Raw genomic sequence first — 57,671 nt, 5'->3', positions numbered from 1 at the left:
GTGACCAGCCCGGCCAAGGCGGTGATGAGCTTGCGCGCCTCATCGAGGTCGGTCTCGACATCGGGGTCGTCGGAGAGGCCGCACTTCACCGCGGCCGCGCTCATCAGGTGCACGGCGGTCGTGGTGATGACCTCGATGGCCGGCACCTCGGCGATGTCCCGCACGGCCTCGCTCTGGTCGAAATCGCTCATGGCGAGACATCCTTACTGTATCGGCGAGTGTCTGCTAGACTCTCTGAGGCTCTGGGACCTGACGGTCTCAGCACGAAAGTGGAGAATCTCCCACCCGCGCATACCGCTTCACTAGGTTACCGGGTCGATTGCACTCCCTGTGTTTATGGTTCGGCCTTCGGCCGACACAGAAGGCACAGAGTCAGGGTGTGGTGCCGCACAGTTGTTGTGCGCGCATCCGGAGGGTCCTCCTGCATTCGTGAACAGACACGAAACTAAGGAGTAACGCATCAGCGATCCCCGTACCAACGACCGTATCCGAGTCCCCGAGGTCCGCCTCGTGGGCCCCGGTGGCGAGCAGGTCGGCGTCGTCAGCATCGACGTCGCGCTTCGTCTTGCCCAGGAAGCAGATCTCGACCTCGTGGAGGTCGCGCCCAATTCCAAGCCTCCGGTCGCGAAGATCATGGACTACGGAAAGTTCAAGTACGAAGCCGCGCAGAAGGCCAAGGAGGCCCGCCGCAACCAGGCGAACACCATCCTCAAAGAGGTCCGGTTCCGCCTGAAGATCGACGTGCACGACTACGAGACCAAGCGCAAGCGCGCCGAGGGCTTCCTGAAGGCCGGCGACAAGGTGAAGGCGATGATCCTGTTCCGCGGCCGCGAGCAGTCGCGCCCCGACCAGGGCGTGCGCCTGCTGCAGCGCTTCGCCGAAGACGTCGCCGAGTTCGGCACCGTCGAGTCGAGCCCCACCATCGATGGCCGCAACATGGTCATGGTCATCGGCCCGCTGAAGAACAAGTCCGAGGCCAAGGCCGAGCAGAACGCGAAGCGCGACGCCTCGCGGGCCCGCAACCACGAACAAGCTCCGGCTGCACCGGCCACTCCGGCTGCATCCGCAACTCCGGCCGACGCGGCCGAGTAACCACGCCCGAACACACAAGGAGAACCCCATGCCCAAGCAGAAGACCCACTCCGGGTCCAAGAAGCGTTTCAAGGTCACCGGCAGCGGCAAGATCATGAAGCAGCAGGCCGGAATGCGCCACAACCTGGAGGTCAAGGCCCCGGGGCGCAAGGCTCGCCTGAACCAGGACCAGCTGCTGTCCAAGGCCGACACCAAGGTCGCCAAGAAGCTTCTCGGCCTGTAGTCCCCGACTGCACCGCCGACCGAGACCAGAAGGAAAAGAACAATGGCAAGAGTGAAGAGGGCCGTCAACGCCCACAAGAAGCGCCGGGTCATCCTCGAGCGCGCCGAGGGCTACCGCGGTCAGCGGTCGCGCCTGTACCGCAAGGCCAAGGAGCAGGTCACCCACTCCCTCGTCTACTCCTACCGTGACCGCCGTGCGCGCAAGGGCGACTTCCGTCGGCTCTGGATCCAGCGCATCAACGCTGCGTCGCGTCAGAACGGCCTGACCTACAACCGGTTCATCCAGGGTCTCGCCCTGGCCGGCATCGAGGTCGACCGTCGCATCCTCGCTGAGCTCGCGGTCAACGAGCCCGCCACCTTCGCGGCCCTGGTCGAGAGTGCGCGGAGCGCGCTGCCGGCCGACACGTCGGCGCCGAAGACCGCCGCGTAACCGGGACTTCAGCAGAAGCATCACAAGAGAACAGAGAGCGAGCCACATGCTGGACAACCCGCGATCACCGCGCGTTCGGGCAGTGGCGAAACTCGCCAAGAAGGGAGCCCGGTCCGAGACCGGGCTCTTTCTCTTGGAGGGCCCGCAGGCCGTGGCCGAAGCTCTCGTCTACGGCCCGCAGTTGCTCGTGGAGCTGTACGCCACGCCCACAGCTCTCGAGCGCTACGCCGAGATCGCACACGCCGCCGCCGACGCCCGGGTCGACGTGCAGTTCGTCACCGAGCAGGTGCTCGACACCATGGCCGACACGGTCACGCCTCAGGGCTTCGTGGCGGTCTGCCGCCAGTTCCCGACCGCGCTGAAAGACATCTTCGCCGCGAAGCCGCGCCTCGTCGCCGTGCTCGAGGAGGTCCGCGATCCGGGCAACGCCGGCACGATCATCCGTGCGGCGGATGCGGCGGGTGCGGATGCGGTCATCCTCACCGGCCGCTCGGTCGACCTCTACAACCCCAAGGTGGTGCGCTCGACGACGGGCTCGCTCTTCCACCTCCCGGTCGCGGTCGACGCGACCCTCACCGACGTGGTCGAGCGCGCTCGCGCTGCCGGCCTGCAGACGCTCGCCGCCGACATCAAAGGCGACGATCTGCTCGACGTCCGAACGGCGGGCCTTCTCGCCGAGCCCACGGCGTGGGTATTCGGCAACGAGGCGCGCGGGCTGCCTGACGAGTACCTCACCGTGGTCGACCGGGCGGTGTCGTTGCCGATCTTCGGCCAGGCGGAGTCCCTGAACCTCGCCACCGCAGCATCGGTCTGCCTCTACGAGAGCGCCTTCGCGCTCCGTTCCTGACCGCTCCTCGGGCGGGTCTCGCTTCGATCACGGTACACAATTACTCATTGCTGTCCCCCGAACGGGTGTGCTTGGGTGGTTGCATGGACCCGCAAACCACCCCCGTTCGAGGGGTACGGGGTGTCGGCGAGCCCCTCGTCGTCATCGACCACGTCGACAAGCACTTCGGCGACCTCCACGTTCTGAAAGACATCACCACCACCGTCGCCCGCGGCGAAGTGGTGGTCGTCATCGGCCCGTCGGGCTCCGGCAAGTCGACCCTGTGCCGCGCCATCAACCGGCTGGAGACCATCGACTCGGGCACCATCTCCATCGACGGCCGGGCGCTGCCGAGCGAGGGCCGGGAACTCGCAACCCTGCGGGCCGACGTCGGCATGGTGTTCCAGTCGTTCAACCTCTTCGCGCACAAGACGGTGCTCGAGAACGTCACGCTCGCGCCGATGAAGGTGCGCAAGCTCTCGAAGAAGGTGGCCGAGGAGCGCGGCATGGCGCTGCTCGAACGCGTGGGCGTGGCGAACCAGGCGCAGAAGCTCCCCGCGCAGCTCTCCGGCGGCCAGCAGCAGCGGGTGGCCATCGCTCGCTCGCTCGCCATGGAGCCGAAGCTCATCCTGCTCGACGAGCCGACCAGCGCGCTCGACCCGGAGATGATCAACGAGGTGCTCGACGTCATGGTCGGGCTGGCGAAAGACGGCATGACGATGGTGGTCGTCACCCATGAGATGGGCTTCGCGCGCAAGGCGGCCGACCGGGTCGTCTTCATGGCCGACGGCCGCATCGAAGAAGAGGCCGCCCCTGAGGAGTTCTTCGGCAACCCGCGTTCGGCGCGGGCGAAAGACTTCCTCTCCAAGATCCTCGCCCACTAGGCGAGCAGGCGGGTGCCATCCGCCGCAGCACCACCCACGGAAGAACACACAGCACTCAAGAGAGGTACGAACCATGAGGCACACGAAGCTCACGTTCATCGCACTCGCCGCCGCCACCGCGCTGGCGCTGTCCGCCTGCGCGGGGTCCACCGACCCTGCCGACGACGCCGCGACCACCCCCGAGCCCGCGCCCTCGTTCGCGGCCGGCTCCACCATGCAGAAGCTCGCCGACGCGGGCACCATCACCATCGGCACCAAGTTCGATCAGCCGCTGTTCGGCCTGATGGGCCCGGACAACGTGCCCGTCGGTTTCGACATCGAGATCGGCAAGATCATCGCGGGCAGCCTCGGCATCCCCGAGGACAAGATCGTCTGGAAGGAGGCCGTCTCGGCCAACCGTGAGCCGTTCATCCAGAACGGCGAGGTCGACCTCGTCGTCGCCACCTACACCATCAACGACAAGCGCAAAGAGGTGGTCTCGTTCGCCGGGCCCTACTACATGGCCGGTCAGTCCATCCTGGTGAAGGCCGACAACGACGACATCAAGACCGAGGACGACCTGGTGGGCAAGCCCGTCTGCTCCGTCACCGGGTCGACGCCCGCCGCCAAGCTCGCCGAGCTCGGCGCCGAGCCGCTGCTCACCGACACCTACACCAACTGCCTCGAGCCGCTGCGCAGCGGTCAGGTCGTCGCGGTGTCGACCGACAACGTCATCCTCGCCGGTCTCGCCGCGCAGAACGAGGGCGAGTTCAAGGTGGTCGGCAAGCCCTTCACCGATGAGCCCTACGGCATCGGCCTCGCGCTCGATGACACCGAGTTCCGCGACTACATCAACGACGTGCTCGAGGAGTCGTACGACGACGGCAGCTACCAGAAGGCGTGGGACGACACGGCCGGTCAGGTGCTGGAGTTCGTCGACCCGCCCGCGGTCGACCGGTACTGAGCGAACCAGCACTGACGATCCGGCGCTGAGTCACGAACACTGACGCGCCGCGTGTGAACGGAGACGGATGAACGCCATCATCGAGAACCTGCCCCGGTTCCTCGACGGCTTCAGCATGACCTTGCTGTTGCTCGTGGTGTCGGGCACGGGCGCGCTCGTGCTCGGCACCGTGGTGGCGGCCATGCGCATCGCGCCGGTGCCCTCGCTGAACGGCTTCGCAGCCGTCTACACCGAGGTGCTGCGCAACACACCGCTCACCCTGGTGCTGTTCTTCTGCGCCGTCATCCTGCCCTACCTCGGGTCGAATCAGCCCTACCTGGCCTGCGCCATCATCGGGCTCACGCTGTACACCTCGCCGTTCGTGGCCGAGGCACTCCGCTCGGGCATCAACGGGGTGCCGGTCGGTCAGGCCGAGGCCGCGCGCAGTCTCGGCCTCGGCTTCGGGCAGTCGGTCACGCTCATCATCTTCCCGCAGGCGTTCCGCATGGTCATCCCGCCGCTCATCAACGTGCTGATCGCGCTCACGAAGAACACCTCGGTGGCCGGCGGGTTCTTCGTGGTCGAACTGTTCACGGTGGCCAAGGAGCTCACGAACGCCAACGGCAACGCGGTCATCGCCATCCTGCTCGCCATCGCGGCCTTCTACCTCGTGATCACCATCCCGCTCGGCATCCTGTCGGGGCGGCTCGAACGACGATTGGCGGTGCAGCGATGAGTGCGTCCGTTCTCTTCGACGCCCCAGGCCCCAAGACCCGTCGACGCTCGCTCATCGCGTCGCTGATCGTGCTCGCGCTCCTCATCGCGGGGGTCGTCTGGATCGCGTTCACGCTGGCTCAACCGCGCGAGTCGTCGGGTCTGAAGCTGCCGGGGTACTTCGCGCCGAGCCGGTGGGACATCTTCGCCGACCCCGCGGTCTGGGGCTTCATCGGCCGGGGTCTGCTGAACACCCTCCAGGCGGCCGCGGCGGGTGCCGTGATCGCGCTGGTGCTCGGCGTGCTCTTCGCCGTGCTGCGCACCTCGGCGCACGCCGCCATCCGGGTGCCCACCATCGTGGTGCAGGAGTTCCTGCGCGGCATGCCGGTGCTGCTCATGATGCTCTTCATCCTGCTGGCGGCCTCCACCGGCGCCTTCTGGGCCGTCGTCATCGCCCTCGGCGTCTACAACGGGGCGATCATCGGCGAAGCACTCCGGGCCGGGCTGGTCTCGCTGCCCCGAGGGCAGCGGGAGGCCGGGCTCAGCCTCGGCCTCACCCCGTTGCAGACGAAGTTCTCGGTCGAGTTCCCGCAGGCCTTCCGGCAGATGCTCCCGGTGATCGTGGCCCAGCTCGTCGTGCTGCTGAAAGACACCAGCCTCGGCTACATCGTCGGCTACCCCGAACTCATCCGCACCACGATGAACAACCTGGCGAGCTTCTACGGCAACCGCTACCTGTTCTCGCTCTTCGTCGTGACCCTGGTGATCTATCTCGCGGTGAACCTGTCGCTCTCCGCCGTCGCCCGACGCCTCGCCCGGCAGCGCCGGCCCCGTAAGTCGCTGGCGGGCGCGCCCGACCCGGAGGACGCCACCACCGAGTAAACTCGGTACTCGTGTCTGAACCCATCGCCATCACCGAGCAGGCGGTGAGCGACGCGGTCGACGCGGCGCTCGCGGCCCTCGCCGACGCCACCGATTCCGCGGGCCTTCGCGCCGTGCGCACCGAGCACGCCGGCGAGCACTCGCCGCTGGCCGGCTTCAACGCGGCCATCAAGAGCCTGCCCGGCGATCAGAAGGCCGCCGCGGGCAAGCTCGTCGGTCAGGCCCGCGCCCGGGTGAACCAGGCGATCGCGACTCGTGAGACCGAGGTCGTGGCGCTCGAGGAGGCCCGGCGTCTCGCCGACGAGGCGGTAGACGTCACGGCGGTCGCCAGCCGACGTCGCATCGGCGCCCGCCATCCGCTCTCCCTCCTCCAGGATCGCATCGCCGACATCTTCGTGGGCATGGGCTGGGAGGTGGCCGAAGGCCCCGAGGTCGAAAGCGAGTGGTTCAACTTCGACGCCCTCAACTTCGACGCCGACCACCCGGCCCGTGCCATGCAGGACACCTTCTTCATCGACCCGCCCGAGTCGCACCTCGTGCTGCGCACACACACGAGCCCCGTGCAGGTGCGGTCGCTCCTCGAGCGCGACCTCCCGGTCTACGTCATCGCTCCCGGCCGCGTCTACCGCACCGACGAGCTCGACGCAACGCACACGCCCGTCTTCAGCCAGGTCGAGGGCATCGCCATCGACAAGGGCCTGACCATGGCGCACCTGCGCGGCACCCTCGAGCACTTCGCGCGCCAGATGTTCGGCGAGGAGGCGAAGATCCGCCTGCGCCCGAACTACTTCCCGTTCACCGAGCCCAGCGCCGAGATGGACGTCTGGCAGCCGAACGCCAAGGGCGGCGCCCGCTGGGTGGAGTGGGGCGGCTGCGGCATGGTCAACCCGAACGTGCTGCGCTCGGCCGGCATCGACCCCGATGAGTACTCGGGCTTCGCCTTCGGCATGGGCATCGAGCGCACCCTGCAATTCCGCAACGACCTCAACGACATGCGCGACATGGTCGAGGGCGACGTGCGGTTCTCCCAGCAATTCGGAATGGTGGTCTAGTCGTGCGGGTACCGATCAGTTGGCTCGCCGAGTACGTCGACCTCCCGACAGACGCGAGCATCGCCGACATCCATGCCGCCCTGGTGAAGGTGGGCCTCGAGGAGGAAGGGTCGCACGACTTCGACCTCACCGGGCCCATCGTCGTCGGGCAGGTGCTCGAGTTCGTCGAGGAGCCCCAGTCCAACGGCAAGACCATCCGCTGGTGCCAGGTGCGCGTCGCACCCGAGGGCCGGCTCGCCGCCGATGGGGGAGCGGATGTGCGGGGCATCGTCTGCGGCGCCCGCAACTTCGAGCTGGGCGACAAGGTCGTGGTGACCCTCCCGGGCGCCGTGCTCCCCGGTGGCTTCGCCATCGCGGCCCGCAAGACCTACGGGCACGTCTCCGACGGCATGATCGCCTCGGCCCGTGAGCTCGGTCTGGGCGACGACCACGACGGAATCCTGCGCCTCGTGACCCTCGGCCTCGACCCGGAGGTGGGCACGGATGCGATCGCCCTGCTCGGGCTCGACGACGAGGCCGTCGAGGTCAACGTCACGCCCGACCGCGGCTACGCGTTCTCGGTGCGCGGCATCGCCCGCGAGTACTCGCACTCGACCGGCGCGCCGTTCCGCGACCCGGTGGAGCGGGTCACGCCCGTCGCCGGCACCGGCTTCCCGGTCGCCATCCACGACGAGTCGCCCATTCGCGGTCGCGTCGGCGCCACCGTCTTCATCACGCGTGTCGTGCGTGGGGTCGACCCCACCCGGCCGAGCCCGCCGTGGCTGGCGTCGCGGCTGAAGCTCGCCGGCATCCGGTCGATCTCGCTCATCGTCGACATCACCAACTACGTGATGCTCGAGTTCGGGCAGCCCATCCACGGCTACGACCTGGATGCGCTGCAGGGCGGCATCGTGGTGCGTCGCGCCGCCGAGGGCGAGACCCTCGAGACCCTCGACGGCCAGACCCGCACGCTCCACCCCGAAGACCTGCTGATCACCGACGACCGGGGGCCGATCGGCCTGGCCGGCGTCATGGGCGGGGCGAGCACCGAGATCTCCGACCAGACGCGCAACGTGCTGATCGAGTCGGCGAACTTCGACCCGGTGTCGATCGCCCGCACCGCCCGTCGGCACAAGCTGCCGAGCGAGGCGTCGCGCCGGTTCGAGCGCGGGGTCGACCCGAAGGTGGCCCAGCCGGCCGCCGCGCGAGTGGTCGAGCTGCTCGAGACGCTCGCCGGAGGCACCGCCGACGGGCTCGGCTCGGTGCACCACGAGCATCCGGAGCTCGGCGCCATCCTGCTGCCGTTCGGCTACGTTCAGCGGCTCGTCGGCGTCGACTTCACGCCCGACGACATCGCGCGCTCGCTCGCCGAGATCGGGTCGACGGTCGAGGAGAACGCGGCCGGGTTCGAGGTGCACCCGCCCTCGTGGCGGCCCGACCTCGTCGACAAGGCGTCGCTCGCCGAAGAGGTGGCCCGCATCGTGGGCTACGACCGTATTCCGAGTGTGCTCCCGGTCGCGCCGCCCGGGCGCGGTCTCACCGTCTCGCAGGTCACTCGCCGGCGCACCGCCGACGTGCTCGCGGCCGGCGGCCTCACCGAGGTGCTGGCCTACCCGTTCCTCAGCGCGGCGCAGAACCGTGCCTTCGGCAGCGCCGACGACACCGAGGTGCCTGCCATCCGGGTGGCCAACCCGCTCGACGCCGAGGCGGCGCTCCTGCGCACCTCGCTCCTCCCGGGTCTCATCGACATCGCGCGCCGCAACCTCTCTCGTGGGCTCACCGACCTCGCTCTGTTCGAGCTCGGCCTGGTGTTCCGGCCTGAGGCAGGCCGGCGCTACGGACAGGACACCCTCCCGGCCGGCGCCGCACTGCCGAGCGACGACGAACTCGGCGAGCTGCACGCGGGCATCCCGCCGCAGCCGCGGCATGTCGGCGTGCTGCTGCTCGGCAACGCCGTCGACAAGCAGCCCGGCCAGCCCGCGGTGCCCGTCGGCGTGGCGGATGCGCTCGACGTCGTGCGCCTGCTCGAGTCGGCACTCGCGGTCGATCTCCGGGTGGAGACCGGGCGGCACAAGTCGCTGCATCCCGGGCGGACCGCCGAGATCTTCGTCGACACCGCCGCCGGGTCGACGAGCGTCGGATTCGCGGGCGAGCTGCTGCCCGCCCTCGCCCACGAGCTCGATCTGCCTCGGGTGGTCGCGGTGGCCGAGCTCGACCTCGACGCCCTGATCGCGGCCGCCGGATCGACCATCGACGTCGCGCCGATCAGCGGGTTCCCGGCGGCCACCCAAGACCTGTCGCTGGTCGTCGCAGCCGACGTGCCCGCCGGCGACGTGCGTCGCGCGGTCGCCGAGGGCGCGGGGGAGTTGCTCGAGAGCATCCGTCTCGTCGACGACTACCGGGGCGCCGGCCTGCCCGACGCCTCCAAGTCGCTCACCTTCGCCCTCCGGTTCCGGGCGCCCGACCGCACCCTGACCGCGGCCGAGGCCAGCGACGCCAAGCTCGCCGGAGCGGCGACCGCGGCCGAGCGGTTCGCGGCCACGGTGCGGGAATAGCGGCTCGCCCGAAACGGCTAGATTGGGGTCATGGTCTACACAGTCGCGGTGGCGGGAGCCAGCGGATACGCCGGCGGTGAGGTGCTGCGCCTCCTGAGCGCCCATCCGGAGTTCGAGGTGCGAACCGTCACGGCGCACGCGAACGCGGGCCAGCCGCTGACGAGTGTGCACACGCACTTGCGCTCCTATCGCGGTCTGGTGCTGCAGGAGACGACACCCGAGGTGCTCCGGGGCCATGACATCGTGTTCCTCGCCCTGCCCCACGGCAAGTCCGGGGCGCTCGCCGATGAGCTGGGCGACGCGAGTCTCGTGGTCGACTGCGGCGCCGACCATCGGCTAGTGAGCGCGGCGGCCTGGGAGGCCTTCTACAAGTCCGAGCACCACGGGTCGTGGCCCTACGGGTTGCCCGAGCTGGTGCTCGCCTCCGGCGCGAAGCAGCGCGAGAACCTCGTCGGCGTGAACCGCATCGCGGTGCCCGGCTGCAACGTCACCGCCGTGACCCTGGGCCTCGCCCCGGGCATCCGTGCGGGCGTCATCCAGCCGGCCGACCTCGTTGCGGTGCTCGCCGTCGGTCCGTCGGGTGCCGGCAAGACCCTCCGAACCGACCTGCTGGCGAGCGAACTGCTCGGCTCCGCGCACGCCTACGGGGTGGGCGGCACGCACCGGCACGTGCCCGAGATCGTGCAGAACCTCACCGGGGCTGGTGGCGAAGCGGTGACCGTCTCGTTCACGCCGGTGCTCGTACCCATGGCACGCGGCATCCTCGCCACCTCGACCGCGCGCCTGCAGCCGGGTGTCAGCGCCGCCGACGTGCGTTCCGCGTGGGAACTGGCGTACGCCGACGAGCCGTTCGTCGAGCTGCTGCCCGAGGGCTCCTTTCCCGGCGTCAGCGACACGATCGGCGCGAACACGGCACTCATCGGGCTCGCCGTCGACGAGGCGGCCGAACGGGTGGTCGCGGTGACGGCGCTCGACAACCTCGTGAAGGGCACGGCCGGTGCCGCCATCCAGTCCACGAACATCGCGCTCGGCCTGCCCGAGCACCTCGGTCTCGGCGTGAACGGGGTGGCCCCGTGAGCGTCACCCGGCCCGCCGGCTTCCGCGCATCCGGCGTCGTCGCCGGCCTCAAGTCGACCGGAGCGCGGGATCTCGCGCTGGTGGTGAACGACGGGCCGCGCCGCAGTGCGGCGGCCGTCTTCACCTCGAACCGGGCGAAGGCCAACCCCGTCATCTGGTCGCAGCAGGTCATCGCCGACGGGCGCGTCGAGGCGATCGTGCTGAACTCGGGCGGCGCGAACTGCTTCACCGGTTCCTTCGGCTTCCAGACCACGCACGCCACGGCCGAGGCGGTGGCCGGTGCCCTGGAGATCTCCGCCGGCGACGTGCTCGTCTGCTCCACCGGCCTCATCGGGGTCGGCGACCAGATCTTCCGCGACAAGATCGTCGACTCGGTGCCGGCTGCTGCGGCGGCCCTCAGCGCAGCGGTCGAAGGCGGTGCGGTTGCGGCGGCCGCGATCATGACGACGGACACGCATCCGAAAGAGGCGGTCGCCGTCTCGCCCGCGGGCTGGTCGATCGGCGGCATGGCGAAGGGTGCCGGCATGCTCGCGCCTGGCCTCGCCACGATGCTCGTCGTCATCACCACCGATGCCGACCTCGAGTCGCCGGTGCTCGACCGCGCGCTGCGGGCGGCGACCCGGGTCACCTTCGACCGGGTCGACTCCGACGGCTGCATGTCCACCAACGACACGGTGGCGCTGCTGGCCTCGGGCGCTTCCGGCGTGGTGGCCGACGAGGCCGAGTTCACCGAGGCGCTCACCGCGCTCTGCCTCGACCTGGCCCTGCAGTTGCAGGCCGACGCGGAGGGCGCGAGCCACGACATCGCGATCGAGGTGGTGAACGCCGCGACCGAAGACGACGCGGTCGTGGTGGGCCGGTCGGTCTCGCGCAGCAACCTCCTGAAGGCGGCGATCTTCGGCAACGACCCGAACTGGGGCCGGGTGCTCGCGGCCCTCGGCACGACGGATGCGGTGTTCGACCCCTACCTCATCGACGTCTCGATGAACGGCGTGATGGTCTGCCGCGCCGGCGAGCCCGGCGACGACCGGGAGCTGGTCGACCTGACCCCGCGGGCGTGCCACATCCTCATCGACCTCAAGTCGGGCGACGCGGCTGCCACGATCTACACCAACGACCTCACCCACGAGTACGTGCACGAGAACAGCGCCTACGCCAGCTGATGACCGACGAAACCACTCCCGCTCCCGCCGCGCCCGACGCGGCGGACCTCGCGCACGTCAAGGCGCAGACCCTCATCGAGTCGTTGCCCTGGCTGAAGCGCTACCACGGGCAGATCATCGTGGTGAAGTTCGGCGGCAACGCCATGGTCGATCCCGAGCTGCAGCGCACCTTCGCCGAAGACATCGTCTACCTGCGCTATGCCGGCATCCGGCCGGTCGTGGTGCACGGTGGCGGGCCCCAGATCTCGCGGATGCTCGAGCGGCTCGGCATCCCCAGCGAGTTCCGCGGCGGCTACCGGGTCACGAGCCCCGAGGCGATGGACGTGGTGCGCATGGTGCTGACCGGGCAGATCAGTCGCGACATCGTGAGCCACATCAACGAGCACGGCCCACTCGCGGCCGCCCTCTCCGGTGAAGACGCGGGGCTGTTCGAAGGGCAGCGCCGCGGGGTCGAGGTCGACGGCGAGCTCGTCGACCTCGGGCTGGTGGGCGACGTCGTCGGGGTCAATCCCGAAGGGGTGCTGGCCCAGCTGGAGGCGGGGCGCATCCCGGTGGTCTCGTCCGTCGCGCCCGACATCGACGAGCCGGGGCAGGTGCTGAACGTCAACGCGGATGCCGCGGCCGCCGCCCTGGCGGTCGCACTCAACGCCGCCAAGCTCATCATCCTCACCGACGTCGCCGGGCTCTACAGCGATTGGCCCAACCGCGACTCGCTCGTCTCCGTGATCGAGACGGACGAGTTGCGCACGCTCCTGCCGAGCCTGGAATCGGGCATGATCCCGAAGATGGCCGCCTGCCTCGAGGCGGTCGACGGCGGCGTGGCGAAGGCGGCCATCATCGACGGGCGCGACCCGCACTCCATCCTGCTCGAAGTATTCACCCCGGGCGGCGTCGGCACGGAGGTCGTGCCGGCCGCCGCCCACTGAACGGAAGGGCCAGACGTGCCAGGCACTCACACCCAGATCGATTGGCAGGGCCGGTTCGGCTCGTCGCTGATGCGCACCATGGGGATGCCGCTGCGCCTGCTCGTCCGCGGCCAGGGTGCCTACGTGTGGGACGACGAGGGCACCGAGTACCTCGATTTCCTCGCCGGTATCGCGGTGAACTCGCTCGGCCACGCGCATCCGGTGTTCGTGGATGCGGTGAGCCGGCAGGCCGCCACGCTCGCCCACGTCTCGAACTACTTCTCCACCCCGCCGCAGCTCGAGCTGGCTGAGCGGCTGAAGCGCATCACGGGTGCGGGGGAGGGCGGCCGGGCCTACTTCTGCAACTCGGGAGCCGAGGCGAACGAGGCCGCGTTCAAGCTGGCACGCCTCAACTCCAGCGGGCAGCGGCGCACCATCGTCGCGCTGCACAACGGTTTCCACGGTCGCACCATGGGTGCGCTGGCGCTCACCGGCAAGCCGGCCATGCGCGAGCCGTTCGAGCCGATGCCCGGCGGGGTCGTGCACATCGACACCACCATCGAGGCGCTGGAAGCCGCGATCGACGACTCGGTCGCCGCCCTCTTCGTCGAGCCGATCAAGGGCGAGGCCGGGGTGCTCGAACTGCCGCCCGGGTTCCTCCGGCGTGCGCGCGAGTTGACGGAGCGACACGGCGTGCTGCTCGTGCTCGACGAGATCCAGACCGGCGTCGGCCGCACCGGTTCCTGGTTCTCGTACCAGAACGAGGGCGTGCAACCGGATGCGGTCACTCTCGCCAAGGGCATCGCCGGCGGTTTCCCGATCGGTGCGCTGGTGACCTTCGGCTGGGCCTCCGATCTCTTCTCCCGCGGCCAGCACGGCAGCACCTTCGGGGGTAACCCCCTGGCGACGGCCACCGCGAACGCGGTGCTCGGCGAGATCGAGTCGGCCGGACTGGTCGAGAACGCGGCTCGGCGCGGGGCCGAGCTCCGCGCCCTGATCGCCGGCCTCGACTCGCCGCTGATCGACGAGGTGCGCGGCCAAGGCCTCCTCATCGGCATCGGCCTCCGCGAACCCGTCGCCGGAGCGATCGCGGATGCGGCGCTCGCGAACGGACTCATCATCAACGCCCCCAACGACGAGAGCCTGCGCATCGCGCCCCCGCTCATCATCGGTGACGACGAGGTGCGCGTGTTCGGTGAGCGCCTGCGCCGCGCCTTCGACGCGGTCGCGACCGACTGAGTCGCGTCGGCGTCGGCCGATCTCGCTATCCTGAACACCTCACCCATCAACCCGAGGCGAACCGAACCATGACCAGGCACTTCCTCCGCGACGACGACATCACGCCCGCCGAACAGCGGCAGATCCTCGACCTGGCGGTGCAGCTGAAGCGCGACCGCTTCCAGGCCAAGCCTCTGGCCGGGCCGCAGACCGTCGCGGTCATCTTCGACAAGTCGTCCACCCGGACACGCGTCTCCTTCGCCGTCGGGATCGCCGATCTCGGTGGTGTTCCGCTCATCATCTCCACGGCGTCGAGCCAGCTCGGCGGTAAGGAGACGGCCTCCGACACCGCCCGGGTGCTGGAGCGGCAGGTGGCCGCCATCGTCTGGCGCACCTACGCCCAGGCCGGGCTCGAGGAGATGGCGGCCGGCACACGCGTGCCGGTGGTGAACGCCCTCTCCGACGACTTCCACCCTTGTCAGCTCCTCGCCGACTTCCTCACGATCCGCGAGCACCGCGGCGAACTCGCCGGCCTCACCGTCGCGTTCCTCGGCGACGGGCGGAGCAACATGGCGCAGTCGTACCTGCTCGCCGGAGCGACCGCGGGCATGCACGTGCGGGTGGCGAGCCCGGCGCAGTACTCGCCCGACGCATCCGTCGTGGCGGATGCGGAGCGGCGCGCCCTCGAGACCGGTGGCTCCGTGGCGGTGCTCGCCGACCCGGCCGAAGCCGCGGCGGGAGCCGACGTCATCGTGACCGACACCTGGGTGTCGATGGGCAAAGAAGACGAGAAGGCCGCGCGGGTGAAGACCTTCGGCGACTACCAGGTCGATGCGGCGATGATGGCGCGAGCGAAGGCCGACGCGCTCTTCCTGCACTGCTTGCCGGCCGACCGCGGCTACGAGGTGACCGCCGAGGTGATCGACGGCCCGCAGAGCGTGATCTGGGACGAGGCGGAGAACCGGCTGCACGCTCAGAAGGCGCTGCTGGTGTGGTTGTTCGAGCAGAACGAGAAGACCACTCCCGCCCGGAAGGCGGGCTTCTGATGGCCGACGAGGTCGCGAACCGCGCCGCGGAGGCCGGGGCGCTCTGGGGCGGCCGCTTCGCCGGCGGCCCCGCGCCCGAACTCGCCGAGCTGAGCCGCTCCACGCACTTCGACTGGCAGCTCGCGCAGTACGACATCGCCGGCTCCCGCGCCCATGCCCGCGCGCTCGCTCGGGCCGGCTACCTCGACGAGGCCGAGCTGGCCGGCATGCTCGAGGCGCTCGACCGTCTCGCTGAGGCCGTCGACAGTGGCAGCTTCGCCCCGCTGCCGACGGATGAAGACGTGCACTCGGCGCTCGAACGCGGGCTGATCGAGTACTCCGGCCCCGAGCTCGGCGGCAAGCTCCGCGCGGGTCGCAGCCGCAACGACCAGATCGCCACCCTGGTGCGCATGCTGCTGCGCGACCACGCGGCCACGCTGACGCGGCTGCTCGTCGACCTCATCGACGCGACGGCGTCGCAGGCCGACGCGACCTTCGGCGCCATCCTGCCCGGCCGCACCCACCTGCAGCACGCGCAACCGGTGCTGCTCGCCCACCAGCTGCTGGCGCACTGCTGGCCCCTCGTGCGCGACATCGAGCGGCTGCGGGATTGGGACGCGCGGGCCGACGCCTCGCCCTACGGCTCCGGCGCCCTGGCTGGCAACACGCTCGGCCTCGACGCCGAGCTCGTCGCGCGCGATCTCGGCTTCGCGCGCGGCGTCGAGAACTCGATCGACGGCACGGCCGCGCGCGACCTGGTGGCCGAGTTCGCCTACGTCACGGCCCAGATCGGCATCGACCTCTCCCGCTTCGCGGAGGAGATCATCATCTGGAACACGAAGGAGTTCGGTTTCGTCACCCTCTCGGACTCGTACTCCACGGGTTCATCGATCATGCCGCAGAAGAAGAACCCCGACATCGCCGAGCTCGCCCGCGGCAAAGCCGGCCGGCTCATCGGCAACCTCGCGGGCCTGCTGGCGACCTTGAAGGGTCTGCCGCTCGCCTACAACCGCGACCTGCAAGAAGACAAAGAGCCCGTCTTCGACTCGATCAAGACCCTCGAAGTCCTGCTGCCGGCGTTCACCGGCATGGTCGCCACCCTCACCTTCCACACCGAGCGGATGGCCGAGCTCGCGCCGCAGGGCTTCTCCCTGGCGACGGATGTGGCCGAATGGCTGGTGAAGCAGCACGTCACGTTCCGCGACGCCCATGAGATCACCGGCGCGCTGGTGAAGTTCGCCGAGGATCACGACCTCGAGCTCGACGAGCTGAGCGACGAGCAGTTCGCCGCCATCTCACCGCATCTCACCCCCGAGGTGCGCTCGGTGCTCACCATCGAGGGGTCGGTGGCGAGTCGCGACGGCTCCGGGGGCACGGCCGGCGTCCGGGTGCGCGAGCAGCTCGCCGCCCTGACCGAGCGTGTGCGCTCGTTGCTCGCACAGACCGAGTCCTTGCCAGGAGGCGCCTCATGAGCACGCCCAACCCACCCCAGCAGCCCCCGGGTAAGCCGCCCCGAGAGCCCGGCGACCCCGGGTTCTGGCGTCGCCCGCTGCCGAACCGGGTGGTGTGGCTGATCATCGCCCTCGCAGCCGTCGTCGTCGTCGCGGGCGTGGTCGTCAGCCTCTCGCTCGGCGTGCGGCTGTTCTGAGCCGGCCCGCCGCGTCGTGATCGACCTCTCCCGTTCGTCGCTCGAGATCGCGCCGCTGCTGCTCGGCGCGGTGTTCCGGCACGACTCTCCGGGCGGCGCGGTGGCCATCCGCATCACCGAGGTCGAGGCCTACATCGGCGACGGCCTCGACCCCGGCTCACATGCCTTCCGGGGCAAGACAGCGCGCAACGCCGTGATGTACGGCGAGCCAGGTCACCTCTACACGTACTTCACCTACGGGATGCACGTCTGCGCCAACGTGGTGTGCTCGCCCGCCGGGGAGGCGACGGCGGTCCTCCTCCGTGGCGGGGAGGTGATCGAGGGCTTCGACCTCGCGCGCGAGCGCCGCACGACCGCGAAGAACGATGCCGAGCTGGCGCGTGGGCCGGCTCGCCTGGTGCGCGCGCTGGGAATCGCGATGACCGACAACGGCGCGCCACTCGACCGTGCGCCGTTCGCGCTCGAGTTCCCGGCGGAGCCGGTGTCCGGCGTCGCGACGAGCCTGCGCACCGGCGTGAGCGGCCCCGGCGGCCGCGCCCCCTTCGAGTGGCGGTACTACCTCGCCGGCGACCCGACGGTCTCGCCGTACAAGCGGCATCCGAAAGCCTGACGACGACCGCGCTGGTAGGCTCGGATACCGTGTCAGATACCGCCATCCCACCCGCGATCGAGCAGCAGAACGACCCGTCGTTCGACGACGTCTGGGATGAACTGGTCTATCGCGGGCTGGTGCACGTCTCCACCGATCCGGTGGAGTTGAAGGCCCTGCTGGCCGGGGCGCCGATCACCTTCTACTGCGGCTTCGACCCCACGGCGCCCAGCCTTCACCTCGGCAATCTCGTGCAGCTGCTCGTGATGCGCCGGCTGCAGCTCGCCGGGCACAGGCCGCTCGGACTGGTCGGTGGCTCGACGGGCCTGATCGGCGACCCGAGACCGAGCGCGGAGCGCACCCTCAACACCAAGGACACCGTGGCCGAGTGGGTGGGCTACCTGCAAGCACAGGTGTCCCGGTTCCTCAGCCCCGAGGGCGAGAACGCCGTACGGCTGGTGAACAACCTCGACTGGACGGCGCCGCTGTCGGCCATCGACTTCCTCCGCGACATCGGCAAGCACTTCCGCGTGGGCACGATGCTGAAGAAAGACGCGGTGTCGGCCCGCCTCAACTCGGATGCGGGCATCAGCTACACCGAGTTCAGCTACCAGATCCTGCAGGGCATGGACTACCTCGAGCTCTACCGGAGCTACGGTTGCGTGCTCCAGACCGGGGGCAGTGACCAGTGGGGCAACCTCACGAGCGGAACGGATCTCATCCATCGCGCCGAGCACGCCAGCGTGCACGCGATCGGCACCCCGCTCATCACGAACTCCGACGGCACGAAGTTCGGCAAGAGCGAGGGCAACGCCATCTGGCTCGATCCGGCGCTCACGAGTCCCTACGCGTTCTACCAGTTCTGGCTCAACACCGACGACGCCGATGTGATCGACCGCTTGAAGATCTTCTCGTTCCGGTCGCGGGCCGAGATCGAGCGACTGGCGAAGGCGGTGGCCGAGGAACCCTTCCGGCGGGAGGCGCAGCGCGCGCTCGCCTACGAGGTGACGGCCCTGGTGCACGGCGTGCCCGCGACCGAGGCGGCCATCGCCGCCGCGGCGGCGCTGTTCGGTCAGGGTGATCTTGCCGACTTGGATGCCGGCACCTTGGGAGCCGCCATCGCCGAACTCCCTCGCGCGGATGCGCTTCCCGAGACACTCGTCATCGAAGCGCTGGTGGACACCGGGCTCGTCTCGAGTCTGGGGGAGGGCCGTCGCGCCATCGCCCAGGGCGGGGTCTACCTGAACAACGCGAAGGTGACCGACGACACAGCGAGCTTCGCGGGCAACAGCTTGGCCGGCGGATACGCGGTGCTCCGCCGTGGCAAGAAGACGCTCGCCGGCGTCTCGATCCGCTGAATCACGCGGCGACACGCCCGGGATGCAGCGCAATTTGGCAGCCCACGAAATCTCCGCGTAATCTTCTAACTCGTCACCCCAAAGGTGCGGAAAGCGGAAGAGCTTACCGGCCTCAAGAGGGACCATCCCATAAGCCTCACGGCACACTTTCCCTAGTGGAATTGTGCCCGAGCGCTTAGGATGTAAAGACCCCATCCTCCAGGAGATCGGCTGAAAACGTCGATTTGACACTGAGAAAGAGAGTGGTAGGGTTGAGAAGTTGCCTCGGAGCAACGCAAACCAGTGAGAACACTAAGTTCCCTGCGCAGCGGCTCCCGACGACATCGAGATCCTGACCTTCAAAGTCTGGGCTTTGTTTGGTGCGCCGAGATTCATCTCGACAGCGAAAAACAGCCGATTTGACACGGAGATCGAAACAAGTAATATAGAGAAGTTGCCTGAAACGAAAGCCGAAAGGCCTGGTATTCAGAGCATCCGATCCTTGAGAACTCAACAGCGTGCACAATGTCAAATGCCAAAAACCCCGGCTGACTTCGGTCAGCAGGGATTCCTTTGGAAAACATTTAGAACAACAAAGCAAGTCAGTAATGATTTGTTCTGTCAGTTTCAAACTTGCAGTCACGTCGACCTATTCCGGTCACGTGTTCTGTGCGTAAACATTTACGGAGAGTTTGATCCTGGCTCAGGACGAACGCTGGCGGCGTGCTTAACACATGCAAGTCGAACGGTGAAAGAGGAGCTTGCTCCTCTGGATCAGTGGCGAACGGGTGAGTAACACGTGAGTAACCTGCCCTTGACTCTGGGATAAGCGTTGGAAACGACGTCTAATACCGGATACGAACCGCGAAGGCATCTTCTGCGGTTGGAAAGAATTTCGGTCAAGGATGGACTCGCGGCCTATCAGCTTGTTGGTGAGGTAATGGCTCACCAAGGCGACGACGGGTAGCCGGCCTGAGAGGGTGACCGGCCACACTGGGACTGAGACACGGCCCAGACTCCTACGGGAGGCAGCAGTGGGGAATATTGCACAATGGGCGCAAGCCTGATGCAGCAACGCCGCGTGAGGGATGACGGCCTTCGGGTTGTAAACCTCTTTTAGTAGGGAAGAAGCGAAAGTGACGGTACCTGCAGAAAAAGCACCGGCTAACTACGTGCCAGCAGCCGCGGTAATACGTAGGGTGCAAGCGTTGTCCGGAATTATTGGGCGTAAAGAGCTCGTAGGCGGTTTGTCGCGTCTGCTGTGAAAACTGGAGGCTCAACCTCCAGCCTGCAGTGGGTACGGGCAGACTAGAGTGCGGTAGGGGAGATTGGAATTCCTGGTGTAGCGGTGGAATGCGCAGATATCAGGAGGAACACCGATGGCGAAGGCAGATCTCTGGGCCGTAACTGACGCTGAGGAGCGAAAGCGTGGGGAGCGAACAGGATTAGATACCCTGGTAGTCCACGCCGTAAACGTTGGGAACTAGATGTGGGGACCATTCCACGGTCTCCGTGTCGCAGCTAACGCATTAAGTTCCCCGCCTGGGGAGTACGGCCGCAAGGCTAAAACTCAAAGGAATTGACGGGGGCCCGCACAAGCGGCGGAGCATGCGGATTAATTCGATGCAACGCGAAGAACCTTACCAAGGCTTGACATATACGAGAACGGGCCAGAAATGGTCAACTCTTTGGACACTCGTAAACAGGTGGTGCATGGTTGTCGTCAGCTCGTGTCGTGAGATGTTGGGTTAAGTCCCGCAACGAGCGCAACCCTCGTTCTATGTTGCCAGCACGTAATGGTGGGAACTCATAGGAGACTGCCGGGGTCAACTCGGAGGAAGGTGGGGATGACGTCAAATCATCATGCCCCTTATGTCTTGGGCTTCACGCATGCTACAATGGCCGGTACAAAGGGCTGCAATACCGTAAGGTGGAGCGAATCCCAAAAAGCCGGTCTCAGTTCGGATTGAGGTCTGCAACTCGACCTCATGAAGTCGGAGTCGCTAGTAATCGTGGATCAGCAACGCCACGGTGAATACGTTCCCGGGCCTTGTACACACCGCCCGTCAAGTCATGAAAGTCGGTAACACCCGAAGCCGGTGGCCCAACCCTTGTGGAGGGAGCCGTCGAAGGTGGGATCGGTGATTAGGACTAAGTCGTAACAAGGTAGCCGTACCGGAAGGTGCGGCTGGATCACCTCCTTTCTAAGGAGCATCTACCTGGCTCGCAAGAGTCAGGTCAGAGGCCAGATCGAGACGAATGTTCTCGCTGGTAGCTCATGGGTGGAACATTGACATTGGTGCAGTAAGAGCCGGCTAGACGCCAGTACGACCTTCGGGTTTGGAACACGTCTTGCCGGGGGAGACTGCACATGCACGCTGTTGGGTCCTGAGGGACCGGATCTTCTGCTTCGGCAGATGGACTGAACCTCAGGGCCTTTTCTTGTCTCGCAGCAGCGAGGCGCGGAAGGGTACCGCCCGTACTTTGAGAACTACACAGTGGACGCGAGCATCTTAGATTCAGGACTTTGTCCTGGATCACAAAGATCAACAAGCACTTTCGAGTGCTAGTAGATCATTGGTCAATTTTTCTAACGAAAGATCGATTCAAACTCATGTGATTTCAAGTTTCTAAGAGCAAACGGTGGATGCCTTGGCATCTGGAGCCGAAGAAGGACGTATAAATCTGCGATAAGCCTCGGGGAGCTGATAATAGAGCTTTGATCCGAGGATTTCCGAATGGGGAAACCCCGCTGGGCCCGCAAGGTGACCCAGTGACTCCCGCCTGAATATATAGGGCGGGTAGAGGGAACGTGGGGAAGTGAAACATCTCAGTACCCACAGGAAGAGAAAGCAAAAGCGATTCCGTTAGTAGTGGCGAGCGAAACCGGAAGAGGCTAAACCGATCATGTGTGATAGCCGGCAGGCGTTGCATGGTCGGGGTTGCGGGACTTTTCTGCTGATTCTGCCGAACAGCGAGCGTTACAACGCAATATAGACGAATGGCATTGAAAGGCCAGTCATAGAGGGTGCCAACCCCGTAGTCGAAATGTTGCAATGGCGCGAAGAGTATCCCAAGTAGCACGGGGCCCGAGAAATCCCGTGTGAATCTGTCAGGACCACCTGATAAGCCTAAATACTCCCAGATGACCGATAGCGGACAAGTACCGTGAGGGAAAGGTGAAAAGTACCCCGGGAGGGGAGTGAAATAGTACCTGAAACCGTTTGCTTACAAACCGTTGGAGCACCCTTGTTGGTGTGACAGCGTGCCTTTTGAAGAATGAGCCTGCGAGTTAGTGATATGTGGCGAGGTTAACCCGTGAGGGGCAGCCGTAGCGAAAGCGAGTCTTAATAGGGCGAATCAGTCGCATGTTCTAGACCCGAAGCGAAGTGATCTATCCATGGCCAGGTTGAAGCGACGGTAAGACGTCGTGGAGGACCGAACCCACTTCAGTTGAAAATGGAGGGGATGAGCTGTGGATAGGGGTGAAAGGCCAATCAAACTTCGTGATAGCTGGTTCTCTCCGAAATGCATTTAGGTGCAGCGTTGCGTGTTTCTTGCCGGAGGTAGAGCTACTGGATAGCCGATGGGCCCCAAAAGGTTACTGACGTTAGCCAAACTCCGAATGCCGGTAAGTGAGAGCGCAGCAGTGAGACGGTGGGGGATAAGCTTCATCGTCGAGAGGGAAACAACCCAGACCACCAAATAAGGTCCCTAAGCGCGTGCTAAGTGGGAAAGGATGTGGAGTTGCACAGACAACCAGGAGGTTGGCTTAGAAGCAGCCACCCTTGAAAGAGTGCGTAATAGCTCACTGGTCAAGTGATTCCGCGCCGACAATGTAACGGGGCTCAAGCACGCCACCGAATTTGTGGCATTTATGTTAGTGACAGGCCTTCGTGGTCCAGTCGCATAGATGGGTAGGAGAGCGTCGTGTGGCGAGTGAAGCGGCGGTGTAAACCAGCCGTGGACGCCACACGAGTGAGAATGCAGGCATGAGTAGCGAAAGACGGGTGAGAAACCCGTCCTCCGAAAGACCAAGGGTTCCAGGGCCAGGTTAATCCGCCCTGGGTAAGTCGGGACCTAAGGCGAGGCCGACAGGCGTAGTCGATGGACAACGGGTTGATATTCCCGTACTGACGAAGAACCGCCCAAGCCAATCCAGTAGTGCTAAGAGTCCTAACCCGGACAGATGGATCCCTTCGGGGTGAAGCAGTCCGGTCTAACGCTCGAACCCGTCTGGTGCGGTTAGCGTATTAACAGGTGTGACGCAGGAAGGTAGCTGAGCCGGGCGATGGTTGTCCCGGTCTAAGGATGTAGGGCAGAAGATAGGCAAATCCGTCTTCTATATAGCCTGAGACCCGATGGGTAGTCCTCACGGACGAAATCAGTGATCCTATGCTGCCAAGAAAAGCATCGACGCGAGGTTCCAGTCACCCGTACCCCAAACCGACTCAGGTGGTCAGGTAGAGAATACCAAGGAGATCGAGAGAATCGTGGTTAAGGAACTCGGCAAAATGCCCCCGTAACTTCGGGAGAAGGGGGGCCTGAGGCGTGAAGGGATTTACTCCTGGAGCGTTTGAAGGCCGCAGAGACCAGTGGGAAGCGACTGTTTACTAAAAACACAGGTCCGTGCCAAGTCGCAAGACGATGTATACGGACTGACGCCTGCCCGGTGCTGGAAGGTTAAGAGGAACGGTTAGCCGCAAGGCGAAGCTGAGAATTTAAGCCCCAGTAAACGGCGGTGGTAACTATAACCATCCTAAGGTAGCGAAATTCCTTGTCGGGTAAGTTCCGACCTGCACGAATGGCGTAACGACTTCCCAGCTGTCTCAACCGCGAACTCGGCGAAATTGCACTACGAGTAAAGATGCTCGTTACGCGCAGCAGGACGGAAAGACCCCGTGACCTTTACTACAGCTTGGTATTGGTGTTCGGTGTGGCTTGTGTAGGATAGGTGGGAGACTTTGAAGCTTGGACGCTAGTTCAGGTGGAGTCATTGTTGAAATACCACTCTGGTCACTCTGGATATCTAACTTCGAACCGTAATCCGGTTCAGGGACAGTGCCTGGTGGGTAGTTTAACTGGGGCGGTTGCCTCCTAAAAAGTAACGGAGGCGCCCAAAGGTTCCCTCAATCTGGTTGGCAATCAGATGGCGAGTGTAAGTGCACAAGGGAGCTTGACTGTGAGACTGACAAGTCGAGCAGGGACGAAAGTCGGGACTAGTGATCCGGCAGTGGCTTGTGGAAGCGCTGTCGCTCAACGGATAAAAGGTACCTCGGGGATAACAGGCTGATCTTGCCCAAGAGTCCATATCGACGGCATGGTTTGGCACCTCGATGTCGGCTCGTCGCATCCTGGGGCTGGAGTAGGTCCCAAGGGTTGGGCTGTTCGCCCATTAAAGCGGTACGCGAGCTGGGTTTAGAACGTCGTGAGACAGTTCGGTCCCTATCCGCTGCGCGCGTAGGAAATTTGAAAGGATCTGACCCTAGTACGAGAGGACCGGGTTGGACGAACCTCTGGTGTGTCAGTTGTTCCGCCAGGAGCACCGCTGATTAGCTACGTTCGGGATGGATAACCGCTGAAAGCATCTAAGCGGGAAGCCGGCCTTGAGATGAGATTTCCATACCTTCGGGTGAGAGGCTCCCAGCTAGACTACTGGGTTGATAGGCAGGATGTGGAAGCGAGGACTAAAGACTCGTGGAGCTGACCTGTACTAATAAGCCGATAACTTGATAATCACTACACTCATACATGTTGTAAGGCTGGTATGAGTGGCCTAGATTGCTTGCGTCCACTATGTGGTTCTCGATGTACGGTCGAGAACTGAACAAATCAGCACTCTGCTAGTTGAGCTGCTGGTTGTTCGATTCACTTTGATACATCAATAGTGTTTCGGCGGCCATAGCGAGAGGGAAACGCCCGGTCACATTCCGAACCCGGAAGCTAAGACTCTCTGCGCCGATGGTACTGCAAGGGGGACCTTGTGGGAGAGTAGGACACCGCCGGACTTCTTTGTGAAATGGCCACCCAGTGATGGGTGGCCATTTTGCGTTAAGTCCGGGTTCTAGCCGCCGAATGAGTGCCTGAGGAGGGTCCACGTGACTGACAACGACGAGGAGAAGTCGCGCGACGACGCGCGGTCGAAGCGTGGGGACAACGACCGCCGTCCACCGAAGAAGGACTCCTCACCGAAGAGGGCGTCGGGAGATCGGCCTGCTCGTCCGCACGGCAGTCGGCCCGTTCGGAGTGGGGATTCGGAGAAGCGCCCGTTCGCCCCGCGCCGTGACAGCAGTTCACGGCCCGAGCGCGGTGCGCGGCCTGAGCGTGCCGGCCGGCCCGAGGGTGGTGGCCGGCCTGAGCGTGCCGGTCGGCCCGAGCGTGGCGGCCGGCCCGAGCGCCCGGGCGGCGCCGACCGCGCAGGCCGGCCCGACCGCGGCCGCGGCGACGAGCGTCGGTTGTGGACGAAGGATGGGAAGCCGGCACGGAACGACAAGAGTGCGGCCCGGTTCGAGCGGCCGCCGCTGACCGAGGAGGAGCTGCGTGCGCGTGAACTGCGCGCCGTGCGTCCTCGCCATGACGATCCCGCCATCCCCGCCGATGTCACGGGTCGCGACCTGGACAAGGTGGCGCGGAACGAGCTGAAGACGCTCAACAAGGAGAATGCCGAGGAGGTCGCGCGGCACCTGGTGATGGCTGGACGCCTCATCGACGAGGATCCCGCACTGGCGCACCAGCACGCGCTCTCGGCCGCCCGGCGGGCTGGTCGCATCGCTGTCGTGCGCGAGACGCTCGCCATCACCGCCTACGCCACCGGCGATTTCGCACTCGCGCTGCGGGAGCTCAGAACCTATCGGCGCATCTCCGGGTCGAACGAACAACTCGCCCTGATGATCGACAGCGAGCGGGGGATGGGCCGGCCCGAACGTGCGCTCGAAGAGGGACGCGCGGTTCTGCGGTCGACGCTCTCGGTGCCGTCGCAGGTGGCCGTCGCGATCGCGATGTCCGGTGCGCGACTCGACCTCGGTCAGACGGAGGCCGCACTCACGGAGCTCGAGATCCCGCAGCTGAAGCCCGACGTCGCGTACTCCTACAGTCCCGCGTTGTTCGACGCCTACGCCGAGGTGCTGGCCGAACTCGGGCAGGACGAGGAGTCCGCGCGCTGGCGCGAGCGGGCAGAGCGTGCCGACATCGCACTGGGCGGCGATGCGGATGACACCATCGAGGTTTTCGAGGAAGAGGACGATGAGTCTGTTCAGGCCGAAGAGGACTGATTCGGTGTTGCCGCTCGACGGTGTCGACGCCGTACTGGCCGATCTCGACGGGGTGGTCTACCAAGGGCCGGAGCCCATTCCCCATGCGGTCGACGCGCTGTCGCGCGTCTCGACCGAGGGTCTCCGCACGGGTTACATCACGAACAACGCCTCGCGCACCGACGCGCAGGTCGCCGAGCACCTGAGCGGCTTCGGCCTGAGCGTCGCCCCCGCCGACGTGGTGACCTCGCCGCAGGCCGCGATGCGTGTCATGCGCACCCTCATCGAGCCCGGTGCGACGGTGCTCGTCGTGGGCGGGGTCGGTCTCGTCACCGAGGTGGAGAAGGCCGGGTTCGTGGTGACCCGGCAGGCATCCGATCATCCGGCCGCCGTGGTGCAGGGCTTCGCGCCGGAGGTGGGCTGGACCCAGCTCGCCGAGGCCAGCTTCGCGCTGCATGACCCGAGCGTGCACTGGGTGGCCACCAACACCGACTGGACCATCCCGGTCGCGGGCGGGATCGCCCCCGGCAACGGCACCCTCGTGTCGGCCGTGCACACCGCCGTCGGGCGACTGCCGGTGGTGGCGGGCAAACCCGAGTCACCCATCTTCGAGGTGGCGCTGGAGCGCTTCGGTGCCTCGCACGCGGCCTTCATCGGAGACCGGCTCGACACCGACACACTGGGCGCCAAGCGTGCCGGGCTCCGCGCCATCCACGTGCTCACCGGGATCGACCGGGCGAAGCAGCTGCTGGCGGCGCCGCAGGGGTCGCGGCCGGACTTCATCCTGGCCGACCTGCGGCAACTGTTCGAGCCCTACCCGGTCACCCAGACGTCGAAGGACGGCTCCGAGACGTCGGTGGGGGCATCCGTGGTGCGGATGAAGGGGCACGTGGTGCGCGTGGTCACGGCCGGCGACTCCACCACCGACCTCGTGCGCGCCGGTTGCGCGGCGATCTGGAACTCGGGGTTGTCGATCCATGCACTCGACGTCGACCCGGCGCTCTACAGCTGAGTCGCGCCGCCCGCTACGGTGTCGGATGCGCGGGGTACGCTGAACGGGTGAACACCGACGACGCCGACAACGAGGCCGCTCTGGTTCCGCGGCTGCGCCTGATCGAAGAGCAGCCGCTCGACCAGCGCGCGATGGCCTACGCACAGGTGCACGACGAATTGAAGGCCCGCCTCGAGGGCGGAGACGCGTCGCCGTCGGATGGGTAGCGTCCGCCTCGACGCCGCTGTGGCAGCTCGCGGCCTTGCCCGGTCGCGTACCCACGCTGCGCGGCTCATCGCCAACGGGTACGTGCGGGTGGACGGCACCCCGCAGGTGAAAGCATCGTTCCCGGTGGCCGAGGGGCAGGTCGTGACCGTCGACGCGGTCGACCGGTATGTGAGCCGAGGCGCCAACAAGCTCATCGCCGCCCTCGACGCGTTCCCTGAGGTGCGCGTCGACGGTGTGCTGGCGCTCGATGCCGGGGCCTCGACGGGCGGGTTCACCCAGGTGCTGCTGGAGCGCGGCGCCGCGCGGGTGATCGCGGTCGACGTGGGGCACGGGCAGCTCGATCCGATCATCGCTCGTGATCCCCGGGTTGTGTCGGTGGAGGGCTTCAACCTCCGCTTCGCGACGGCCGAGACGTTGGCCGGGGCATCCGGGATCCACGAGCCGGTCGACCTCGTGGTGGCCGACCTCTCGTTCATCTCGCTCGGGCTCGTGCTCGAGCCGCTGCTGGCGCTCGCCCGCCCGGGGGCCGACTTAGTGCTGCTGGTGAAGCCGCAGTTCGAGGTGGGGCGTACCGGGGTCAAAGAGGGCATCGTGAAGAACGCCGCACTGCGGGCGGATGCGGTGTCGAACGTGCTCTGGGCCGCCCACGATCTCGGGTTGTCCACAGCCGGGATCATTCCATCCCCAATTGCGGGCGGAGCCGGGAATCTGGAGTACCTGGTCTGGTTCAATCGGGATGTCGGTTCCCATCCGACAGAATGGTTGGGACGAGTCACCGAGATGACAGGAGCGTGATGCGTGTCTGCTGAGCGATACATGCTGGTCGTTCTGCACACCGGGCGTCACGACTCCGTGTCGGCTGCGCAGAGCGTGTGCGAGCAGCTGCGCGCCGCGGGCGTCACTCCGGTGATCGCGCCGCTCGACGACAACGACCGCGGGGGTGCGCTCGCCGATCTGGGGCCGTTCGAGACGCTCGGTGACGGCGTGACCGTGTTCGACCTCGAACTCGTGATCGTGCTGGGCGGCGACGGCACGATCCTGCGTGCCGCGGAACTGGTGCGCGGGTCGACGGTGCCCCTGCTCGGCGTGAACCTCGGTCACGTCGGGTTCCTCGCCGAGAGCGATCGCGATGACCTCACCGAGACGGTCAACCGTGCCCTCGGCCGCGACTACCTGGTCGAGGAGCGGATGACGCTGTCGGTGCGGGTGAAGGTCGACTCCGAGGTGGTGTACGAGACCTGGGCGCTGAACGAGGCGACGGTCGAGAAGGCGAGCCGGGAGCGGATGCTCGAGGTCGTGATCGAGGTGGACGGCCGCCCGTTGTCGAGCTTCGGCTGCGACGGGGTGGTGATGTCGACACCCACCGGGTCGACCGCCTACTCCTTCTCGGCCGGCGGGCCCGTGGTGTGGCCGAGTCTCGATGCGCTCCTCATGGTGCCGCTCAGCCCGCACGCCCTGTTCGCCCGGCCGCTCGTGGTGGGGCCCGACTCCGCGCTCGCGGTGGAAGTGCTCGACCGCACGCAGGGCGGGGCGGTGCTCTGGGCCGATGGTCGGCGCATGTTCGACCTGCCGAAGGGTGCCCGGGTGGTGGTGCGGCGCTCGCCGACGCCCGTGCGGCTCGCCCGGCTGCACCTGGCGCCGTTCACCGATCGCCTCGTACGCAAGTTCAACCTGCCCGTGAACGGGTGGAGAGGGCCGATCGACCGTGATTGACGAACTGGCCATCAGAGACCTCGGTGTGATCGGTGAGGCCAGCCTCCCGCTCGGGCCGGGCTTCACGGCCGTGACCGGGGAGACCGGAGCGGGCAAGACCATGGTGGTGTCGGCGCTCGGCCTCCTCTTCGGTCAGCGTGCCGACACGGGTTCGGTGCGGTCGGGTGCAGCGCAGGCCTGGATCGAGGGTCGCATCCTGGTCGACCGGGCCGGGCCCGTGGCCGAGCGGGTGCGGGAGGTCGGCGGCGACATCGACGACGCGGGCGGCGATGGCGAGGGCGAGCTCATCCTGTCCCGTTCGGTCTCGGCCGAGGGCCGCAGCCGTGCGGTGGTCGGCGGCCGATCGGCGCCGATCAGTGTGCTCGCCGAGCTCGGCGATGCGCTCGTGGTGGTGCACGGGCAATCCGATCAGCTCCGGTTGAAGAGCCAGAGCGCGCAGCGCGGCGCGCTCGACAGCTTCGCCGGGGCCGAGCTCGCGGAGCGGTTGAGCGAGTATCGCAGCCTCTACGAGTCGTGGCAGGCGCACCGGTCGGAGATCGAGGAGCTCGTCACCGAGCGATCGTCGCGGTTGCGGGAGGCCGAGCAGTTGCGCGCAGCCATCGACGAGATCAGCGCTGTCGCGCCGGTCGAGGGCGAGGATGTGGAGCTCAGCGATCTGGCCGGCCGGCTGACCAACCTCGAAGGCCTCCGCCTGGCCGCAGCCGAAGCACGCGAGAACGTGTCGAGCGAATCGGGCGACCTGCCCGACACGGTCGGCCTGATCGACGCGGCACGGCGGAGCCTCGAGCGGGTCGCCCACCACGACACGGCGCTGACGCCGATCGTCGAGGCGCTGGCGAACGCGAGCTTCATCGTCTCCGACATCTCGACGCAGCTGGCGAGCTACGTGGCGAGCCTCGAGACCGACGAAGTGGGCGAGCTCGACCGGGTGCAGGAGCGGCGCGCCCAGCTGACGGTGCTGATGCGCAAGTACGGCCCCGAGCTCGCCGATGTGATCGCGTTCGCCGCCCAGGCCGAGCCGCGGCTGCTGGAACTCGACTCCGACTCCGACCGCATCGAGCAGCTCTCGGCGCTGGTCGACGACGAGGTCGCCGAGCTCACCCGCCTGGCCGGCGAGCTGACCGCGCTGCGGCGCGCCGCGGGGGAGTCGCTCTCCGCCGCGGTCACCGACGAACTCGCCGCGCTGGCCATGCCCAACGCCCGCTTCGTGGTCGACGTGCAGGAGCGCGAAGAACTCGGCTCGACCGGTCGTGACCAGGTGCAGTTCTTGCTGCGCGCGCACGAGGGCAGCGAGCCGCGGCCCCTGAACCGGGGCGCCTCCGGTGGTGAGCTCTCGCGCGTGATGCTCGCGATCGAGGTGGTGCTCGCGGCGGCCGATCCGGTGCCCACCTTCGTCTTCGACGAGGTGGATGCCGGTGTGGGCGGAGCCTCGGCGATCGAGATCGGGCGGAGGCTGGCCGCTTTGGCGCGCACCTCGCAGGTGATCGTGGTCACCCACCTGGCGCAGGTGGCGGCCTTCGCGACGAATCACCTCCGGGTCGAGAAGGATCAGGACGGACCGGTGACCGCGAGCAACGTGGTGCAGCTCGCGGGCGACGAGCGTCTGGCCGAGATGGCACGACTGCTGTCGGGCCTGCCCGACTCGGAGTCGGGGCTCGCTCACGCGGCCGAATTGCTCGCCACGGCGAGGAGCCTGGCTGTGCCACACTGAGATCCTTCGGGGGAGGAAGGAGGCACCGCGATGGCCCGGTTGACGAACACTGAGCTGGCGGCGCTGGTGCAGCAGCTGCAGGAGGAGAACGAGCGTCTGCGGGCCGAGGTTCAGGTGGCCGAGACCGCGCCGGCGGTGAGCGCCGACCTGGGCGCCCCTGCCGCCCGTCGCCGGCGCGGGCGTGGGCGCACCGTCGCATCCGTCGCGCTCGTGGTGATCGGGCTGGTGCTGGCACCGGTGGCTGTCGCTGCCGACTGGGCCGAGAGTCAGCTCGCCGACACCGAGGCCTTCGTCGGCACCTTCGCGCCGCTTGCACAGGACCCGGCGGTGCGCGCATTCGTGATCGACGAGGTGATGACCGCGGTCGAGCAGCAGGTCGACTTCGAGCAGACGACGAGCGACGTGTTCGACGCGGTCGATCAGCTCGGCCTGCCGCCCAAGGCGTCGGCTGCGCTCGGCGCGCTCAAACGGCCCGCGGCGCTCGGGCTGCAATCGCTCGCGACCACCGTCGTGACCCAGTTCGTGGAGTCTCCCGCCTTCGCGGACATCTGGGCGCAGGCACTTCGGGTCAGCCACCAGCAGCTGGTGGCGGCCATGACGAACGACCCGTCGGCAGCGCTGTCGATCTCCTCCTCCGGGGAGCTCGCGGTGCAGCTCGGGCCGATCATCCAGGCCGTGAAGCAGGCGATGGTCGACCAGGGCCTCAGTTTCGCCGACGCCATCCCCGCGGTCGACGTGAGCATCGTGGTGGCGAAATCGGACAGCTTCGGGCAGCTCACCCTCGCCTACGGCCTCGCCGTCAGCCTCGGCATGTGGTTGCCGTGGATCGCGCTCGCCTTCCTGGCGGCCGGGGTCGCTGCCGCGAAGCGACGCACCGTCACGCTCTTCTGGACCGGGCTCGCGCTCGGAGTGGTGATGGTGCTGCTCGGCATCGCGCTGCGGATCGGCAATCTCGTGACCGTCGCGTCCATCGCGCCGCGCTACGTGCCGATCGACGCCGCGGGCGTCATCTACGACACGGTGACCTCGACCATCGCGAGCACGGTGACGGCGCTGGCGGTGCTCGCGTTCACGGTGATGGTGATCGCCTGGGCGGTCGGGCCGTTCCGGCCGGCACCGGCGCTCCGGCGCGCGTTCGGTGACGCGGCGACGAGACTGCGGGCGGCCGGCGACGAGCGCGGCATCTCGACCGGCGCGTTCGGACGCGTGCTCGGCAAGCAGCGCGTGCTGATCGAGGCGCTGATCGGTGTGGCTGCCGCCGCCCTCATCCTCTTCGTGCGGCCGCTGTCGACCGGGCAGATCATCTGGACGGCGGTCGTCGCCGTCGTGCTGCTGCTTCTCGTCGAAGTGCTGCAGCGACCGGCACCGCCCGAGATCGTGGTGGTGGAGCTGGCGGAGGACGACATCGACGCACCGGTCCCGTGAACGACAGCACACCCTCACACCACTGTTAGGATGGAATTCCGTGGAAGATGCTCATGACGCGGACCGAACGAATCACGACTCGAAGCTGACGAAGCACATCTTCGTCACCGGGGGTGTCGTCTCCTCTCTGGGCAAGGGCCTCACCGCCGCCAGCCTCGGTAATCTGCTCACCGCGCGTGGGCTGCGGGTGGTGATGCAGAAGCTCGACCCCTACCTCAACGTCGACCCGGGAACGATGAACCCGTTCCAGCACGGTGAGGTCTTCGTGACCGACGACGGCGCCGAGACCGATCTCGACATCGGGCACTACGAGCGGTTCCTCGACATCAACCTCAACCAGGCCGCGAACGTGACCACGGGGCAGATCTACTCCAGCGTCATCGCCAAGGAGCGGCGCGGCGAGTACCTCGGTGACACGGTGCAGGTCATCCCGCACATCACCGACGAGATCAAGCGCCGGATGCGGCTGCAGGCGCACGACGCCTCGCGCCCCGATGTGATCATCACCGAGATCGGCGGAACGGTGGGCGACATCGAGTCGCAGCCGTTCATCGAGTCCGCTCGCCAGGTGCGCCACGAGCTCGGCCGCAAGAACGTGTTCTTCGTGCACGTGTCGCTGGTGCCGTTCATGAACGCCTCGGGCGAGCAGAAGACCAAGCCCACGCAGCACTCCGTCGCCGCCCTCCGCTCCATCGGCATCCAGCCGGATGCGCTGGTGCTGCGGAGCGACCGGCCCGTCTCCGAGGGCAACAAGCGCAAGATCGCGCTGATGTGCGACGTCGACGAGCAGGCCGTGGTGAACGCGATCGACGTGCCCTCGATCTACGACATCCCGACGATGCTGCACGAGCAGGGGCTCGACGCGTACATCGTCGACCACCTCGACCTCACCGGCAAGGCGACCGAGGTCGACTGGTCGGGCTGGCAGCCGCTGCTCGACGCGGTGCACGAGCCCAAGCACGAGGTGACGATCGGGCTGGTCGGCAAGTACATCGACTTGCCCGACGCGTACCTCTCGGTGACGGAGGCGCTGCGCGCCGGCGGATTCGGCCACCGCACCAAGGTGAAGATCAAGTGGATCCCCTCGGACAACTGCGAGACGCCCGAGGGTGCGGCTCGCGAGCTCACGGGTGTGGACGGCGTCGACGGCATCCTGGTGCCCGGCGGATTCGGCGTGCGCGGCATCGAGGGCAAGCTCGGTGCGCTGCGCTTCGCCCGCGAGAACAAGATCCCGGCGCTCGGCATCTGCCTGGGCCTGCAGTGCATGGTGATCGAGTACGCCCGCAACGTGGTGGGGCTGCCCGGCGCCTCGTCGAGCGAGTTCGACCCCGACACCGAGTTCCCGGTGATCGCCACCATGGCCGAGCAGGTCGACATCATCGCCGGCGGCGACCTCGGCGGCACCATGCGGCTGGGTCTCTACGAAGCCGACCTGGCCCCGGGCTCGATCGTCGAGGAGGTGTACGGGGCCGCCAGCGCCGCCGAACGCCACCGGCACCGCTACGAGGTGAACAACAAGTACCGCGACCAGATCGCCGACGCCGGCCTCTGGTTCTCGGGGCTCTCGCCCGACGGGCACCTGGTGGAGTACGTCGAGCTGCCGCGCGACGTGCACCCCTACTACGTGGCGACCCAGGCGCACCCGGAGCTGCGCTCGCGGCCGAGCCGCCCGCATCCGTTGTTCAGCGGACTCGTCGCGGCTGCGCTCGAGCGCCAGGAGGCGACCCGGCTGTTCCCGGTGCAGGATGCCGATGCCTGAGCAGCAGGGCGACCTGCGCGAGCCGGAACTCGTCGACGAGATCACGGAGGCCCCGGTCTCCTCCAGCGAGATCGTGTTCGGCGGCTACATCTGGGATGTGCGGCGCGAAGGCTTCGAGTACGGCGGCGATACCCTGCGCCGTGACTTCGTCGACCACCCGGGTGCGGTGGCGATTCTGGCGCTCGACGACGCGGACCGGGTGCTCCTCATCAAGCAGTACCGGCATCCGGTGCGCCGACGGGAGTGGGAGGTGCCGGCAGGACTCCTCGACGAGCCGGCGGAGTCGCCGCTGGACGCCGCTCGGCGGGAGCTGGCCGAGGAGGTCGACCTCGAGGCCACCACGTGGAACGTGCTCGTCGACTACGTCACGACGCCCGGTGGCAACAACGAGGCCATCCGCATCTACGTCGCCCGGGCACTCCGCGAGCTGGACGCGTTCGAACGCTCCGGCGAGGAAGCCGACATGGAGAAGCGCTGGGTGAGCCTGGATGACGCGCTCGACGCGGTGCTGGCCAGCCGGGTGCAGAATCCGTCGCTCGTGATCGGGGTGCTGGCTGCGCATGCCTCGCGGGCGCGCGGCTGGTCGACGCTCCGGCCCGCCGACGACGCGTGGCCCGAGCATCCTCGATTCCGGGCCGTGGGCGACCGCTCGCGAGGCGACGAGTAGGCCGAGCCGATGGCTCAGGGGGCCGCGCAGCGAGCGGGGGCGGGGACGGCGCCGAAGCCCGGATCGACCGGCATCGACCGGGCGGTCGACGGGTTCCTCCGTCACATCACGGTGGAGCGCGGCCTCGCCGCCAATACCGTCACCGCCTATCGCCGCGACCTCGGGCGCTACGCCGCCTGGCTGCGTTCCCGAGGCATCGACGACGTCGCGGCCGTGGGCGAGGGCGACATCAGCGCCTTCGCCCAGGCCGCCCGCACGGCCGACGAGGGGGAACTCAGTTCGTCGTCGATCGCGCGCATCCTCTCCTCGGTGCGCAGCTTCCACCGCTACCTCGCCGAGGAAGGCCTGGTCGACACGGATGCCGCGCGCGAGGTGAAACCGCCGAAGCTCGCGTTGCGGCTGCCGAAGGCCATCTCGATCGAGCAGATGGACCGCCTGCTCACCGCCACCGGCGGCGACGACCCGGTCTCGCTCCGCGACCGGGCGCTGCTCGAGCTGCTCTACGCGACCGGGGCGCGCATCTCGGAGATCGTCGACCTCAACGTCGACGATGTGCAGGACGGCGACATCGTGCGGGTGACCGGCAAGGGCAGCAAGCAGCGGATCGTGCCCGTGGGCCGCTTCGCGCGCGCTGCCCTCGATGCCTATCTGGTGCGGGTGCGGCCGTTGTTCTCGGTGCGCGGGCCGTCGACACCAGCGCTGTTCCTCGGCATCCGGGGCCAGCGGCTGAGCCGCCAGGCGGCGTGGCTCGTCATCCAGAGCGCCGCCGAGCGGGCGAAGCTCGAGACGCACATCTCGCCGCACACCTTCCGGCACTCGTTCGCGACGCACCTGCTGCAGGGCGGCGCCGACGTGCGGGTGGTGCAGGACCTCCTCGGCCACTCCTCGGTGACCACCACGCAGCTCTACACGCACGTGACCGCCGACACGCTCATCGACATGTACCAGACCGCGCATCCGCGCGCCCGCTGAGCAGACGGGGCCCGGACGGTTACAATCGTTCAAGCCCTGCCGGGATGGCGGGCAGGAACGAGGAGCGACTTCGGTGCCGACCAGGAACGTGAGAACGGCGAAGACGACGCGGAACAACGACACGACGAGCGACGAGCTCGCCGGCCTCGATCTCCCCAAGGTGGGTCCGACCGGCCGCCCGCTGCGCGAGTTCCCCGTACCGGCGCCCCTGACGTCGCACGGGCCCGCGCGCATCATCTCGCTCTGCAACCAGAAGGGCGGCGTCGGCAAGACGACCACGAGCGTCAACGTCGGTGCGGCGCTCGCCGAGTACGGCCGCCGCGTGCTCGCCATCGACTTCGACCCGCAGGGCGCGCTCTCGGCCGGGCTCGGTGTGCTCACCCATGACTCGCCGACCATCTACGACCTGCTGCTCGGTTCGCTGAAAGACCCGAACGAGGCCATTCAGCACACCAGCGTTCCCGGGCTCGACATCATCCCCGCCAACATCGACCTCTCGGCTGCCGAAGTGCACCTGGTGAGCGAAGTGGCGCGCGAATCGATCCTGGCGCGGGTGCTGCGCAAGGTCAGCGACCAGTACGACGTCATCCTGATCGACTGCCAGCCCTCGCTCGGCCTCCTCACCGTGAACGCGCTGACGGCCAGCCACGGCGTGCTCATCCCGCTCGAGTGCGAGTACTTCGCCCTGCGCGGGGTGGCGTTGCTGGTGGAGACGATCGACAAGATCCGCGACCGGCTGAACCCGGCGATCGAGCTCGACGGCATCCTCGCCACCATGTACGACCCGCGCACTCTGCACTCGCGTGAGGTGCTCGAGCGCGTGGTCGAGACCTTCGGCGACAAGGTGTTCGAGACCGTGATCGGCCGCACCGTGAAGTTCCCGGATGCGACGGTGGCGGGCAAACCCATCACCCAGTTCGCGCCCGAGCACAACGCCGCGAAGGCCTACAAGCAGCTGGCCAGAGAACTGGTCGCCCGTGGCGCGATCGCCTGAGGCCTCGCTCGCGGCGGAGACGCCGGTCACCGCGCCCGGCTTCTCGCTGAGCCTGTCGAACTTCGAGGGCCCGTTCGACCTGCTGCTCTCGCTCATCTCCAAGCACGAGCTCGACATCACCGAGATCTCGCTCAGCCGGGTGACGGATGAGTTCATCGGCTACCTGAAGAACCTCGACTCGGCCGAGGAGCTCGACCGGGCATCCGAATTCCTGGTGGTGGCGGCGACGCTGCTCGACCTCAAGATCGTGGGGCTGCTGCCCCAGGGGGAGCTCGTCGACGCCGAGGACGTGGCGTTGCTCGAAGCCCGCGACCTGTTGTTCGCGCGCCTGCTGCAGTACCGCGCCTTCAAGGAGGTGTCGGCGTGGCTCGCCGCCCGCTTCGACGAGGAGGCCACGCGCCGCCCGCGACAGGTGCGGCTCGAGGAGAAGTACCGGCAGCAGACGCCGGAACTGGTGTGGACGCTCTCACCCGACGACTTCGCGGCGCTCGCCGCGTTCGCCCTCACGCCGCGCGAACTGCCGACCGTGGGGCTGGAGCATCTGCACGCGCCGCTCGTGAGCATCCGCGAGCAGGCTGCACACGTGGTGGCGGTGCTGCGCTCGTCGGACGCGCCGGTCTCGTTCCGGCAGCTGATCGCCGGGATCGCCGAGAAGGGCGTGGTGATCGCCCGTTTCCTCGCCGTGCTCGAGCTCTACCGGCACGCCTCCATCTCGTTCGAGCAGCTCGAACCGCTCGGCGAACTCACCCTGCGCTGGACGGCGGAGAACTGGAACGAAGACAACCTCGCCAATCTGGGAGCCGATTATGACAACTGAGGCCGAGCAGGACGTTCGGGAGGGCGGTGCCGACGGGGGCCCTGCGACGACGCCGATCGACGTCGACCGGGCGCTCGAAGCCATCTTCATGGTGGCCGACGAGCCGCAGAGCCTGATGGCGCTCGCCACCGCGCTCGGGCGGCCGGTGCCGGTGGTGCGCCAGGGGATCGAGCGACTCGTCGAGGACTACGACGGGGTCGCCCCCGGGTCGGTGCGCCGCGGCTTCGAGCTGCGCGAGGTCGCCGGCGGGTGGCGCTTCTACGTGCGGAGCGAGTGGGACTCTCTCGTGGCCGACTTCGTGCTCACCCAGAACCCGTCGCGGCTCTCCCAGGCGGCGCTCGAGACGCTCTCGGTGATCGCCTACAAGCAGCCGATCTCCCGCGGCGCGGTGGCGTCGATCCGCGCGGTCAACGTCGACTCGGTGGTGCGCACCCTGCTCAGCCGCGGCCTCATCACCGAGGTGTCGACGCAGGCCGAGACGGGCGCCATCCTCTACGGCACCACCGACCTGCTGCTCACCCAGCTCGGCATCAACTCGCTGGAGGAACTGCCGAAGATCTCGCCCCTGCTGCCCGACGGCAGCGACGGCTTCGACGAGATCGGAGCGGTGCGATGACCCCGTTCGAGATCCCGCCGTGGGACGACACGGAGGGCCGTGCGCCCGAGGGCGTGCGGTTGCAGAAAGTCATGGCGGCCGCCGGCGTCGCCTCCCGCCGGGTCTCCGAGCAGCTGATCGAGGCCGGCCGCGTCGAGGTGAACGGCGAGATCGTGACCGAGCTCGGGCGCCGGATCGACCCCGCCGTCGACCTCGTCGCCGTGGACGGCGTCGCGGTGCAGCTCGACCCCGGCAAGCGCTACGTGATGCTCAACAAGCCGGTGGGCATCGTGAGCTCGCTCGCCGACCAGTACGGCCGGCCCGACCTGCGGCGCTACACCGAGAAGTACGAGGAGCGTCTGTTCAACGTGGGGCGGCTGGATGCGGAGACCAGCGGACTCCTCATCCTCACGAACGACGGCGACCTCGCGCACGTGCTCGCGCATCCGTCGTTCGGCGTGCTGAAGACCTACATCGCCAAGGTGGACGGGCGGATGACTCCGCAGACCATCGCGAAGCTGACCGCTGGGATCGAGCTGGAGGACGGCCCGATCGCCGCCGACCGGGCGCGGCTCCTCGACGTGGAGCGCGGCAGCTCCCTCGTGGAGATCACGCTGCACTCCGGCCGCAACCGCATCGTGCGGCGGATGCTCGACGCGGTCGGGCACCCGGTGACCGAGCTGGTGCGGCGCTCGTTCGGCCCGCTCAGCCTCGGCACCCTCAAGGCGGGCGGGGTTCGCGACCTGACTAAGGTGGAAGTCGGCCGTTTGCTGACCCTCTCGCGCGACGCGCAGGGCAGGCCGGCCGACACGGCTGACGCGACTGACGCGGCCGATGGGACTGACGCGGCCGACAGCGCCGACGAGATCGAGGAGTGAGTGTGCCCGAAAGCCGGTTGACCGGCCCCGTGCGGGTCGTGGGGGTGGGGCTGCTCGGCACGAGCATCGCGCTCGGGCTGCGGGCCCGCGGGGTGGATGTCATCCTCTCCGACTCGTCGCCCACGAACGTGAGCATCGCCGTGGACTACGGCGCGGGCCGCCGCGCGACCGACGGCGACGAACCGCAGATCGTGGTCGTGTGCGTGCCGCCGGACGTGACGGCATCGGTGATCGTGCGTGAGCTCTCCGCCTACCCGCGCGCCGTCGTGACCGACGTGGCGAGCGTCAAGCGGCCGATCCTCGACGCCGTGGTGGCCGCCGGCGGCGACGTGACCCGGTACGTGGGCTCGCATCCGCTCGCCGGGCGCGAGAAGGGCGGGCCGATGTCGGGCCGCGCCGACCTGTTCCTCGGCCGCCCCTGGGTGGTGGCGGGGCACCCCGCCATCTCGTACCAGACGGCCGCGGCCGTCGACGACCTCATTCTCGACCTCGGCGCCACCCTCGTGGAGATGAGCGCCGAGGAGCACGACGCGAGCGTCGCACTGGTGTCGCACGCGCCGCAGGTGGTGTCGACCGTGATGGCGCGCCGGCTCGCCGGGGCACCGGATGCGGCGGTGAACCTCGCCGGGCAGGGCCTCCGCGACGTCACGCGCATCGCGAGCAGTGACCCCGAGTTGTGGGTGCAGATCCTCGGTGCCAACGCCGCTCCGGTGGTGGCGGTGCTCGAGGAGTTCCGCGCCGATCTCGACCGCTTCATCGCAGCGCTCGCCGACCCCGAGGCGCCGGGCGCGCGGCGGGACATCGCCGAGGAGTTGGCGGGCGGCAACGCCGGGGTCGCGCGCATCCCGGGCAAGCACGGGCAGGACAGGCGGTACGCTGCCATCGTCGTGATGGTCGACGACACCCCGGGCGAGCTGGCGCGCCTGCTCACCGAGGTGGGGGAGATCGGGGTGAACCTCGAAGACCTGCGGCTCGAGCACTCGCCGGGGGCCCAGATCGGACTCGCCGAGATCGCGGTGCTGCCCGAGACCGTGCAGCGACTGACGGATGCCCTGACCGAACGCGGCTGGAGGATCGCCGGATGACCAGCACCACCGAACCCCTGGTCGTCGCGGTCGACGGCCCGGCCGGGAGCGGCAAGTCGAGCGTGAGCCGGGCCGTGGCCCGCGCGCTCGGCTTCGCCTACCTCGACACCGGGGCGAGCTACCGGGCGCTGTCGTGGCACCTCATGGTGCAGGGCATCGACGCCTCGTCGTCCGCCGCCGTCATCGCCGCGCTGCCCACGTTCGACTTCCGCATCGGCACCGATCCCGACCACTACTACGTGCGGGTGGGGTCGGCGGATGTGACGGAGGCCATCCGCGAACCGCGGGTGACGGGCGTCGTGAGTCTCGTGGCGCGCATCCCCGAGGTGCGGCAGTGGCTCAATGAGCGCTTCCGAGCGATCATGGCCGCGACCCCGTTCGACGGGATCGTGGTGGAGGGGCGGGACATCACGACGGTGGTGGCCCCGGATGCGCCGGTGCGCATCCTGCTCACGGCCAGCGAAGAAGCTAGAATGGCCAGGCGCTCCAAGGAACTGACCAGCGAGTCGGCGGCCGCGGTCGGAGAGGCGCTCCGGGCGCGTGACCAGGCCGATTCCCGGGTGGTCGACTTCATGAATGCCGCCGACGGTGTGACCACCGTCGATTCCACCGAACTCGACTTCGACCAGACCGTCTCGGCGGTGGTCGAGGTGGTTCAGACAGTGAGGACCGCACATGGCGGATGACCAGAACTCCAACTCCCTTGCCACGGGTGACGACGGCGAGGAGTTCGACGCGCCGACCGACGACCTCGGCGAGCGGCTCGCCTCGGTCGACGACGAGCTGGCCGAGCAGCGCGCCGCCGCGCTGCGCTCGAGCCTCGACGACTACGAGCTCGACGAGGGCGACCTCGACCTGCTCGAGCTCTCCGACGACTACCCCGACGGCGTCTTCTACCTGCCGGCCCTGCCGGTGCTGGCCATCGTGGGGCGCCCGAATGTGGGCAAGTCGGCGCTGGTGAACCGCATCCTCGGTCGCCGCGAGGCCGTGGTCGAGGACGTGCCGGGCGTCACCCGCGACCGGGTGGCCTACAAGGCGGAGTGGAACGGGCGCCGTTTCACGCTCGTCGACACCGGCGGCTGGGAACCGGATGCGTCGGGCATCAACGCCGCCGTCGCCGCGCAGGCCGAGGTGGCGATCGACCTCGCCGACGTCGTGCTGTTCGTGGTCGACTCGAACGTGGGGGCGACGGCGACCGACGAGCACGTCGTGAAGCTGCTGCGCCGGGCGAAGCGGCCCGTGTTCCTCGCGGCGAACAAGGTCGACGACGTGCGGCAGGAGCCCGGGGCATCCGCTCTCTGGTCGCTCGGGCTCGGCGAGCCGTACCCGGTGTCGGCGCTGCACGGGCGCGGGGTGGCCGACCTGCTCGATCTCGTGATGGAGAAGATGCCGGAGGTGTCGGCCGTCGCGAAGCAGGAGGTGGGCGGGCCTCGCCGCGTCGCGATTCTCGGGCGGCCGAACGTGGGCAAGAGCTCGCTGCTCAACAAGGCGGCGGGCGAGGAACGCGTGGTCGTGAACGAGCTCGCCGGCACCACGCGCGACCCGGTCGACGAGCAGATCGAGCTCGGCGGGCGCGTGTGGACCTTCGTCGACACCGCCGGCATCCGTAAGCGGGTGCACCTGCAGCAGGGGGCGGACTTCTACGCGTCACTGCGCACATCCGCAGCGCTGGAGAAAGCCGAAGTGGCGGTGGTGGTGCTCGACGTCACCGAGCCGATCTCGGTGCAGGACCTGCGCATCATCGACCTCGTGCTGGAGTCGGGGCGCGCGCTCGTGCTCGCGTTCAACAAGTGGGACCTGCTCGACGACGAGCGGCGCCGCTACCTCGAACGCGAGATCGAGCAGGATCTCGCGCACGTCACGTGGGCGCCCCGGGTGAACATCTCGGCGCGCACCGGGCGGCACCTCGAGAAGCTCGTGCCGGCGCTGGAGCTCGCGCTCGACTCGTGGGACACGCGCATTCCGACCGGGAAGTTCAACGCGTTCCTGGCCGAGCTGACGGCCGCGCATCCGCACCCCGTGCGCGGGGGCAAGCAGCCGCGCATCCTGTTCGGCACGCAGGCGGCGTCGCGGCCGCCCACATTCGTGCTGTTCACCACCGGGTTCCTCGACCCCGGGTACCGCCGGTACGTGCAGCGGCGGTTGCGCGAGATCTACGGCTTCGAGGGCACGCCCATCGTGGTGAACATGCGGGTGCGCGAGAAGCGCAAGCGGTAGCGCCTCCCGCCCCCGGATGGGGCTAGGGGAGCAGTTCGGCGCGGTGCACGAGTCCGGCGGCGCCGATGAGCGGGCCCTCGTCGGAGAGGGCCGACGGCAGGATGCGCACGCCCGGGATGGTGTCGAGCGGCGCCACCTCGGCAACCGCGGTGCGCACCAGGTCGAAGAGGTCGGGGGTGACGCGGGAGAAGCCGCCGCCGATCGCGACGGCCTCGAGGTCGACGAGCGCGCAGACCGAGGCGATGCCCTCGCCGAGCGCGCGGGCACAGCGGCGCACGGCGGCGACCGCGATCGGGTCGCCCGCCGCGTAGGCCGCTGCGAGCTCTTCGCCGGTGCTGCCCGGCCAGCCCTGCTCGCGTGCCCACTCCACGATGCGGGGCCCGGCGGCGATGCCCTCAAGGGTGACCGACAGGTCGCGCCCCGGCACGTCGTGGGTGTGCAGCTGAATCTGGCCCACGTGCCCGGCGTTGCCGGTTCGGCCGCCCACCAGGCGCCCCTCGACGAGCAGGCCGCCGCCGATGCCGGTGGAGACGACCATGCCCATCGCGGTGCGGTAGCCCTGCAGCGCGCCGGCCCAGAGCTCGGCGAGCAGGATGCACAGCCCGTCGAGCCGGAGCACCGTCTTCTCGCGCGGCAGCCTCGACCGTTCGGCGACGAGCTCGGCCAGCGGGAAATCGCGCCACGCCACGAGGTTGAGGGGGGAGACGGTACCGCGCTCGACCGAGATGGGGCCAGCGCTGCCGACGCCCGCGCCCACGATGGGGGAGCCGGCGGGAGCCGCGGCGAGGGTGGCGTCGATGACGTGCCGCACCGCATCCGCGATGCCCTCGGTGGTGTTGCCGGCGCCGGTGGGGGCGCGGTGGCGGGTGCCCGCGACGACGGTGGCGTCGGCAGCGACGAGCGCGGCTTCGACCTTGGTGCCGCCGACGTCGACGGCGAGGGCGAGGGGACTGGCGGTGGCGTTCACGGCGGTGTCGGAGGGCACCGTCTTATTTCACACCATCCGGCTCAGTTCACACCATCGCGCGAGCTGGTGTCGTGGCTGTTGCCCTGGTAGAGCGAGGAGCACCAGGAGGGAGAGGTGGCCATGATCTCGTCGGTGCGGGCATCCGCATCGGTCTCGTCGCTGTTGGCCCAGTCCTCGAACACGCCGACCGAACCGCCCGCGATGTAGGCGGCGGCGGTGGCCGCGTCGATCTCAGTGGCGACACCGTGCCGCTGCCAGATGGAGATCGAGATGGCGGCGCGGCGCAGCAGCCGCTGGAAGAGCTCGCGGCGGAAGCCCGCATCGACCCGCGTGCCGAACATCATGCGGTAGGCCGGCCGATGGTCGCGGATGTGAATGAGTTCTTGCCGCACCGATTGCGCGTAGGCGGCGGTGATGGCCTCGGGGGAGGAGTCGTCGAAGCTCGCGGGGTCGTCGGCGACGTTCGCGAGGTCGTCGAGCATGCGCGCGAAGGCGTCGGCGGCGAAGGCGTAGATGTCGGCGTAGTGGCCGTAGAAGGTGGTGCGGTGCACGCCGGCGGTGCGGCAGAGCTCGGAGATGCTGATCTCGGTGAGGTCGTGGTCGCGGAGCAATGCGAAGAGCGAGGTGGTGAGGGCTTCATGCGTTCTGGCGGCTCGGGGCTCCGACAGATTGGCGGACGCACCCTGTCGTCGGGAGGTGGCTGAGGGCGCAGCTGTTGACTGGGGCATGGTCAATTATGTACCGATGAACTTCGGAAGTTCGTGAGTTTGGGAGTGTGAGTCCCAAACTGTGCGGGAACCCGCGCCGCTGCCCGTGCGGGTGCGGGCGCGGATGTGCGGGTGCGGGTGTGGTTGCCGCTGCGGCTCAGTGGGTGAGGGCGCCGCGGGGGCCGTCGGGGTCATCCCCGCGGCGCGCCTCTGAGTGAGATTTTATGCATCCGTATGGATGCGGATCGGTTGTCTGCCCGATCTGTTACGGGGTCGTGATGCACGGCACCGCGTCAGCGAAGCGCTCGCGGAGGCGCTATCATGGACAAGTTGTCTGCGGCCCTTCGGGGTGGCCGGCGGCAAGCCACGGGCTGTGGCGCAGCTTGGTAGCGCACTTGACTGGGGGTCAAGGGGTCGCAGGTTCAAATCCTGTCAGCCCGACCAAAGTCGCCTTACTCAAACCATCGGACCGAAAAAAGTCCGCGAGTGAGCCGACAGAGGTAGAAAAAGTAGGAGTTCCCGGCCTTGGGCCGGGGCTCCTACTTTTTTTGTTTGAATTTGCGCGCGCGTAGCTGTCAGCGGCATCTTCCAGTTCTTGGACTGCAGGACGGCTCTGCGCGTTCGCGTAGATCCCTTCCCCGTCGCTGACGTAGATCGGTTGAAAGAAGGCGTCGAGCAGTTGGCGGCGGGTGGTGTCAGGTGACCGCGCGTAAAGCTGTCCTGCATTCTCGAGCATGTCCAAATACGTCAGGATCATCTTTGCGCCAGCCTCAAGCTGCTTATCCGTGGCGGCGAGGCGTTCTTCGATCGCTTGTCGTTCGAGTGTGATGGTCGCTAGACGCTCTTTGAGCCGGGCGGTGGCGAGTTCACCGTCGGAGGCTAAGTCGAGGAGGTTGTCTTCCTTCACCCCGAGCCGCTTCAGCTGCTGCTTCAGATTGGAGCGCAGCTCTCGATCAGCAAGTTGCGTATCGGCGAGCGCCTCGGCGACATCAGAGCGCAGCGTGGCGGTGAACTCCTTGTCGAGCGCGTGAGAAGCGAATTCCTGCTCGACGGCGTTCTCGACCTCCCAGACGGGTAGAAACTGCTGATCACACTTGCCCTGCTGACGCCTGATGCAGACGAAGTACTCGTAAATACCGCCGTGGCCCTTGACCTCGAAATAGATCATCCGTGATTCTCGGCCGGCGTCATGGCAGGACTGGCAGTAGAGCAGGCCTCGTAGGTAGTGATTGTGCACTCGGTCGCGCTGACCTCGCCTTGCCCGCCGCGCGAGCACTTCTTGCACCTGGAGGAACAGCTCCTTCGAGATGATCGGTTCGTGTCGGCCGGGGTAGAGCTTGCCTTTGTACTTGACGACGCCGGTGTAGTACGGATCGTGCAGCATCTGTGACAGTTGGCTTGACGAGACAGGTTGCTCGAGCCGCTTCGGGGTCCGTCTGGTGGTCAGGCCCTGCTCGGTTATCTCAGAGCGGAGCGCGACCATGGTGTAGTCGCCGGAAGCATAGAGCTCGAAGGCCTTTCGGACGAGCGGCGCCCTGACGGGGTCTGTCTCGATGGTGTTGACCAGTCGGCCGTCGAAGTCCTTTCGGACATTGAGGTAGCCGATCTTAGCGAGACCGAGGGTGCCGCCCGATTCCGCTTTGTGGCGCATCTTGACCTTGATGTCCTCACCGCTCTGGCGGACCTGGACTTCGTTCATGATGTCGGTGATGGCTTCCATGGCGTCGGCCATGTAGCCCTCGCCGAATTCTTCCTTAGCGGAGATGAGTCGAACGTCCTGCTCGAGTAGGGCTCGCTTGGTGATCGCCGCATCGGTGTGGTTTCTGAAGACGCGCGACCGCATGTAGATCACGACGTAGCGAATCTCGGGATGGTCGTCGACGTACTTCAGAAGTCGGCGGAAGACCGGCCGCTTTGCGATGGTCTGTGCGGAGTTACCCGGCTCGACGAACTCAGCGGCGATCGTGGCACCGAGCGAGCGAACCTTGGCGGAGGTTGCTTCTCGTTGCGTCGCGATGCTGTTGCCGTCCGCGTCGATGTCGGCGGCGGTGTGCATCTGACGGACTGTCGATACCCGCAGATACACGACGGCGTTCCCGTCTGTGGGCTGCACGGTACGGATTGGCGGTGGTGCCGGTGTCGACACCAGGTGTTCGAGACCGCTGATGTCTGTCAGGTGCGGCCTCGGTGGTTCGAGTTGTTGGGTCATTGGTAGGGGTCCTCCTTTCGTTGGAGCCGGTGCGATGTACCGGACCGGCGGGTGTGGGGCGGAATGGCTTCCTGAAAATAGCTCGAATGTGCGCCTTAGTCGACCCCTTAAGGGCCGGCGGGCGGGCTTCGTTGTTGTTAAGACGACAACGGACCTCGGTTGCCCTTCAGGATGTGGTTTTTACATCGTTCGGGCCTCAGTTCGGGTTCGGGTCAGAGCCGAATAGGACCGGGCCGAGGTCGTCGGGCGACGCTACAAAGAAGATGTCGTCACGAAGGGCGGGGTTTCGGGCGATGGCCTCTTGAAGGCGACTTCGCCGACGCGAGTCTGCGAGGAGCCAAACGACGAGTGGGAAGACGCCCGTTTCCGCCTGTTCTGCCCCGCTGTCGTAGTACTGCTGATAGATCAGGCACTGATCGATAAGTCGGTGGATGGGTTCGGTGGCAAGGTCGATCTCCCAGTACTGGAAGAATTCGTCGTCACCGACGGCGAGAACGGTGGATAGGTCAGGCTTCAACGTTCTAGTGCGCCCACTCGGGCCCGGGAAGGTGCGCCAGTTCTGCGGCTCAGTGTGCACCTCCAGCAACTCAAGGACCCCTTCTCGCACCTGGTGTTCCAGTGCGACGCGGAGGTCTGCGATTGCCAACGTGTGAGCGAGGAAGGCGATCGTTGGTTCGTAGGCCCGGGCTCGTGATGTCTTCTTCCGGCCGTGGCTTTCGCCACTCTGGAGGAGCCGAGCACCGGCCGGGCCGAGGCTCCAGATGGTGGAGGTCGAACCGCCGCCGGAGCCTCCGACCGGCCGTGGGAGGCGGCTGATGAAGCCGTGCGACTCGAGTCGAGAGAGCACTCTGGTGCAGGCACGGATGCCGGAGACGTAGCTTGCGTGAGTGGCGAAGTGGAGCTCGCAGATGTGACGAGTGGAGAGGAATCTGAACTTCTGGATGCTGCGAAGGACGGCCAGGTCGCGGTCATTGGCATACATGCGGAGTCTGGCAAGACCCATCCGACCAGGGGTGCTCATGCGACGTCTCCAACATAGGAGTGGGCGTCGTGATCGGCCGCGGAGAACACCCTCAAAAGGGTGTTAGTCACTTCCCTAGATTGCGATAAGTCGCCTATTTGCCGGGGTGACCGGCCCGTCGACGATGGGGCGATCGGCGGACCGATCGGCGGGGCGATCGGCGGATCGCTCTGACAGGTCAGCGCTTCGACGAACTGCTTCATTGGCGGCGCCTCCGTCGTCCGATGGTGGCCTCCGGCGCGGTCTTCTCGTGCTGGTCGGTGCTCGGGGTTCGACTGCCGCCGAAGCGCGCGAGCGAGCGATCCAGCACCTCCTGGTCGTCATTGACGCGGTCGCGAGGCGGGTGCGTCCGAGCGGAGAACCAGCCGGTGCTCTTACCCTCTCGCATGAGGTTGGCGTAGACGTGATACGGCGGGAGCTGTTGAAAGTCCTCTAGGGAGAGCTCGGGAATCAGACCAGCAAGGAGCTTGGCGTCCTTGGGAGCTGGCGCCATTACGATCTTGCTTCGGGCGTTGGCGTCGAGCGCGTCCAGAATCTCGGCGTTCATTTGGCTGCGGTGCTGGTGGGCGACGTGCACCGAGACGCCTAGGGAGCGGGCGCGCGCAAGAAAGTCAGCCAGGTCCGTCCCACTCGAGCGGACGAACAGCTGCGCCTCATCGATGAAGATGCTAACGGGACGGCGCTGCTCTTTGGGTACCTTGGCACGGGCCAGGGTGAGGTTCCAGAGGAGCGATACCAGCATGCCGCCCATGAGGGCTGCACTTGACTCGCCGAGGAGGCCGGCGTTCATTGGGGCGAGCAGGATGCGCTGCTCCCCGGTGAAGAGTTCGGCCAGGGTGAACCGCGGATCTGGTTGATCAAGGGTACGGCGGATGCCCGGGCGTAGGAGGAACTGGTTGACGCGGGAAAGTGCTGGCGCGATGGCCTGGGCGCGTTGGGCGTCGCTGAGCGCGTCGAAGCCTCGCCAGTACTCCAGCAGGAACGGGTCGAGGTCGCTCGTCGCCCTGCGCCGGAACTGCGGGTCGGTCAGCAGGCGCGGCAGGTCGAGGAGGGTGGAGCCCGGGCGATGTGCCAGCGTGATCAGCGCTGCGTGCATGACCTCACTGACCCGCGGGCCGAAGGCGTCCGGGAAGAGGTCCTTCATGATCGCGAGGACGCCGTCGGCGACAAGCTCGGGTCGCACGGTCGGGACGGCAAAGGGGTTGAGCCCAACGGGAGGAGCATCCGTTTCGGCGGCTGGGTCGAGCAGCACGAGGCTGTCCCAGTACTCATTCGGGAGCGACCGCATCACGTCTGTGGTGAGGTCGTTTTTCGCGTCGAGCACGATCACCGACTGGCCGGCCTCAATAGAGCCGAGAACGAGAGTCTCGAGAATCGTTGACTTGCCTGCTCCCGTCGCGCCGGTGACGTGAGCGTGGAACTGCGCATCAGCAAGTGATAGCCCGACCTCGGCTTCAGTTCCAGGCGCAGTTGTCGAGGCGAAGACGCGCTGCTGCTTCAGGCGCGACGGAGCCAGCGCGAGCTGTTTCGGATGAGGCGATGGCATGCCCGGCAGGTGGGTGTGGTCCAGCGGCCAGCCGAGGAGTAGGAGCACCTCAGAGGGGGTCAGATGGATGCCACGGCCGCGAGGAGCCGCATTCAGGTGCTCCTGCGTCGCCTTGAAGTCGAGACGGGTGCCGGGGCTTTCGATCGTCCTCAAAGCAGCGAGTAGGCCCTCGAGGAGGTGCCGTCGCCGGCCGGGGGAGTTGGCGGTGACCGATACGCGCACGGCGATGCGTACTTTCGGTTCGGCTTGCTTCGCACGTAACCGGGTGAGTATCTCCCCGCTCGCTGGTTCGACGCCGTGGAGGAGCCGGCGCAGGACTGGCTGAGTCGGGTCAAGTGGTTTGATCACGACTCCGCTCGGCCGGCCTCGTCCGATGACAATCTGCAGTCGCATGGCTTCGTTCTTGTACTGCGCCTGCGCGAGCGCCGCTAGGACGGCGCGCGAGCTGTTCTGCGGTTCTCTAATGACGAGAGGAAGCGCCTCCCCTCGCATGGTCAGCTTCACCGCCGCTTGCAGCGACTCGTCGTCGCTGCGGTCGTGCGCGGAGAGCTGGACGCCGGGGACGAGGTCCGAGATGGTGTCGATGACCTCCCGGGCCTGGCGAGCTTCGGTCCCGACGAAGTGAGCGATCTGCCCGCCCGTCGCAGACGCTTCGAAGACGATGCGGCTGCGGTGTCGGTCAGTGGCAAGGCGACGGATCAATGAGAGTGCGAGCGGGCTCTCAAAGAGTGTCGGCCAGTGAATGCGATTCCAGACCCATTCGGATGCGTCGCTCATGAGGGCGTCCCCGCTTGGTCTTCATTGGCTCGGTGCTGCGCCTGTGCATCCACTTCGGCCTTTGCTTGATCGAGGGCAAGAAGCGCCCTCGATATGCGGTGGGCATCGATCCGCGGCCGACGCACGGCATGCGCGACGACACGACGTCGCCGCCGCGTTCCTTGACGCTGCTTCTTCTGTACCCCACCCTTCATCGTGAACTCCTCTGCACGTCGAGTAGGACCGGTCCTCCTGGCTTGCCTGCTGAACGTGTGCTGCCCTTACTTGTGAACGATCGGGCTCGTTGAGTCAAGGCTGAAATGAACGACCGGCGGAGCGATCGGCGGAGCGCCACCTCCGAGCGACGGGAGATGAAGATTGGCGGCGTGATTCGATGCTGAGCTGTGGCCGCTACCAGCGGTCGCGACGGAAGCGGAGCCAGGCGAAGGTCGCGAGCCCCACTCCAATAAGGACGGCGATCAGCAGAAGCCAGGCCCAGATGGCCCTGAGTAGCTGCACGCCGAACCAGATGGCAAGAGTGCCGACGATGATGAGCCACACCACGCTCCAGGCTCTGCCGAGCAGCGGTGGCTTCGATTCGGTCATGGATGTGTTTTCCTTTCATCATGGGCGGACCTCCTCTTTCGTGAAGTCGGACGGGACGGGCCAGCCCGGAACGGAGATGGTGCTTTCGACTTCGTCGCCCCAGACGTCGTCCCAGCCAGGGCGGTGGTAGCGGGCGAAGAGTTCTAGACGTGGCCCAGGCGAGATGCGCTCGATTGCGGTGAAGAACTCAGAAGGTTTCTCCGAATGGGCACCGACTGGGGCGTTCATCCAGGTCGGCGTCGAGTGGTTGCCGAGTTCGAGCTTGCCTTTCGTTGCGAAGAGCAGATGCTCGGTAGCGTTGCGCAGGCCATACCGGCCGCCGAGACCGAGGCGGAATTTCACCCAGGTCAAGGGGGAGCGGACGGTGAGGCCCGCCGCCTCCAGGATCTCGTACGACTCCTTGATGTAGCGGTTAGTCGTCCAGAACCAGACGTGACAGCCGCGCTCGTCGACGAAGTCCGCGAGTGGGAACTGGCGCAGGCGAGCGAGCGGGACGGTGTTGTAGTGCCCCTCGCCGGACTGTTGTGGCCAGGGGAAGTCGCACAGGATAGTGCGGTACTTACGTGAAGTTGGTTGTGTCATGGGGGTATGCCTCCTTTCGTTTCCGCTTAGACGGCACCGAAGTGCGAGGAAACACCCCGTAGTGAAACCGAATTGATCACGAAGTTCGATCCGCCGATCGTGAAAGCTGGCGAAGGGCCGCCTGGCGATCGGCGGAGCGACCGGATGAGCCCACGTCGGGGCGGATAGGCGGGCACCTGCGGCCCGAAAAGACGGCGGCCCAGCTGTTGTGGTTTTTGCCACGAGATGACCCGACAGTCGGCGGGACAGGCCGCGGGGCGGAGGGAACCGCCGCCCCGCGGACCTCGGTTCAGGTTCGTTCGTGCTCGAGGAGGATCGCGTCGGTAACCCCGTAGGTCAGCCCATCGAATACGAACTGGCGAGGATCCACTGGTGGCCTACCGATGACGTTCCGGCACTGCGACTGACCGATCAGGGCGACGTACAGTACCGCGCGAGCACGCTTCGAGACTTTGTCGAAGGCGGCTCGGTCGAGAATCTCCAGATCGATCGAGAGCTCGTCGCGGGGGCTGAATTCGAGGTCTCGCCGGAACCGAATCACGCTGCGCCAGAACGCGAGCTGAAGATCAGCCGCCGTTCCCCACAGGGCAGGATGACTGCCCTGATCCTCGACGGGTAGCGGGCTCTTCGTCGCGGCGGATCTAGCGAAGGCTGCATGTAGCTCTCGGACCGTCGCTGGCGGAGCCTGATCACCGACGTAGCCGAATCCGAGATCGCGACTCAGAGGCGTGACAGCCCGACCGACCCACGAGCCGGCCCCTGCTCGACCGAGCTTGATTGATTCAGGCGGGAGCGCCAGCTCGAGCGATGGAAGATCCTCGATTTCGATTGGATGCGTCGTCATCGCCGACCTCCGTGACGCAGGATTGCTTCCTGGATTTCGCGCGCTGCTTTGAAGGCTTCGGCGTCGAGCTGTCGCTTTGTCTCGACAGCTCGACTACGTACTTCGAGTGTTCTTCGCTGCTCTTCGACGTGCTCCCGATACTGCAGGTACCCGGCGATGGAGAACATGATGATCACTAAGACGACGACAATTCCGAGCGCGATCAGGGCCGCGGTCATCGGAACGTGGCAATCTGGATAGCGGCCCCCGAGGAATAAGCTCTGAGAATGCCCAGCACGTCGGAAGCGGCCGCCGGTGCCGACTCCAGTCCCCGTTCTGCCATGCCATAGAGGGTGATGACGTTGTTGACGGCGGACGCCGTCAGAAAGGCGCGAGCCTGATCGGTGACGTACGCCACCTCGGTCCGCGCCGCGACTGCATCGGTCTCGCGCTTCGTCTGTCGTGCTAGACCGCTTGACACGCGAGATCCGAGACCGGTAGGTGTCCCGCCAAGGCTGGTGAGATCATTGCTTTGAAATTGACTCATGATGATGCTCCAATGAGGGTTGTGGTTATGGCAAATGCGTGAGTGCGGGTGAGGGTTCCTACCGGTCCTCGCAGATTCTCGGAACTGGGAGGGGAACTCGCTGAAGTCGAAGCCTGGGTTTCGACGAGCCGAGAGGCGATGGGGTTGAACGTTGCGTCGGGCCCTGCTTTGTCCCTTCATTGCGTGAGTGAGCGTTTCGTTGTCCTAGTGCCCACAGTCGCGACGAGTTGACCGGCGTACGCCCGCGGAATATCTGCGATGGGTTCTGTTTCGTTGAGTCGGCTTTCGACGGGATTGAATTCGGGATCAGGCCCGTATCTTGGCAATCTCGCTTCCTTACGTTCGGTGGATGAGGTTGCCGCTAAGCCTGCAGTTCACGTCTGATTCGCGAACCCCAAAGGATGGGACATCTGCGCGCATCCGAGTTCAAAAGGAGCGCCATCTCAACCTTTTCTGGCGAATCTTCCGGGTCGATGCGAGGACAAATCTGGGTATGAAATGCCCGGCTCCTTTGGGAGCCGGGCAGCGGCGTATCTGCGATAGTTGATTTCTGTAATGACTATGGGAACGGCCAGGGTTGCTCTACCAGCAGCGAGATGCAGTCGTCATAGTCCGGGAGGGTCCGTGGCTCTGATCCGCGGAGAAGGAACCGTGGCGATCGACGGTAAATCGGTCGTGCGGTGCCGTCAGCATCGCAGCGACCAGCGTCCAAGGCCTCGGGATTTCGACATACTTCGTCTATCACGGCGATCATGATCCACGGAAGAAGGCGATTGAACTCGGCAAATTCCTTCGTACCTGGGCCTTTGTATCCGTCACCTTCCGGATTGGACTTTGAGAGTACCCATGGACTGAAATAGTCGTCCAGGCACGCCCAGTCTTCCGTGAACCTGTCTTCAGCTAGCGCTTCGAGATCCTCTTCGAACCCCTTGACGTAATCGAAAAACGCATCGCGCTCTTCGATTATGCGAGCGACTACTCGAACTCTTTCTTGGTCGAAATCGCTGTGTGATTCATCCAATTTGCACCTGCTCTCTGCAGATACGCCGATCTTTTTATGACATATCGTCATGTTAAAGTCAAGGATATCTCGTGGCACTTGCGAATGGTATAGAGGCGATACTCCGCGGTATTTTTTACAACCTTCGTTCGCAGATAGTCTCGTCACCAACCGAATTTGGGGGAGGCATTGGGAACGACAAATGGGACCGCGACTCCGGGATACGTTGGGCGAGGCATTCCGCGGGTATCTTCCTTGCTCGCCGACGATCGACTCAATGAGCTAATCCAACCGTTTGTCTCAGAAGCTGATCCATCCATATTCGACGCCGTAGTCCGAGACCTGTTGCGATGGGTATTGCTTGAGCAGGAGGAACGAGTGAGGGATCGCCGGAAAGAGCTCCCGCCGATCGAAGAATCCAGCCCTCACGAACGACACACTGATTTAGAGGAATCAGTCATCGTTGGTCGCCTTCTGACGGACCCCAATGAATATCGGAACCAGTTGGAACGAATTAGCAACGCTTTCTCCGAGTTGCCGGGAGATGCCAAGCGGCTGCTGAGATACCGCGGACGTTTTTGGAGCAGCTACCTCCGTGAACTTGAGAGGACTCTTAGACAGAGAAAGGCTGAAGCAGAGCGTTGCGTAGCTGGCTGTATCAGTGTCCTGACGCAGCGTGAACTACCTGCCAGCGGTCCTGTGGTGGTATCTGAAGCATCCCCTGAGCCGTTGAGACATTGGAATGCGTCGATTGCTGCATCAGTTCTTGGCGCTGTTGATCGCAGCTGGCCGGGTTACTACCCGAGGCACCTGACGCCGAGCGTACTCGCCGGATGGTTGAGTTGTGCTCGGGTGAACATGTCTGTGATTCGCAAGAGTCGCCGGTTGGATCTGTTCGTCGATGAACCGTCGGCGGGCGACCAGACTTCGCTCGAGTCCCTGCTCGATGACCGGAGGGCGGTCCTTTTAGGAAACCCCGGATGCGGAAAATCGACTTTTGGGAAAGCGCTTATTTCACTCGCGCTGAAGCAGGATCCCACCGTTCCTGCTCTGTATGTCAGCGCGGCGATGGTCGTTTCTCGTTGGCTCGACGAGGATCGGCAGACTCCAGTTGAGGTGATCGTCGATGAATTCACGCGATCGCACATGGCGCGAGGCCTGTCGACTGTGGCGCTAGTTGACTACATAAGTGAATCCTCAAGCGCGCTCCTCGTTCTCGACGGCATCGATGAGGTGGACGCGGAGTCTCACCATCACGTTGCTCAGTTCGTCTCAAGTCTTGATGAATTGCCAGGTCGCGTAGTGCTAACCTCACGCCTCGCTGGGTACTCGCCACTGAGTGGTTGGAACGAGTACCTCGTTGGGCAAGGTGCCGCACGGTTCCCTGAGTTCGCCTCAGCGTGGTTTTCGTCCCCGACTGCCCCCGGAACAGAGCGTGCGCTCGCTGCCTATAAAGAATCGAAAGGGGTCAGAGACTTAGTTCGTTCCCCTGTGCTGGCGGGGATGGTGATGATGTTGGCCGAGCGCGGAACGCTCGATTCGGGACTCACACGCTCGGACCTGTACAGGCAGGCAACGGCGACGCTGCTGGAGCGACAGTGGATTGATCCGCCTCGACGGCGAGGGCTCAACGAGTTACGTGCGTCCATTGCCGACCACGAAGCTCTGGCCTGGCACATGGCGGTAGGGAATACTGCCAGGCCAAGTGCAACAGCAGTTCGAAGTCACATCTCTTTCCTCGACCTCCCTATCGGAAGCAACTTGTCCGAGTTGCTGGATTCCGAATTGCTGACGGTTTACGGCCCCGAGACGGCGCGCTTCCCACTTCTCAATCGTGAATTGATTTGGATACATCGAACCTTCGCCGAATACTTCGCTGGGTCGGCGCTTCAAAAACGCCTGCACCGCCCAAGCGCCGCTAGCATCGCACTTCTGCTGGAGGCGCTCCAGTCAGATGCTTGGATCGAGATCCTGAGATTTGCGTTTGATGGCCTGTCCCCCACCCAGGTGTCTGACCTGACCCGTTATGTTTTGTCCAAGGTTGGTCAGGGTGATCCCGGTCAAGTCATCATGAATAATTTCCGCGAGCTATTCACGAACGATCAATTTGCCGAATCCGTGCCAAGACTTGTGGGTCGACAGATCACCGACTTTTTGATCGATTCGGGCCAACTGGACTACCTCGATGAGTTCATCGACATTGATGTCATCTCACACAGGGGCCGAGAAGTGCTCGATTCGTGGACCTTAGACCAAGGCATCGACCTAGCACTTGTGATGGCCGACGTATCTGGGGATGTCCATGAGATAGTTCCCAATATTCTGCATCAGATCAGGCATCGACATCAGGTTGGTCCGAAGACTTTCGTCCGTCGATTCCTAGCCTCCGGGCTGACCAACCTGGCCTACGTCGAACCGCAGCAGACCATTGCTATGCTCAGCGCGATCGTCCGCGCGAATCCCGACGCGCCTATGCTCGAGGGCTTCCATCTGCCCCCAGACCTCCCGAAGGCGGATCTGATCGCTTGGACTGAACTCGTCGAAATGACGCCGTTTCCGCAGTCGGTGGCGATTGCCGAGGCACTGCTAGAGAGCTACCCAGAGACCCTTGACGATCTCGCACGAACATCGCCGCACTGGATTAGGAACACCTGGGCTATCAGCCGCGCCAGGAATCAGGGGCGAGTCGAGGAAGGCGAAATCCCCGGCGAGGTGAGTGAGCTCATGGGGGTGGGATCAGAAAACGTGGTCGCTGCATTCTACCTCGGGTCCATCGTCGAGCCAGGCGAACTGGTGGGCTGGGAGACGAGCGACTGGACGCTCACTGGTCACTGGTGCGCGGAGAGCGAGTTCAAAGTGAGATTTGCTGAGAGCGAAGCGCCGGCGCCCCCATTGCTCGATGCCTGCCTCCAAGTCGGAGACTGCACGGACGTTCTTCAGGTCGACTGGCTGGGGCTATTGCGTAGTCTGAACGTTCAGGCAAGTGAGTTGGACTCGCCAACGATACGTGCTGCGGGGACTGCACTTTCGACTATTCGTGCCTTCCCGAGGATGACGTCAGATCTTCCTGGAGTTGTTGTGGGCGGCTCTTTGCACTCCTCTCTCCTCGACTTGCCCTCCCGGGTTGGTTATGCATTGGAGCAGGCAGTGTTCAAAAAGATGAGCCCCGAGAGTCTTGACGAGTTCTTGACTCGCGCCGCTTACCGGCATGCGGATGCTAGTCTCGACTCCCTCTTGCATGGGGCAGTTTACGCACGCGGGCACGACATATCCCCTGAACTGCGGGTGGCCCTGAGTCGCCACGCCCTGCGTATCTATACCCCACCGGAATATGATTACGCTCCAATTCCACGCCCCCTACTCGACCTCGAAGTCGTTGAGGCGCTTTTGCGAGACGACTATCTGGCGACACATGGGCTTGGGACGCGGGTGATCGCCCAAGTTGCCGAGTACTTGGCACGGGAGGGCCAGCTGCCTCGGTGGAGAGACAGACTTCTAGCCCTGCAGCAGCTTCGAACGGAGGTGTCGTGAAGCACTAGACGGTAGATGTTTGCTCGAATGGGCAGCAACGGACGCGACGAGCGGTGGCCGGAATTAAATGGCGGCGGAGCTCCCACCGAACTTGAAGTTCGAAGTGGAGGTACTCCGCCGCCTTATTACTCCCCGACCACGCGGATGTCGGTCACCACATCGTCAGATCGGAAGTCGAGCAGCGCGAATACGGCGCCGTCGACGTAGCTCGAGAGCAGCGTCTCGCGGTCGTGCCATCCCAGCCGATCCGCAATGCGAACCTCTACGCGGAACTGAATTGTTCGCAGGATGAGGTCCGCGAGCGTCTCGGGGACGTCTGCCGCCTCGCCGCCGAGGCCACCGAACAGCACGACATCTCCAACAAGCTCGTCGACGTCGCGTGCGAACCGGTCATGCAGCCACCAGATGGCGGTCGCTCGCCGGTTGAATGGCAAGCCTCGCACCTTGCCTTCTTCGTTCGCGAACATCAGTAGATCGACGTGGAAGAACCGCACTGGTTCGATGTAGCCGCCGACGGCCGCTTGATACGCCGCCAGGCTATCTAGCTCGGCTTCATACATGGACTGTGACTCGTCGTGTGGGATCACGATTCCCTTGGGCATTGTTCTCTCCTTCGTGAGGGTTATCTCGCGCCGGTTGGCGGGAGAATGACACTCACGAGCTGAGGGCTCGCTGCAGAGGTGTTGACGAGGCCGCTTCCCGATCTGAAGAGACCAGGAAGCGACCCGCCGGTAGTGCTACTCACCCGACTTGCCGGAGCTTCTCGAAGCGCCACGGGCGACGGCGGGCTTCTGCTGCGTCGGCGAGCTCGTGCCTGTCGCGCCGAAGATCGACTCGATGGCCGTCCGTCGGACGGAGGCATCATGTTCGATCTCGGCGCGGACGGCGTCAGCGCGCTTCTGCACTGTTGGGTCTGCCTTGCTTTTCTCCACCCAGTGCTCAAGTGCCAGACGCGTTTCTTCGGTGACGCTGCGGTTGTTGACCTGGGCGAGGACTTCGAGTTGAGCTCGAGTGCTGTCAGACATGCGGACTGACAGGGGGCGAATTGTGCTGCCGGCGTCGGAGCCGGTTGGTAGCGAAATGAGATCACTCATGTGACCTACCTCCTTCGTTGCTGGCGACCGGCAAACCATGGTTGGTTTCCCTAGGAAGTCGCTTCGCAACGACGGAGATGCCGGAGCAATGCTCGACGGCCGCCCTGAGTTAAGCGCGGTTTGGGGGAGGGGTCAATCCGCCGATCGCTGCGATCTTCTTGACTACTCGCGGAGGGGCCAGCAGGCTCGATATCTTCTGACTACCGCGTGCTCATGACGAGCGCATTCTGACCAATCTCGTGGGGGACAAGTGAGCGATTCAAACGTAAAGGTTGGGTTGCCCGGCCTACTGACGTTTCAGCTTGGGGGAAATGACCTCGCTAGTCTTGCGCGTCGCTTCAGCAGGCGCCCGCTCCTCAGCGGCCCTTGTATGCTGATCGAGCAGTAGTGCCCCGTAGAGTGGTGTAACGAACCCCGAGTAACAACGGCCCCACTGAAAGAACAGCGTGGCCACCGGGGA

Annotated in this window: 51 protein-coding genes, 1 tRNA gene and 3 rRNA genes (1 of these 55 running past the window's edge); 41 read left to right on the top strand and 14 right to left on the bottom strand. The window is 66.1% G+C overall.

The annotated features are described in order from the left end of the window. Positions 1-191, bottom strand: partial view of a DUF1844 domain-containing protein gene (locus tag AC3WLB_RS10595; RefSeq protein WP_022897554.1) — the 5' portion only. 148 nt of this gene lie to the left of the window's left edge; the window shows 191 of its 339 coding nt (coding positions 1-191); its start codon is at positions 189-191; its stop codon lies off the left edge, out of view. Positions 192-459: 268 nt separating this feature from the next. Here AC3WLB_RS10595 and infC point away from each other — a divergent pair, with 268 nt between their 5' ends. The 39 genes from infC (at position 460) to der (ending at position 41,822) form a co-directional block, all read left to right on the top strand. Further along, positions 460-1,092, top strand: coding sequence for a translation initiation factor IF-3 (infC, locus tag AC3WLB_RS10590; RefSeq protein WP_083890205.1), 633 nt, complete (start codon positions 460-462; stop codon positions 1,090-1,092). Between the two features lie 28 nt (positions 1,093-1,120). Further along, positions 1,121-1,315: a 50S ribosomal protein L35 gene (gene rpmI, locus AC3WLB_RS10585; protein ID WP_022895913.1), complete on the top strand. Its 195-nt coding sequence runs from the start codon at positions 1,121-1,123 to the stop codon at positions 1,313-1,315. Positions 1,316-1,357: 42 nt separating this feature from the next. Then, positions 1,358-1,744 (top strand): 50S ribosomal protein L20, encoded by a 387-nt coding sequence (gene rplT, locus AC3WLB_RS10580; protein WP_492505745.1) that lies wholly within the window; start codon positions 1,358-1,360, stop codon positions 1,742-1,744. Positions 1,745-1,790: 46 nt separating this feature from the next. Continuing rightward, complete coding sequence (locus AC3WLB_RS10575) at positions 1,791-2,591, top strand: TrmH family RNA methyltransferase (RefSeq protein WP_492505743.1); 801 nt, start codon at positions 1,791-1,793, stop codon at positions 2,589-2,591. A gap of 83 nt (positions 2,592-2,674) precedes the next feature. Next, positions 2,675-3,454: an amino acid ABC transporter ATP-binding protein gene (locus tag AC3WLB_RS10570; RefSeq protein ID WP_492505741.1), complete on the top strand. Its 780-nt coding sequence runs from the start codon at positions 2,675-2,677 to the stop codon at positions 3,452-3,454. Between the two features lie 73 nt (positions 3,455-3,527). Further along, positions 3,528-4,397: a glutamate ABC transporter substrate-binding protein gene (locus tag AC3WLB_RS10565; RefSeq protein ID WP_022895917.1), complete on the top strand. Its 870-nt coding sequence runs from the start codon at positions 3,528-3,530 to the stop codon at positions 4,395-4,397. Positions 4,398-4,464: 67 nt separating this feature from the next. Then, positions 4,465-5,112, top strand: a complete 648-nt coding sequence (locus AC3WLB_RS10560) for an amino acid ABC transporter permease (RefSeq protein ID WP_492505739.1) — start codon at positions 4,465-4,467, stop codon at positions 5,110-5,112. Then, positions 5,109-5,972: an amino acid ABC transporter permease gene (locus AC3WLB_RS10555; RefSeq protein WP_492505736.1), complete on the top strand. Its 864-nt coding sequence runs from the start codon at positions 5,109-5,111 to the stop codon at positions 5,970-5,972. Before AC3WLB_RS10560 ends, AC3WLB_RS10555 begins: the two co-directional genes overlap by 4 nt. An 11-nt stretch (positions 5,973-5,983) precedes the next feature. Beyond that, positions 5,984-7,024: a phenylalanine--tRNA ligase subunit alpha gene (gene pheS / locus AC3WLB_RS10550; RefSeq protein ID WP_492505734.1), complete on the top strand. Its 1,041-nt coding sequence runs from the start codon at positions 5,984-5,986 to the stop codon at positions 7,022-7,024. Between the two features lie 2 nt (positions 7,025-7,026). After that, positions 7,027-9,558, top strand: a complete 2,532-nt coding sequence (gene pheT / locus AC3WLB_RS10545) for a phenylalanine--tRNA ligase subunit beta (RefSeq protein ID WP_492505732.1) — start codon at positions 7,027-7,029, stop codon at positions 9,556-9,558. 30 nt (positions 9,559-9,588) lie between these two features. Next, entirely contained in the window at positions 9,589-10,635 is a 1,047-nt protein-coding gene (gene argC, locus AC3WLB_RS10540) for an N-acetyl-gamma-glutamyl-phosphate reductase (protein WP_492505730.1), read from the top strand. Beyond that, on the top strand, positions 10,632-11,798 hold the full coding sequence (gene argJ / locus AC3WLB_RS10535) for a bifunctional glutamate N-acetyltransferase/amino-acid acetyltransferase ArgJ (RefSeq protein ID WP_492505728.1): 1,167 nt from the start codon (positions 10,632-10,634) through the stop codon (positions 11,796-11,798). Before argC ends, argJ begins: the two co-directional genes overlap by 4 nt. Further along, positions 11,798-12,724 (top strand): acetylglutamate kinase, encoded by a 927-nt coding sequence (gene argB, locus AC3WLB_RS10530; RefSeq protein WP_492505727.1) that lies wholly within the window; start codon positions 11,798-11,800, stop codon positions 12,722-12,724. Before argJ ends, argB begins: the two co-directional genes overlap by 1 nt. 36 nt (positions 12,725-12,760) lie before the next feature. After that, complete coding sequence (locus tag AC3WLB_RS10525; protein WP_492506196.1) at positions 12,761-13,942, top strand: acetylornithine transaminase; 1,182 nt, start codon at positions 12,761-12,763, stop codon at positions 13,940-13,942. A gap of 68 nt (positions 13,943-14,010) precedes the next feature. Continuing rightward, on the top strand, positions 14,011-14,967 hold the full coding sequence (argF, locus tag AC3WLB_RS10520; RefSeq protein ID WP_492505726.1) for an ornithine carbamoyltransferase: 957 nt from the start codon (positions 14,011-14,013) through the stop codon (positions 14,965-14,967). Beyond that, positions 14,967-16,418 (top strand): argininosuccinate lyase, encoded by a 1,452-nt coding sequence (gene argH, locus AC3WLB_RS10515; RefSeq protein WP_492505725.1) that lies wholly within the window; start codon positions 14,967-14,969, stop codon positions 16,416-16,418. Before argF ends, argH begins: the two co-directional genes overlap by 1 nt. Further along, positions 16,415-16,594: a hypothetical protein gene (locus AC3WLB_RS10510; protein WP_492505724.1), complete on the top strand. Its 180-nt coding sequence runs from the start codon at positions 16,415-16,417 to the stop codon at positions 16,592-16,594. The genes argH and AC3WLB_RS10510 overlap by 4 nt, the downstream gene beginning before the upstream one ends. A 16-nt stretch (positions 16,595-16,610) precedes the next feature. Further along, positions 16,611-17,204 carry a DNA-3-methyladenine glycosylase gene (locus AC3WLB_RS10505; protein WP_492505722.1) on the top strand — a complete coding sequence of 198 codons (594 nt, stop codon included), beginning with the start codon at positions 16,611-16,613 and terminating at the stop codon, positions 17,202-17,204. Positions 17,205-17,233: 29 nt separating this feature from the next. Then, complete coding sequence (gene tyrS, locus AC3WLB_RS10500) at positions 17,234-18,541, top strand: tyrosine--tRNA ligase (protein ID WP_492505720.1); 1,308 nt, start codon at positions 17,234-17,236, stop codon at positions 18,539-18,541. A 659-nt stretch (positions 18,542-19,200) separates the two neighbouring features. After that, a 16S ribosomal RNA gene (locus tag AC3WLB_RS10495) occupies positions 19,201-20,724 on the top strand. 416 nt (positions 20,725-21,140) lie between these two features. Beyond that, positions 21,141-24,257 (top strand): 23S ribosomal RNA (locus tag AC3WLB_RS10490). Between the two features lie 154 nt (positions 24,258-24,411). Then, positions 24,412-24,528 (top strand): 5S ribosomal RNA (gene rrf / locus AC3WLB_RS10485). The 16S, 23S and 5S rRNA genes sit together here, the layout of an rRNA operon. Positions 24,529-24,618: 90 nt before the next feature. Beyond that, entirely contained in the window at positions 24,619-25,791 is a 1,173-nt protein-coding gene (locus AC3WLB_RS10480; RefSeq protein ID WP_492505718.1) for a tetratricopeptide repeat protein, read from the top strand. Next, a complete protein-coding gene (locus tag AC3WLB_RS10475) occupies positions 25,763-26,782 on the top strand; it encodes an HAD-IIA family hydrolase (protein WP_492505716.1) in 1,020 nt (339 codons plus the stop codon). Before AC3WLB_RS10480 ends, AC3WLB_RS10475 begins: the two co-directional genes overlap by 29 nt. A gap of 47 nt (positions 26,783-26,829) precedes the next feature. After that, entirely contained in the window at positions 26,830-26,988 is a 159-nt protein-coding gene (locus AC3WLB_RS10470; RefSeq protein WP_492505714.1) for a hypothetical protein, read from the top strand. Next, positions 26,981-27,784 carry a TlyA family RNA methyltransferase gene (locus tag AC3WLB_RS10465; protein ID WP_492505712.1) on the top strand — a complete coding sequence of 268 codons (804 nt, stop codon included), beginning with the start codon at positions 26,981-26,983 and terminating at the stop codon, positions 27,782-27,784. The genes AC3WLB_RS10470 and AC3WLB_RS10465 overlap by 8 nt, the downstream gene beginning before the upstream one ends. A gap of 3 nt (positions 27,785-27,787) precedes the next feature. Beyond that, the gene (locus tag AC3WLB_RS10460) at positions 27,788-28,702 is read left to right on the top strand and encodes an NAD kinase (protein ID WP_022898849.1); all 915 of its coding nucleotides are present in this window, start codon (positions 27,788-27,790) and stop codon (positions 28,700-28,702) included. Beyond that, positions 28,695-30,413 carry a DNA repair protein RecN gene (recN, locus tag AC3WLB_RS10455; RefSeq protein ID WP_492505710.1) on the top strand — a complete coding sequence of 573 codons (1,719 nt, stop codon included), beginning with the start codon at positions 28,695-28,697 and terminating at the stop codon, positions 30,411-30,413. The genes AC3WLB_RS10460 and recN overlap by 8 nt, the downstream gene beginning before the upstream one ends. 30 nt (positions 30,414-30,443) lie before the next feature. Then, a complete protein-coding gene (locus tag AC3WLB_RS10450; RefSeq protein WP_492505708.1) occupies positions 30,444-31,838 on the top strand; it encodes a hypothetical protein in 1,395 nt (464 codons plus the stop codon). Between the two features lie 40 nt (positions 31,839-31,878). Next, positions 31,879-33,597: a CTP synthase gene (gene pyrG / locus AC3WLB_RS10445; protein ID WP_022898846.1), complete on the top strand. Its 1,719-nt coding sequence runs from the start codon at positions 31,879-31,881 to the stop codon at positions 33,595-33,597. Further along, positions 33,590-34,264, top strand: a complete 675-nt coding sequence (locus tag AC3WLB_RS10440; RefSeq protein ID WP_492505705.1) for an NUDIX domain-containing protein — start codon at positions 33,590-33,592, stop codon at positions 34,262-34,264. The genes pyrG and AC3WLB_RS10440 overlap by 8 nt, the downstream gene beginning before the upstream one ends. 9 nt (positions 34,265-34,273) lie before the next feature. Continuing rightward, a complete protein-coding gene (gene xerD / locus AC3WLB_RS10435) occupies positions 34,274-35,236 on the top strand; it encodes a site-specific tyrosine recombinase XerD (RefSeq protein WP_492505703.1) in 963 nt (320 codons plus the stop codon). 160 nt (positions 35,237-35,396) lie between these two features. Further along, complete coding sequence (locus tag AC3WLB_RS10430; protein WP_492506194.1) at positions 35,397-36,230, top strand: ParA family protein; 834 nt, start codon at positions 35,397-35,399, stop codon at positions 36,228-36,230. Next, positions 36,214-37,047: a segregation and condensation protein A gene (locus AC3WLB_RS10425; RefSeq protein ID WP_492505700.1), complete on the top strand. Its 834-nt coding sequence runs from the start codon at positions 36,214-36,216 to the stop codon at positions 37,045-37,047. Before AC3WLB_RS10430 ends, AC3WLB_RS10425 begins: the two co-directional genes overlap by 17 nt. Beyond that, complete coding sequence (gene scpB, locus AC3WLB_RS10420; RefSeq protein WP_492505698.1) at positions 37,037-37,663, top strand: SMC-Scp complex subunit ScpB; 627 nt, start codon at positions 37,037-37,039, stop codon at positions 37,661-37,663. The genes AC3WLB_RS10425 and scpB overlap by 11 nt, the downstream gene beginning before the upstream one ends. After that, positions 37,660-38,520, top strand: coding sequence for a pseudouridine synthase (locus tag AC3WLB_RS10415; RefSeq protein WP_492505696.1), 861 nt, complete (start codon positions 37,660-37,662; stop codon positions 38,518-38,520). Before scpB ends, AC3WLB_RS10415 begins: the two co-directional genes overlap by 4 nt. Continuing rightward, the gene (locus AC3WLB_RS10410; protein ID WP_492505694.1) at positions 38,517-39,605 is read left to right on the top strand and encodes a prephenate dehydrogenase; all 1,089 of its coding nucleotides are present in this window, start codon (positions 38,517-38,519) and stop codon (positions 39,603-39,605) included. The genes AC3WLB_RS10415 and AC3WLB_RS10410 overlap by 4 nt, the downstream gene beginning before the upstream one ends. Then, complete coding sequence (gene cmk, locus AC3WLB_RS10405) at positions 39,602-40,291, top strand: (d)CMP kinase (RefSeq protein ID WP_492505692.1); 690 nt, start codon at positions 39,602-39,604, stop codon at positions 40,289-40,291. The genes AC3WLB_RS10410 and cmk overlap by 4 nt, the downstream gene beginning before the upstream one ends. Continuing rightward, positions 40,281-41,822, top strand: a complete 1,542-nt coding sequence (gene der, locus AC3WLB_RS10400) for a ribosome biogenesis GTPase Der (RefSeq protein WP_492505690.1) — start codon at positions 40,281-40,283, stop codon at positions 41,820-41,822. Before cmk ends, der begins: the two co-directional genes overlap by 11 nt. A 22-nt stretch (positions 41,823-41,844) precedes the next feature. Here der and AC3WLB_RS10395 read toward each other — a convergent pair whose 3' ends face one another. Together AC3WLB_RS10395 and AC3WLB_RS10390 are read right to left on the bottom strand one after the other, a co-directional pair. Further along, positions 41,845-42,807 (bottom strand): ROK family protein, encoded by a 963-nt coding sequence (locus AC3WLB_RS10395; protein ID WP_492505688.1) that lies wholly within the window; start codon positions 42,805-42,807, stop codon positions 41,845-41,847. Positions 42,808-42,830: 23 nt separating this feature from the next. Beyond that, on the bottom strand, positions 42,831-43,517 hold the full coding sequence (locus tag AC3WLB_RS10390; protein ID WP_492505686.1) for a TetR/AcrR family transcriptional regulator: 687 nt from the start codon (positions 43,515-43,517) through the stop codon (positions 42,831-42,833). A gap of 346 nt (positions 43,518-43,863) precedes the next feature. Between AC3WLB_RS10390 and AC3WLB_RS10385 the strand changes: the two genes are divergently transcribed. Next, a tRNA-Pro gene (locus tag AC3WLB_RS10385) sits at positions 43,864-43,940 on the top strand. Here the strand turns inward: AC3WLB_RS10385 and AC3WLB_RS10380 are convergent. From AC3WLB_RS10380 to AC3WLB_RS10340, 9 genes are all read right to left on the bottom strand, one after another. Continuing rightward, entirely contained in the window at positions 43,903-45,705 is a 1,803-nt protein-coding gene (locus AC3WLB_RS10380) for a recombinase family protein (protein ID WP_492505684.1), read from the bottom strand. The genes AC3WLB_RS10385 and AC3WLB_RS10380 overlap by 38 nt on opposite strands. A gap of 196 nt (positions 45,706-45,901) precedes the next feature. Then, positions 45,902-46,726 carry a replication-relaxation family protein gene (locus AC3WLB_RS10375; RefSeq protein WP_492505682.1) on the bottom strand — a complete coding sequence of 275 codons (825 nt, stop codon included), beginning with the start codon at positions 46,724-46,726 and terminating at the stop codon, positions 45,902-45,904. 199 nt (positions 46,727-46,925) lie between these two features. After that, positions 46,926-49,049, bottom strand: a complete 2,124-nt coding sequence (locus AC3WLB_RS10370) for a type IV secretory system conjugative DNA transfer family protein (protein WP_492505680.1) — start codon at positions 49,047-49,049, stop codon at positions 46,926-46,928. Between the two features lie 390 nt (positions 49,050-49,439). Then, on the bottom strand, positions 49,440-49,634 hold the full coding sequence (locus AC3WLB_RS10365) for a hypothetical protein (RefSeq protein WP_492505678.1): 195 nt from the start codon (positions 49,632-49,634) through the stop codon (positions 49,440-49,442). An 18-nt stretch (positions 49,635-49,652) separates the two neighbouring features. Next, positions 49,653-50,216, bottom strand: a complete 564-nt coding sequence (locus AC3WLB_RS10360; protein WP_492505676.1) for an MT-A70 family methyltransferase — start codon at positions 50,214-50,216, stop codon at positions 49,653-49,655. A gap of 289 nt (positions 50,217-50,505) precedes the next feature. After that, positions 50,506-51,060 carry a hypothetical protein gene (locus tag AC3WLB_RS10355; RefSeq protein ID WP_492505674.1) on the bottom strand — a complete coding sequence of 185 codons (555 nt, stop codon included), beginning with the start codon at positions 51,058-51,060 and terminating at the stop codon, positions 50,506-50,508. Then, the gene (locus AC3WLB_RS10350; protein WP_492505672.1) at positions 51,057-51,278 is read right to left on the bottom strand and encodes a hypothetical protein; all 222 of its coding nucleotides are present in this window, start codon (positions 51,276-51,278) and stop codon (positions 51,057-51,059) included. The genes AC3WLB_RS10355 and AC3WLB_RS10350 overlap by 4 nt, the downstream gene beginning before the upstream one ends. Continuing rightward, positions 51,275-51,586 carry a hypothetical protein gene (locus tag AC3WLB_RS10345; protein WP_492505670.1) on the bottom strand — a complete coding sequence of 104 codons (312 nt, stop codon included), beginning with the start codon at positions 51,584-51,586 and terminating at the stop codon, positions 51,275-51,277. The genes AC3WLB_RS10350 and AC3WLB_RS10345 overlap by 4 nt, the downstream gene beginning before the upstream one ends. A 559-nt stretch (positions 51,587-52,145) precedes the next feature. Beyond that, complete coding sequence (locus AC3WLB_RS10340) at positions 52,146-52,685, bottom strand: hypothetical protein (RefSeq protein ID WP_492505668.1); 540 nt, start codon at positions 52,683-52,685, stop codon at positions 52,146-52,148. A gap of 786 nt (positions 52,686-53,471) precedes the next feature. Between AC3WLB_RS10340 and AC3WLB_RS10335 the strand changes: the two genes are divergently transcribed. After that, entirely contained in the window at positions 53,472-56,117 is a 2,646-nt protein-coding gene (locus AC3WLB_RS10335) for an NACHT domain-containing protein (protein ID WP_492505666.1), read from the top strand. 125 nt (positions 56,118-56,242) lie between these two features. On the opposite strand, the gene AC3WLB_RS10330 is transcribed toward AC3WLB_RS10335, so the two are convergent. Together AC3WLB_RS10330 and AC3WLB_RS10325 are read right to left on the bottom strand one after the other, a co-directional pair. Then, on the bottom strand, positions 56,243-56,719 hold the full coding sequence (locus AC3WLB_RS10330; protein WP_492505664.1) for a DUF3846 domain-containing protein: 477 nt from the start codon (positions 56,717-56,719) through the stop codon (positions 56,243-56,245). Between the two features lie 135 nt (positions 56,720-56,854). Beyond that, positions 56,855-57,211, bottom strand: a complete 357-nt coding sequence (locus AC3WLB_RS10325; RefSeq protein WP_492505662.1) for a hypothetical protein — start codon at positions 57,209-57,211, stop codon at positions 56,855-56,857. Positions 57,212-57,671: the final 460 nt, after the last annotated feature.

This window comes from Herbiconiux sp. FW305-C-125 (assembly GCF_058783455.1).
The sequence above is the reverse complement of the archived record's forward strand: the minus strand, read 5'-3'. Positions and strand labels throughout refer to the sequence as shown.

Bases quoted from the DNA above. Each gene is read 5' to 3' on its own strand.
- rpmI (WP_022895913.1), top strand. From the start codon at position 1,121: ATGCCCAAGCAGAAGACCCACTCCGGGTCCAAGAAGCGTTTCAAGGTC.
- rplT (WP_492505745.1), top strand. From the start codon at position 1,358: ATGGCAAGAGTGAAGAGGGCCGTCAACGCCCACAAGAAGCGCCGGGTC.
- AC3WLB_RS10575 (WP_492505743.1), top strand. From the start codon at position 1,791: ATGCTGGACAACCCGCGATCACCGCGCGTTCGGGCAGTGGCGAAACTC.
- AC3WLB_RS10570 (WP_492505741.1), top strand. From the start codon at position 2,675: ATGGACCCGCAAACCACCCCCGTTCGAGGGGTACGGGGTGTCGGCGAG.
- AC3WLB_RS10565 (WP_022895917.1), top strand. From the start codon at position 3,528: ATGAGGCACACGAAGCTCACGTTCATCGCACTCGCCGCCGCCACCGCG.
- AC3WLB_RS10560 (WP_492505739.1), top strand. From the start codon at position 4,465: ATGAACGCCATCATCGAGAACCTGCCCCGGTTCCTCGACGGCTTCAGC.
- AC3WLB_RS10555 (WP_492505736.1), top strand. From the start codon at position 5,109: ATGAGTGCGTCCGTTCTCTTCGACGCCCCAGGCCCCAAGACCCGTCGA.
- argC (WP_492505730.1), top strand. From the start codon at position 9,589: ATGGTCTACACAGTCGCGGTGGCGGGAGCCAGCGGATACGCCGGCGGT.
- argB (WP_492505727.1), top strand. From the start codon at position 11,798: ATGACCGACGAAACCACTCCCGCTCCCGCCGCGCCCGACGCGGCGGAC.
- argF (WP_492505726.1), top strand. From the start codon at position 14,011: ATGACCAGGCACTTCCTCCGCGACGACGACATCACGCCCGCCGAACAG.
- argH (WP_492505725.1), top strand. From the start codon at position 14,967: ATGGCCGACGAGGTCGCGAACCGCGCCGCGGAGGCCGGGGCGCTCTGG.
- AC3WLB_RS10510 (WP_492505724.1), top strand. From the start codon at position 16,415: ATGAGCACGCCCAACCCACCCCAGCAGCCCCCGGGTAAGCCGCCCCGA.
- AC3WLB_RS10475 (WP_492505716.1), top strand. From the start codon at position 25,763: ATGAGTCTGTTCAGGCCGAAGAGGACTGATTCGGTGTTGCCGCTCGAC.
- AC3WLB_RS10465 (WP_492505712.1), top strand. From the start codon at position 26,981: ATGGGTAGCGTCCGCCTCGACGCCGCTGTGGCAGCTCGCGGCCTTGCC.
- AC3WLB_RS10450 (WP_492505708.1), top strand. From the start codon at position 30,444: ATGGCCCGGTTGACGAACACTGAGCTGGCGGCGCTGGTGCAGCAGCTG.
- AC3WLB_RS10440 (WP_492505705.1), top strand. From the start codon at position 33,590: ATGCCTGAGCAGCAGGGCGACCTGCGCGAGCCGGAACTCGTCGACGAG.
- xerD (WP_492505703.1), top strand. From the start codon at position 34,274: ATGGCTCAGGGGGCCGCGCAGCGAGCGGGGGCGGGGACGGCGCCGAAG.
- scpB (WP_492505698.1), top strand. From the start codon at position 37,037: ATGACAACTGAGGCCGAGCAGGACGTTCGGGAGGGCGGTGCCGACGGG.
- AC3WLB_RS10415 (WP_492505696.1), top strand. From the start codon at position 37,660: ATGACCCCGTTCGAGATCCCGCCGTGGGACGACACGGAGGGCCGTGCG.
- cmk (WP_492505692.1), top strand. From the start codon at position 39,602: ATGACCAGCACCACCGAACCCCTGGTCGTCGCGGTCGACGGCCCGGCC.
- der (WP_492505690.1), top strand. From the start codon at position 40,281: ATGGCGGATGACCAGAACTCCAACTCCCTTGCCACGGGTGACGACGGC.
- AC3WLB_RS10390 (WP_492505686.1), bottom strand. From the start codon at position 43,517: ATGCCCCAGTCAACAGCTGCGCCCTCAGCCACCTCCCGACGACAGGGT.
- AC3WLB_RS10380 (WP_492505684.1), bottom strand. From the start codon at position 45,705: ATGACCCAACAACTCGAACCACCGAGGCCGCACCTGACAGACATCAGC.
- AC3WLB_RS10375 (WP_492505682.1), bottom strand. From the start codon at position 46,726: ATGAGCACCCCTGGTCGGATGGGTCTTGCCAGACTCCGCATGTATGCC.
- AC3WLB_RS10370 (WP_492505680.1), bottom strand. From the start codon at position 49,049: ATGAGCGACGCATCCGAATGGGTCTGGAATCGCATTCACTGGCCGACA.
- AC3WLB_RS10365 (WP_492505678.1), bottom strand. From the start codon at position 49,634: ATGACCGAATCGAAGCCACCGCTGCTCGGCAGAGCCTGGAGCGTGGTG.
- AC3WLB_RS10360 (WP_492505676.1), bottom strand. From the start codon at position 50,216: ATGACACAACCAACTTCACGTAAGTACCGCACTATCCTGTGCGACTTC.
- AC3WLB_RS10355 (WP_492505674.1), bottom strand. From the start codon at position 51,060: ATGACGACGCATCCAATCGAAATCGAGGATCTTCCATCGCTCGAGCTG.
- AC3WLB_RS10350 (WP_492505672.1), bottom strand. From the start codon at position 51,278: ATGACCGCGGCCCTGATCGCGCTCGGAATTGTCGTCGTCTTAGTGATC.
- AC3WLB_RS10345 (WP_492505670.1), bottom strand. From the start codon at position 51,586: ATGAGTCAATTTCAAAGCAATGATCTCACCAGCCTTGGCGGGACACCT.
- AC3WLB_RS10330 (WP_492505664.1), bottom strand. From the start codon at position 56,719: ATGCCCAAGGGAATCGTGATCCCACACGACGAGTCACAGTCCATGTAT.
- AC3WLB_RS10325 (WP_492505662.1), bottom strand. From the start codon at position 57,211: ATGAGTGATCTCATTTCGCTACCAACCGGCTCCGACGCCGGCAGCACA.